The organism is Streptomyces sp. S.PNR 29 (assembly GCF_030386795.1).
In the GTDB taxonomy this organism is placed as follows: domain Bacteria; phylum Actinomycetota; class Actinomycetes; order Streptomycetales; family Streptomycetaceae; genus Streptomyces.
Genome location: NZ_JANUQM010000020.1, coordinates 1 through 55,465, shown reverse-complemented (window position 1 = coordinate 55,465; position 55,465 = coordinate 1). Strand labels below are relative to the sequence as shown.

The 55,465-nt window shown below is 71.4% G+C and carries 58 protein-coding genes and 3 pseudogenes (1 of these 61 cut by a window edge); 33 read left to right on the top strand and 28 right to left on the bottom strand.

Features of this window, described 5'->3' with window-relative positions; genetic code table 11:
- Positions 1 to 447 carry the 3' end of a Gfo/Idh/MocA family oxidoreductase gene (locus tag NW895_RS38100; protein ID WP_289941590.1) on the top strand. Its footprint begins 576 nt before the window's first position, so the window shows 447 of its 1,023 coding nt (coding positions 577–1,023); its start codon lies off the left edge, out of view; the stop codon is at positions 445 to 447.
- A gap of 13 nt (positions 448 to 460) precedes the next feature.
- On the opposite strand, the gene NW895_RS38095 is transcribed toward NW895_RS38100, so the two are convergent.
- Together NW895_RS38095 and NW895_RS38090 are read right to left on the bottom strand one after the other, a co-directional pair.
- On the bottom strand, positions 461 to 1,141 hold the full coding sequence (locus tag NW895_RS38095; protein ID WP_289941588.1) for a response regulator transcription factor: 681 nt from the start codon (positions 1,139 to 1,141) through the stop codon (positions 461 to 463).
- Between the two features lie 85 nt (positions 1,142 to 1,226).
- Positions 1,227 to 2,473: pseudogene (locus NW895_RS38090) on the bottom strand (histidine kinase).
- A 180-nt stretch (positions 2,474 to 2,653) separates the two neighbouring features.
- Between NW895_RS38090 and NW895_RS38085 the strand changes: the two are divergent.
- A complete protein-coding gene (locus NW895_RS38085) occupies positions 2,654 to 2,854 on the top strand; it encodes a hypothetical protein (protein ID WP_289941585.1) in 201 nt (66 codons plus the stop codon).
- A 39-nt stretch (positions 2,855 to 2,893) separates the two neighbouring features.
- Here the strand turns inward: NW895_RS38085 and NW895_RS38080 are convergent, their stop codons facing one another.
- The 5 genes from NW895_RS38080 to NW895_RS38060 all read right to left on the bottom strand — a co-directional run bounded on the left by NW895_RS38080 (position 2,894) and on the right by NW895_RS38060 (position 5,707).
- A complete protein-coding gene (locus NW895_RS38080; RefSeq protein ID WP_289941584.1) occupies positions 2,894 to 3,289 on the bottom strand; it encodes a ribonuclease domain-containing protein in 396 nt (131 codons plus the stop codon).
- A gap of 86 nt (positions 3,290 to 3,375) precedes the next feature.
- Positions 3,376 to 3,810, bottom strand: coding sequence for a hypothetical protein (locus NW895_RS38075; RefSeq protein WP_289941583.1), 435 nt, complete (start codon positions 3,808 to 3,810; stop codon positions 3,376 to 3,378).
- Complete coding sequence (locus NW895_RS38070) at positions 3,807 to 4,487, bottom strand: sigma-70 family RNA polymerase sigma factor (RefSeq protein ID WP_289941582.1); 681 nt, start codon at positions 4,485 to 4,487, stop codon at positions 3,807 to 3,809. Before NW895_RS38070 ends, NW895_RS38075 begins: the two co-directional genes overlap by 4 nt.
- A gap of 42 nt (positions 4,488 to 4,529) precedes the next feature.
- The gene (locus NW895_RS38065; protein ID WP_289941581.1) at positions 4,530 to 4,949 is read right to left on the bottom strand and encodes an LAETG motif-containing sortase-dependent surface protein; all 420 of its coding nucleotides are present in this window, start codon (positions 4,947 to 4,949) and stop codon (positions 4,530 to 4,532) included.
- 122 nt (positions 4,950 to 5,071) lie between these two features.
- Positions 5,072 to 5,707: a dihydrofolate reductase family protein gene (locus NW895_RS38060; RefSeq protein ID WP_289941580.1), complete on the bottom strand. Its 636-nt coding sequence runs from the start codon at positions 5,705 to 5,707 to the stop codon at positions 5,072 to 5,074.
- Between the two features lie 189 nt (positions 5,708 to 5,896).
- Here NW895_RS38060 and NW895_RS38055 point away from each other — a divergent pair, with 189 nt between their 5' ends.
- Positions 5,897 to 6,640: an SDR family oxidoreductase gene (locus NW895_RS38055; protein ID WP_289941579.1), complete on the top strand. Its 744-nt coding sequence runs from the start codon at positions 5,897 to 5,899 to the stop codon at positions 6,638 to 6,640.
- An 82-nt stretch (positions 6,641 to 6,722) separates the two neighbouring features.
- Here the strand turns inward: NW895_RS38055 and alc are convergent, their stop codons facing one another.
- Positions 6,723 to 7,838 (bottom strand): allantoicase, encoded by a 1,116-nt coding sequence (gene alc, locus NW895_RS38050; protein WP_289941578.1) that lies wholly within the window; start codon positions 7,836 to 7,838, stop codon positions 6,723 to 6,725.
- Positions 7,839 to 7,885: 47 nt separating this feature from the next.
- Complete coding sequence (allB, locus tag NW895_RS38045) at positions 7,886 to 9,226, bottom strand: allantoinase AllB (RefSeq protein ID WP_289941576.1); 1,341 nt, start codon at positions 9,224 to 9,226, stop codon at positions 7,886 to 7,888.
- 249 nt (positions 9,227 to 9,475) lie between these two features.
- On the opposite strand from allB, the gene NW895_RS38040 reads away from it, so the two are divergent.
- Entirely contained in the window at positions 9,476 to 10,276 is an 801-nt protein-coding gene (locus NW895_RS38040) for an IclR family transcriptional regulator (RefSeq protein ID WP_289941575.1), read from the top strand.
- A 26-nt stretch (positions 10,277 to 10,302) separates the two neighbouring features.
- On the opposite strand, the gene NW895_RS38035 is transcribed toward NW895_RS38040, so the two are convergent.
- The gene (locus NW895_RS38035) at positions 10,303 to 10,617 is read right to left on the bottom strand and encodes a DUF5955 family protein (RefSeq protein WP_289941573.1); all 315 of its coding nucleotides are present in this window, start codon (positions 10,615 to 10,617) and stop codon (positions 10,303 to 10,305) included.
- A 187-nt stretch (positions 10,618 to 10,804) separates the two neighbouring features.
- Between NW895_RS38035 and NW895_RS38030 the strand changes: the two genes are divergently transcribed.
- A complete protein-coding gene (locus NW895_RS38030) occupies positions 10,805 to 11,404 on the top strand; it encodes a nucleotidyltransferase family protein (RefSeq protein WP_289941572.1) in 600 nt (199 codons plus the stop codon).
- Between the two features lie 132 nt (positions 11,405 to 11,536).
- Positions 11,537 to 13,162: a malate synthase A gene (gene aceB / locus NW895_RS38025; RefSeq protein WP_289941571.1), complete on the top strand. Its 1,626-nt coding sequence runs from the start codon at positions 11,537 to 11,539 to the stop codon at positions 13,160 to 13,162.
- A 12-nt stretch (positions 13,163 to 13,174) separates the two neighbouring features.
- Here aceB and NW895_RS38020 read toward each other — a convergent pair whose 3' ends face one another.
- The 4 genes from NW895_RS38020 to NW895_RS38005 form a co-directional block, all read right to left on the bottom strand.
- Positions 13,175 to 13,444 (bottom strand): SelT/SelW/SelH family protein, encoded by a 270-nt coding sequence (locus NW895_RS38020; RefSeq protein WP_289941569.1) that lies wholly within the window; start codon positions 13,442 to 13,444, stop codon positions 13,175 to 13,177.
- Entirely contained in the window at positions 13,441 to 14,355 is a 915-nt protein-coding gene (locus tag NW895_RS38015) for a HipA family kinase (protein ID WP_289941568.1), read from the bottom strand. The genes NW895_RS38020 and NW895_RS38015 overlap by 4 nt, the downstream gene beginning before the upstream one ends.
- A gap of 146 nt (positions 14,356 to 14,501) precedes the next feature.
- Positions 14,502 to 15,044, bottom strand: a complete 543-nt coding sequence (locus NW895_RS38010; protein WP_289941706.1) for a GNAT family N-acetyltransferase — start codon at positions 15,042 to 15,044, stop codon at positions 14,502 to 14,504.
- A 285-nt stretch (positions 15,045 to 15,329) separates the two neighbouring features.
- Positions 15,330 to 16,262 carry an aminoglycoside phosphotransferase family protein gene (locus NW895_RS38005; RefSeq protein ID WP_289941566.1) on the bottom strand — a complete coding sequence of 311 codons (933 nt, stop codon included), beginning with the start codon at positions 16,260 to 16,262 and terminating at the stop codon, positions 15,330 to 15,332.
- A 45-nt stretch (positions 16,263 to 16,307) separates the two neighbouring features.
- Between NW895_RS38005 and NW895_RS38000 the strand changes: the two genes are divergently transcribed.
- Positions 16,308 to 16,964 (top strand): DinB family protein, encoded by a 657-nt coding sequence (locus tag NW895_RS38000; RefSeq protein ID WP_289941565.1) that lies wholly within the window; start codon positions 16,308 to 16,310, stop codon positions 16,962 to 16,964.
- A gap of 332 nt (positions 16,965 to 17,296) precedes the next feature.
- Here the strand turns inward: NW895_RS38000 and NW895_RS37995 are convergent, their stop codons facing one another.
- Complete coding sequence (locus NW895_RS37995; protein ID WP_289941563.1) at positions 17,297 to 18,799, bottom strand: IucA/IucC family protein; 1,503 nt, start codon at positions 18,797 to 18,799, stop codon at positions 17,297 to 17,299.
- 127 nt (positions 18,800 to 18,926) lie between these two features.
- On the opposite strand from NW895_RS37995, the gene NW895_RS37990 reads away from it, so the two are divergent.
- The 3 genes from NW895_RS37990 to NW895_RS37980 are packed head-to-tail and all read left to right on the top strand — an operon-like array spanning position 18,927 to position 22,555.
- Positions 18,927 to 20,438, top strand: coding sequence for an IucA/IucC family protein (locus tag NW895_RS37990; protein WP_289941562.1), 1,512 nt, complete (start codon positions 18,927 to 18,929; stop codon positions 20,436 to 20,438).
- A gap of 45 nt (positions 20,439 to 20,483) precedes the next feature.
- The gene (locus tag NW895_RS37985) at positions 20,484 to 21,758 is read left to right on the top strand and encodes a VWA domain-containing protein (protein ID WP_289941561.1); all 1,275 of its coding nucleotides are present in this window, start codon (positions 20,484 to 20,486) and stop codon (positions 21,756 to 21,758) included.
- A complete protein-coding gene (locus tag NW895_RS37980) occupies positions 21,758 to 22,555 on the top strand; it encodes a hypothetical protein (protein ID WP_289941560.1) in 798 nt (265 codons plus the stop codon). The genes NW895_RS37985 and NW895_RS37980 overlap by 1 nt, the downstream gene beginning before the upstream one ends.
- Before the next feature lie 41 nt (positions 22,556 to 22,596).
- Here the strand turns inward: NW895_RS37980 and NW895_RS37975 are convergent, their stop codons facing one another.
- A complete protein-coding gene (locus tag NW895_RS37975; protein ID WP_289941559.1) occupies positions 22,597 to 23,223 on the bottom strand; it encodes a winged helix-turn-helix transcriptional regulator in 627 nt (208 codons plus the stop codon).
- Positions 23,224 to 23,310: 87 nt separating this feature from the next.
- On the opposite strand from NW895_RS37975, the gene NW895_RS37970 reads away from it, so the two are divergent.
- The 5 genes from NW895_RS37970 to NW895_RS37950 all read left to right on the top strand — a co-directional run bounded on the left by NW895_RS37970 (position 23,311) and on the right by NW895_RS37950 (position 28,580).
- On the top strand, positions 23,311 to 24,519 hold the full coding sequence (locus NW895_RS37970) for a pyridoxal phosphate-dependent aminotransferase (RefSeq protein WP_289941558.1): 1,209 nt from the start codon (positions 23,311 to 23,313) through the stop codon (positions 24,517 to 24,519).
- Positions 24,520 to 24,613: 94 nt separating this feature from the next.
- Positions 24,614 to 26,935 carry a hypothetical protein gene (locus NW895_RS37965; protein WP_289941556.1) on the top strand — a complete coding sequence of 774 codons (2,322 nt, stop codon included), beginning with the start codon at positions 24,614 to 24,616 and terminating at the stop codon, positions 26,933 to 26,935.
- Positions 26,936 to 26,946: 11 nt separating this feature from the next.
- Positions 26,947 to 27,348 carry a DUF5955 family protein gene (locus NW895_RS37960; RefSeq protein ID WP_289941555.1) on the top strand — a complete coding sequence of 134 codons (402 nt, stop codon included), beginning with the start codon at positions 26,947 to 26,949 and terminating at the stop codon, positions 27,346 to 27,348.
- Positions 27,349 to 27,453: 105 nt separating this feature from the next.
- The gene (locus NW895_RS37955; protein WP_289941554.1) at positions 27,454 to 28,083 is read left to right on the top strand and encodes a hypothetical protein; all 630 of its coding nucleotides are present in this window, start codon (positions 27,454 to 27,456) and stop codon (positions 28,081 to 28,083) included.
- Positions 28,084 to 28,157: 74 nt separating this feature from the next.
- Positions 28,158 to 28,580, top strand: coding sequence for an acyl-CoA thioesterase (locus tag NW895_RS37950; protein WP_289941553.1), 423 nt, complete (start codon positions 28,158 to 28,160; stop codon positions 28,578 to 28,580).
- A gap of 65 nt (positions 28,581 to 28,645) precedes the next feature.
- On the opposite strand, the gene NW895_RS37945 is transcribed toward NW895_RS37950, so the two are convergent.
- The 10 genes from NW895_RS37945 to NW895_RS37900 form a co-directional block, all read right to left on the bottom strand.
- Entirely contained in the window at positions 28,646 to 29,014 is a 369-nt protein-coding gene (locus NW895_RS37945) for a hypothetical protein (RefSeq protein ID WP_289941552.1), read from the bottom strand.
- A gap of 230 nt (positions 29,015 to 29,244) precedes the next feature.
- Positions 29,245 to 30,621 carry an 8-oxoguanine deaminase gene (locus tag NW895_RS37940; RefSeq protein WP_289941550.1) on the bottom strand — a complete coding sequence of 459 codons (1,377 nt, stop codon included), beginning with the start codon at positions 30,619 to 30,621 and terminating at the stop codon, positions 29,245 to 29,247.
- Positions 30,622 to 30,631: 10 nt separating this feature from the next.
- Positions 30,632 to 31,534, bottom strand: a complete 903-nt coding sequence (gene pucL / locus NW895_RS37935) for a factor-independent urate hydroxylase (protein WP_289941549.1) — start codon at positions 31,532 to 31,534, stop codon at positions 30,632 to 30,634.
- Between the two features lie 6 nt (positions 31,535 to 31,540).
- A complete protein-coding gene (gene uraH, locus NW895_RS37930; RefSeq protein WP_289941548.1) occupies positions 31,541 to 31,882 on the bottom strand; it encodes a hydroxyisourate hydrolase in 342 nt (113 codons plus the stop codon).
- Positions 31,879 to 32,400: a 2-oxo-4-hydroxy-4-carboxy-5-ureidoimidazoline decarboxylase gene (uraD, locus tag NW895_RS37925; RefSeq protein ID WP_289941546.1), complete on the bottom strand. Its 522-nt coding sequence runs from the start codon at positions 32,398 to 32,400 to the stop codon at positions 31,879 to 31,881. Before uraD ends, uraH begins: the two co-directional genes overlap by 4 nt.
- A 122-nt stretch (positions 32,401 to 32,522) precedes the next feature.
- Positions 32,523 to 33,872: a cation:proton antiporter gene (locus NW895_RS37920; protein ID WP_289941545.1), complete on the bottom strand. Its 1,350-nt coding sequence runs from the start codon at positions 33,870 to 33,872 to the stop codon at positions 32,523 to 32,525.
- Positions 33,873 to 34,185: 313 nt separating this feature from the next.
- Positions 34,186 to 34,647 (bottom strand): hypothetical protein, encoded by a 462-nt coding sequence (locus NW895_RS37915; RefSeq protein WP_289941544.1) that lies wholly within the window; start codon positions 34,645 to 34,647, stop codon positions 34,186 to 34,188.
- A gap of 47 nt (positions 34,648 to 34,694) precedes the next feature.
- Entirely contained in the window at positions 34,695 to 35,324 is a 630-nt protein-coding gene (locus NW895_RS37910; RefSeq protein WP_289941542.1) for a hypothetical protein, read from the bottom strand.
- Positions 35,325 to 35,415: 91 nt separating this feature from the next.
- Entirely contained in the window at positions 35,416 to 35,775 is a 360-nt protein-coding gene (locus NW895_RS37905) for a helix-turn-helix domain-containing protein (RefSeq protein WP_289941541.1), read from the bottom strand.
- A complete protein-coding gene (locus NW895_RS37900) occupies positions 35,772 to 36,023 on the bottom strand; it encodes a hypothetical protein (protein WP_289941540.1) in 252 nt (83 codons plus the stop codon). The genes NW895_RS37905 and NW895_RS37900 overlap by 4 nt, the downstream gene beginning before the upstream one ends.
- 177 nt (positions 36,024 to 36,200) lie before the next feature.
- Here NW895_RS37900 and NW895_RS37895 point away from each other — a divergent pair, with 177 nt between their 5' ends.
- From NW895_RS37895 to NW895_RS37820, 16 genes and pseudogenes are all read left to right on the top strand, one after another.
- Positions 36,201 to 37,205, top strand: a complete 1,005-nt coding sequence (locus tag NW895_RS37895) for a lytic murein transglycosylase (RefSeq protein ID WP_289941704.1) — start codon at positions 36,201 to 36,203, stop codon at positions 37,203 to 37,205.
- A 54-nt stretch (positions 37,206 to 37,259) separates the two neighbouring features.
- Positions 37,260 to 38,330, top strand: coding sequence for a sigma-70 family RNA polymerase sigma factor (locus NW895_RS37890; protein WP_289941539.1), 1,071 nt, complete (start codon positions 37,260 to 37,262; stop codon positions 38,328 to 38,330).
- Positions 38,331 to 38,474: 144 nt separating this feature from the next.
- A complete protein-coding gene (locus NW895_RS37885; protein WP_289941538.1) occupies positions 38,475 to 39,404 on the top strand; it encodes an ABC transporter ATP-binding protein in 930 nt (309 codons plus the stop codon).
- The gene (locus NW895_RS37880; RefSeq protein ID WP_289941537.1) at positions 39,401 to 40,171 is read left to right on the top strand and encodes an ABC transporter permease; all 771 of its coding nucleotides are present in this window, start codon (positions 39,401 to 39,403) and stop codon (positions 40,169 to 40,171) included. The genes NW895_RS37885 and NW895_RS37880 overlap by 4 nt, the downstream gene beginning before the upstream one ends.
- Positions 40,172 to 40,174: 3 nt before the next feature.
- Positions 40,175 to 40,978, top strand: a complete 804-nt coding sequence (locus tag NW895_RS37875; RefSeq protein WP_289941536.1) for an ABC transporter permease — start codon at positions 40,175 to 40,177, stop codon at positions 40,976 to 40,978.
- A gap of 5 nt (positions 40,979 to 40,983) precedes the next feature.
- Entirely contained in the window at positions 40,984 to 42,219 is a 1,236-nt protein-coding gene (locus NW895_RS37870) for an MCE family protein (RefSeq protein WP_289941535.1), read from the top strand.
- Complete coding sequence (locus NW895_RS37865; protein WP_289941534.1) at positions 42,216 to 43,253, top strand: MlaD family protein; 1,038 nt, start codon at positions 42,216 to 42,218, stop codon at positions 43,251 to 43,253. The genes NW895_RS37870 and NW895_RS37865 overlap by 4 nt, the downstream gene beginning before the upstream one ends.
- A gap of 170 nt (positions 43,254 to 43,423) precedes the next feature.
- A complete protein-coding gene (locus NW895_RS37860; protein WP_289941702.1) occupies positions 43,424 to 44,404 on the top strand; it encodes an MCE family protein in 981 nt (326 codons plus the stop codon).
- Complete coding sequence (locus NW895_RS37855) at positions 44,401 to 45,528, top strand: MCE family protein (protein WP_289941533.1); 1,128 nt, start codon at positions 44,401 to 44,403, stop codon at positions 45,526 to 45,528. Before NW895_RS37860 ends, NW895_RS37855 begins: the two co-directional genes overlap by 4 nt.
- Positions 45,525 to 46,802, top strand: coding sequence for an MCE family protein (locus NW895_RS37850; protein WP_289941532.1), 1,278 nt, complete (start codon positions 45,525 to 45,527; stop codon positions 46,800 to 46,802). The genes NW895_RS37855 and NW895_RS37850 overlap by 4 nt, the downstream gene beginning before the upstream one ends.
- Positions 46,799 to 48,073, top strand: a complete 1,275-nt coding sequence (locus NW895_RS37845) for an MlaD family protein (protein WP_289941530.1) — start codon at positions 46,799 to 46,801, stop codon at positions 48,071 to 48,073. Before NW895_RS37850 ends, NW895_RS37845 begins: the two co-directional genes overlap by 4 nt.
- The gene (locus tag NW895_RS37840; protein WP_289941529.1) at positions 48,046 to 48,672 is read left to right on the top strand and encodes a hypothetical protein; all 627 of its coding nucleotides are present in this window, start codon (positions 48,046 to 48,048) and stop codon (positions 48,670 to 48,672) included. The genes NW895_RS37845 and NW895_RS37840 overlap by 28 nt, the downstream gene beginning before the upstream one ends.
- 26 nt (positions 48,673 to 48,698) lie before the next feature.
- The gene (locus tag NW895_RS37835; protein ID WP_289941528.1) at positions 48,699 to 49,406 is read left to right on the top strand and encodes a hypothetical protein; all 708 of its coding nucleotides are present in this window, start codon (positions 48,699 to 48,701) and stop codon (positions 49,404 to 49,406) included.
- A gap of 51 nt (positions 49,407 to 49,457) precedes the next feature.
- Positions 49,458 to 49,562 (top strand): annotated as a pseudogene (locus tag NW895_RS37830) (2-hydroxy-3-oxopropionate reductase); the annotation flags it as partial.
- Positions 49,563 to 49,613: 51 nt separating this feature from the next.
- Positions 49,614 to 49,859, top strand: coding sequence for a hypothetical protein (locus NW895_RS37825; protein WP_289941525.1), 246 nt, complete (start codon positions 49,614 to 49,616; stop codon positions 49,857 to 49,859).
- 157 nt (positions 49,860 to 50,016) lie between these two features.
- Complete coding sequence (locus NW895_RS37820) at positions 50,017 to 50,634, top strand: TIGR04222 domain-containing membrane protein (protein WP_289941524.1); 618 nt, start codon at positions 50,017 to 50,019, stop codon at positions 50,632 to 50,634.
- 9 nt (positions 50,635 to 50,643) lie between these two features.
- On the opposite strand, the pseudogene NW895_RS37815 reads toward NW895_RS37820, so the two are convergent.
- Positions 50,644 to 51,576 (bottom strand): annotated as a pseudogene (locus NW895_RS37815) (thiamine pyrophosphate-dependent enzyme); the annotation flags it as partial.
- Positions 51,577 to 51,679: 103 nt separating this feature from the next.
- On the opposite strand from NW895_RS37815, the gene NW895_RS37810 reads away from it, so the two are divergent.
- Positions 51,680 to 52,366 (top strand): hypothetical protein, encoded by a 687-nt coding sequence (locus NW895_RS37810; protein ID WP_289941522.1) that lies wholly within the window; start codon positions 51,680 to 51,682, stop codon positions 52,364 to 52,366.
- 62 nt (positions 52,367 to 52,428) lie between these two features.
- On the opposite strand, the gene NW895_RS37805 is transcribed toward NW895_RS37810, so the two are convergent.
- A complete protein-coding gene (locus NW895_RS37805; RefSeq protein WP_289941701.1) occupies positions 52,429 to 55,323 on the bottom strand; it encodes an Ig-like domain-containing protein in 2,895 nt (964 codons plus the stop codon).
- Here NW895_RS37805 and NW895_RS37800 point away from each other — a divergent pair.
- Positions 55,211 to 55,465, top strand: a 255-nt coding sequence (locus tag NW895_RS37800; RefSeq protein WP_289941711.1) for a hypothetical protein, incomplete at its 3' end; no start/stop codon positions are given. The genes NW895_RS37805 and NW895_RS37800 overlap by 113 nt on opposite strands.

The window sequence follows — 55,465 nt, the reverse complement described above, 5'->3', positions numbered from 1 at the left end:
TCCGACGCCGGGCCCGCGATGTTCCGCGAGGCCGGCGATGTCGACACGGCCGTGGCGGTGCTCACCCTCGACGACGGCACGCTCGCCACGATCACCGGGACCCGGCTGAACGGCGCGGGCTACGACGTCCGCATGGAGCTGGCCGGGGAGCTGGACCAGATCGTCGTCGGACTGGACGACCGGACGCCGATCGCGTCCACCGAGCCGACCGGGCCGCCGGCCGCGGACAAGCCGTGGACCGGCTTCCTGGAGCGCTTCGGGCCCGCCTACGAGGCGGAGCTCAACGCCTTCGTCGAAGTGGTGCGGGGCGAGCGGCCCAACCCGTGCGACGGGCGCGAGGCGCTGCAGGCCCTGCGCATCGCCGAGGCCTGTGAACTGTCCCGGCGCGCGCGCAGACCGGTACGCCTTGCGGAGATCCCGGGCGAGGCCGAGCGGACGTTCGGGTGACCTCCAGGGCCCGTCAGCGCCCTTCTGCCTCCCGTTCCTCCAGCAGCCCCGCGTCGTACGCCAACAGTGCGATCTGCACCCGGTTGTTGAGGTCGAGCTTGGCCAGGATGCGGGAGACGTGCGTCTTGACGGTGGCGACGCTCATGAAGAGCTCGCCGGCGATCTCGGCGTTGGCGAGGCCCCGGCCGACCGCGACGGCGACCTCGCGTTCGCGGTCGTTGAGGACGTCGATGCGGGCACGCGCGCGCGTGCGGCGTGTGTCGGCGGCGGTACCGGCCGCGTGCCGCATCAACTGGCGGGTGACGGCGGGCGACAGCACGGGATCTCCGGCCGCGACCTTGCGCACGGCGTCGAGGATCTCGGCGGGCGGGGTGTCCTTGAGGACGAATCCGGCGGCACCGGCCCGCAGGGCCCGCAGCACCTGTTCGTCGGCGTGGAAGGTGGTGAGGACCACGATCTGCGGGGCGTCCTTGCGTCCGCGCAGCCGCTCCGTGGCCGTCAGGCCGTCCACCGCCGGCATCCGGATGTCCATGAGGACGACGTCCGGACGGGTGCGGTCGACCAGCGCCTCGGCCTCGCCGCCGTCGGCGGCCTCCCCGACGATCTCGATGTCCTCCGCGCCGCCCATCATGAAGGACAGTCCGGCCCGCACCAGGGGATCGTCGTCGACGAGGAGCACTCTGATCGCAGTCATGGGGCTTACGTAATCACGTCCCGGGCCGTGCGCGGTCGGGGTTGTCAACTGCCGTGGCGGCACGGGTACATGAGGTGTCGCCCCCTCACGCCCACGGCAGCCACGCCCGCACCTCGAAGCCGCCGTCGGCCGTGGGGCCGTGCTCCAGCCTGCCGCCCGCCAGCGTGGCCCGCTCGGTCAGACCGATCAGGCCCTGCCCGGAGCCGGGGACGTGGGGCACCTCGCCCTCGGGCGGGGTGTTGTGGACGGAGACGGCGAGACCGTCGCCCGGTGCGCCGGTGACGGAGACGGTGACCTCCGTGCCGGGCGCGTGCTTGCGGGCGTTGGTCAGGCCCTCCTGGGCGATCCGGTAGGCGGTGCGGCCGACGGAGGCGGGGACGGCGGCGGGGTCGGTGACGCGGCGCGCGAGGGTGACCTTCATACCGGCCTCGCGGCACTCGGTGACGAGCGTGTCCAGGGCCGCGAGCGTCGGCTGGGGGCGCCCCGTGTCGTCGGGCTCCCCGGCCCGCAGAACGCCGATGATCTCCCGCAGGTCCTGCAGGGCCTCGTGGGCACTCTCACGGATGACGCCCGCCGTCCGCGCGACCTCCTCGCGAGAGGCGTCCGGCCGGAACTCCAGGGCACCCGCGTGCACGCTCAGCAGCGTCAGCCGGTGCGCGAGCACGTCGTGCATCTCCCGGGCGATGGCCTCGCGGGCGAGCCGCTGCGCCTGCTCCGCCCGCAATCCGGCCTCGGTCTCGGCGCGCCGGCGCGGTCGCGCAGGCTCAGCATGAGCTGCCGTTTGGCCCGCACGAACATGGCCCACCCGATGATGGCCAGGGTGAGCAGGGCACTGAGGACGACCGCCTGGGGGTAGGGCAGGTCGGGTTCCGGGCGAAGCCGGAAGAAGAGCGGGAGCAGCGCGACGCTGATCCCGCCCACCCAGGCCACGTACCGGAAGGGCCGGTGCACGGTGAGCGTGAAGAGGGCGACCAGGCAGGCCCCGCCCGCGGTGTTCGACAGGAAACCGACCGGAACCGACGCCACGGCGAGCCCGACCGGCCAGCGGCGGCGCAGCCAGACCGCGGCGCAGGCGAGCGCTCCGAGCCACTGGTCGAGGACGACGACGGCGTACGGGGTGGGGACGTCCTCCAGGGCGTCCGCGGCCAGCAGGCCGAGGACGACGGCGAACAGAAAGCAGCTGAAGTCGACGACCCAGTCGCGCGCGGTCCGCCGGGGCCGCCTTCCGGCCCTTTCCGCGCCGGGGGCGAGGTCATCGGCCACCGCCGCCGGTAAGAGCCAGCGTCGCTCGGGGAAGGCCGACGGCTCCGGCGCCGGCTGGTCACCACTCACAGTGGACGAATCTACGCAGCGCCGGCCGTCACCACCGCCACGCGCACGGGATCGCCCACCAAAGTCGTACGACCGCAGACTTTCGGCGCTGCCGGTGGGGAGTGGGCGGGAACTTCCGTCGGACATGCCTCGCCCCGCGGCCGATGTGCGTGGGGGGTCCGCGGGGCGAGGGTCTTACCCATGAAGGAGTTATTGGAGATTCTCGGATTCCTGGCCCTGGTGCAGGGCGTGGCGGGGCTGGTGCACGAGTTCACGGACTGGGACTGGGGCCTCGTGCAACGGCTCGGCTTCCTCGACGGCTACGAGATCTACGCGAGCGTCACGCTGCTCGTGCTGGGCCTCGCGCTGTTCGCCGCCGCCGAGAGCCGCAAGTCCGGCTGAACCCGTGGCACGGTGACCGTTCCAGGACCTGATGCGGCGTCAGCAGCCGTAGCCGACCAGGTCGAAGGAGGCGTAGTGGTCGGCCGTGTAGTAGTCCTCCTGGTACTCCTCGCCGGTGACGATGCGCCGTGCACCGCGCGTGGAGGAGCCAGGAGTGATGACCGTGTACTCGTGGTAGTACCCGGACGACCGGCTGGGCAGGATGCCTTCCCGGTTCTGGAAGACGCTGCCGTCCTGCGAGTACGGGTAGGGACCGCCCTGCTCGATCAGGTCGAGCGTGTCGTGGGCCTGGGAGGGCAGGTCGCCGTAGCAGATGGTGCCGACCGCGGTGGCGGCGGCGTCTGCCGTGGTCGCGGAGACGGTGCCGCCCATGAGGAGGGCGGACAGGAGAGCGGCTGCGGCGCCGATCCGAGTGGCGCGTGGGGGGAATCTCATGGCCCTCATCATGACGCGCGTAGATGATGGCATGTCAATGACAACGCCACGGATTTTTCCTTCAAGTCCGATGATGTTGCGGGGAGTTAACCTGACGTGGGCGGCGTGGTCGGCGTCGGGGCGGTGGAGGGCTCCTCGGTCGGTCTGCCGTCCGTCGAAGGCCGCGGGGACGGCGTGGGCTCCCGGGTGTCCGGGGCCGACGGGGTCGGTGACGGCGAGGCGGGGCGCGGCGAGGCCGGGCGGGGCGAAGTCGCCGGGTGGGGGCGCGGTGGGTCGGTGTCCGGGGCGAGCGTCAGGGCTCCGACCACGGTGGCCGCGGTCGCGGCGAGCGCGGCCAGCGGCAGTGCGAGACGGCGCGGGGGCAGCGTGAGGCGGGGCAGCACGAAGCGGCGCGGCGGGGGCCGGGGAGGGTCGGCCGGTCGCAGGTCGGCCGCGGTGATGGTGCGTGTACGGGCTTCCAAGGCGTGTCGTAGCCGCGTCTCGACGTGGCGCTCGGGGTCCGCGGGGACGTGGCGGTTCATGCCGGGGCCTCCAGGAGCTTCTCCAGCGCGTCGAGCGCACGGCTGGCGAGGGACTTCACCGATCCACGGCTGATGCCGAGCGTCTCGGCGATCTGCGCCTCCGACAGGTTGCTCCAGTAGCGCAGCACCAGCACCTCACGGCGACGACGGGTCAGCTTCGCCAGGGCCGCCAGCACTTCGCGATGCTCCTCGGCGAGGACGACGTGCTCCTCGGCCGAGGCCGCGTCGGCCTCGTACGGCGGTGTGTAGCCGCGCGCGGTGCGGCGGCGGCGCAGGACGGAACGGGAGCCGTTGACGACGGCGGTACGCAGATAGGCCAACGCGTTGTCGATCTCGTCGATCCGCTCCCCGTGACGCCGGTACAGCGCCGTGAACGCTTCCTGCACGACGTCCTCGGCGGTGGCCCGGTCGTCCACGAGCAGCACGGCCAGATGCACCATCCTCAGCCGGTGCGCGTGGTAGAGCTCGCTGAGGGTGGGCGCTGCCTCGCCGGTTCCCGGACGGACCGGGCCGGGGAACTCGTGGGTACCCCGTCCCGATGCGCCCCGTGCGGGAGCGTACGCCTCCACGTCCCTGGCGGACCGCGCCAGGCGTTCGCTGCGCTGCAGCAGGCGACCGCACAGGTCGCGCACGGTGAGGCGACCTGTGCTGAAGGGCCGTACGGCGGTGTGGTCCATGGGCTCCCTGACCGGTTCCTTGTGCTCGTGACCGCTCGAACCTCAGCGGGTCCGGCGGCGCCGCACGGCGTACAGGGCGCCGCCGCCCGCGGCGACGAGGACGGCGGCCCCGGCTCCCATGACGGCCGTGGTGGTGGAGGAGCCCGTGTGCGCCAGTTCGTCCTGGTCCGCGGAGCCGTCGGGGGCCGTGGTCGGAGCCTGGGAGGCAACCGGAGTGGGGGCCTGAGTGGGCCGGCCCGGGGTCGTCGGAACAGGAGTGGCCGCTTCCGCCGGCTCGGTGTCCGCTGTCGTCGGCTCGGTGTCCGCTGTCGTCGGCTCGGCCGTCGGTACCGGAGCCGGCGTGGCGTTCCGCTCGGCGGCATGGGCCGTGCCGGCCAGCGCCGGAACGGCGAGGGTCACCAGCAGTCCGCCGGCGACCAGGCCGCGCGTGAGGGGGCGGGGGCGGGGGTTCGTGGTCTTCACGTCGTACGTCTCCAGGTCGGCAACGCGGCGCCGAAGTGCGCCTTCACCCCTCACGACGCGCGACGAAGGCCCCGGTTGCCGCCCCACCCGAAGGAACAGAGGAGACCTGGGTCACACCGGACTCAGCCCTGGGCGCCGCTTTCCGGCAGCGCGTAGGAGCCGTACTCGGGCCGGCCCGCCAGGTCGTACGACTGGATGGAGACGCCGGCCGCGGTGATCCGGCCGCCGGTGTGGCGGAAGGCGGTCGGCACGGTGCCCTCGGTGAACAGGCGGCGGCCGGCGCCGAGCACGACCGGGAAGGTCAGCAGGTGGACGGTGTCGATCAGGTCGAGCGCCAGCAGGGACTGGGCGAGGGCGCCACTGCCGTGGATCTGGAGTTCGCCGGCGGTGCGCTCCTTGAGCTCGGTGACCTCCTTGGCGAGGTCGCCGCCGATCACGGTCGTGCCCTCCCACTCCGGCCGGCTGAGGGTGGTGGAGGCGACGTACTTCGGCAGGGCGTTCAGCTTCCCGGCGACGGGGTCTGCGGGATCGGTGATCTTCGGCCAGTACGAGGCGAAGATCTCGTACGTGCGGCGGCCCAGGAGGAACGCCGCCACGCGGTCGAAGACCTCGTTGACGAACCGGCCGAAGTCCTCGTCGCCGTACGGGACGCTCCAGCCACCCTGGTCGAAGCCGTCGCGGGTGTCCTCGTCGGGGCCGCCGGGTGCCTGGTAGACGCCGTCGAGGGTGACGAAGCTGGTGAGGACGAGCTTGCCCATGGCGGGTGCCTGCCTTCCTGTGCTCGGGTGGGTCCGCTGTCATGAGTTCAGACCCCACCTGCCCCCGCAACTCATCGGTCGGCCGGGTGGCCCCTCCCGGTGCATGAGTTCCGGCAGGCGCGGAGCGCGGCCCAGGTCGACGTCCGTTCGCCGCCAGCGCGTCCGGCCGGCGGCCGGTGGGATGGGCTCATGACTTCTCAAGGAACACTTCATGGCAAGGTCACCCTGGTCACCGGCGGCAGCCGCGGCATCGGCGCGGCGACGGCCCTGCGGCTGGCCCGGGAGGGAGCGGACGTGGCCGTCACCTATGTGAGCGGCAAGGAGGCGGCCGAGGACGTCGTGCGGGCCGTCGAGGCGCTGGGGCGCCGGGCGGTGGCCCTGCGCGCGGACTCGGCGGACGCGGCGGAGGCGGCCGGGGCCGTGGAGCGTACGGCCCAGGCGCTGGGCGGGCTGGACGTGCTGGTCAACAACGTGGGCGTCGGGCTGCTCGGCCCGGTGGAGAGCCTCTCCCTCACCGATGTCGACCGGGTCCTCGCCGTGAACGTGCGCGGTGTCTTCCTGGCCTCCCAGGCGGCCGCCGCGCGCATGGCCTCCGGCGGCCGGATCATCACCGTCGGCACCTGCATGTCACAGCGCGTGCCGGGTCCCGGCGGGACGCTGTACGCGATGAGCAAGTCGGCCCTGATCGGCCTGACCAAGGCGCTGGCCCGGGAGCTGGGCCCGCGTGGGATCACGGCGAACATCGTGCACCCGGGTCCCATCGACACGGACATGAACCCGGCGGACGGGCCGTACGCGGCGGGGCAGGCGGCGATGACCGCGCTGGGGCGGTTCGGGACGGCGGACGAGGTGGCGTCGACGGTCGCCCATCTGGCGGGGGCCGCCTATGTGACGGGCGCGGAGTTCGCGGTGGACGGCGGACACGCGGCGTAGGCCTTGGGCGGTCACGGCCTCGTCCTCGAACGCCGGACGGGCTGAGGCCGCCGTGACCGGCGTCGAAACCCCGGCGCCGGTCTCAGCCGCCCAGCTCCTGATGACGCGCCGCCAGCCTCGACATGCCCTCGTCCGTCAGGGAGCCGTGCAGCCGCAGGCGGGAGATGCCGCCGTCGGGGAATATGTCCACGCGCGCGTGCGTGCCGACGGCCGGGGCCGGCAGGACGAAGCGGTGGTTGGTGTCGGGCTGGAGGCGGGTGCGGGGCAGGATCTCCTGCCAGTCGCCCTCCTCACCGTCCCGTACCGACACCGACGCCCAGCCGGCGCTGTTGCCCTTCAGGTAAGCGGTGTCGATCTCGATCGCGCGGATCCGGGACCGGGCGACGAGCCGGTAGCGGATCCAGTCGTGGCCCTGGTCGCGGCGGCGCCGGGTCTCCCAGCCGTCGTCCATCTTGCGGGAGCGGCCCGGCTGGATGGTGTTCGTGGCGGGTGAGTAGAAGAGGTTCGAGGCGTCCTCGACCTGACCGCCGTTCTCCAGGGCGACGACGTCGAAGGTGCCCAGCACCGCCAGCCACGCCGGGTCCGGGACCACCTCGCCGTGCACGCGCAGGCGCGCGATGCCGCCGTCCGGGTGCTGCTTGACCCGCAGGTGCGTGAAGCGCTGCTCGACGGACACCTCGAAGCCGTTGGCCGCGTGGCCGCCCACCGGCGTGCGCGGGACCAGCGTCGTCCACTTCACGTCGTCACCGAGGAGGTCCTCGGGCGACGGGGTGCCCGGCACCGACGTGCCCTCGACCGACACCGCCTGCGGGTAGTTGCCGCGGAAGTGGGCCGTGTCGACGACGATGCCGCGGATGACTCCGGGCGCGCCGAGGCGGACCAGCGCCCAGTCGTGGTCCTCGGCCGCCGGCCACGGGTGGTCGGCCGAGGACCCCCTGCGCCGCCTCGTCTCCCAACCGTCCATGATCTTGCCCTTGTGCCCGAAGCGCTCGGGGTCGAACTCGGCCCGCTCGGGCACCAGCAGGTTCTCGCGCTGGGCGAAGAACTCGTCGTTGGCGGCGATGACACCCGCACCGAGGCGGCGGTCGGCGAGGTCGGCGTGGTGGGTGAAGGGGAAGTCGGCGGTGCGGTAGTCCGCGTACGGGTCACCGCCACCGTAGGGATGCGCGTCGCCGGTGAATCGAGGTGTCGCCGTCACAGTGATCAGGGCTTCCTTTCGGCAGTCGGCCTGCGGGGGCGGGTGAGTCAGCTGGGCCGGGTGAGCAGGCGTCCCTTCGGTTCGGTGAACTCTCCGTCCGCGACGATGCGTTCGCCGCGCAGCCAGGTGGACCTCACGACGCCGTACAGGGTCCGGCCGGCGTACGCCGTGACGGGGTTGCGGTGCTGGAGGGCCGCCGGGTCCACGGTGAAGGTCTCGTCGGGGGCGAGCACGGCGAAGTCGGCGTCGCGGCCCGGCGCGATGGCGCCCTTGCGGGCGTCGAGTCCCACCAGCTGGGCGGTGCGCGTCGACATCCAGCGGACCACGTCCTCCAGGCCGTGCCCCCGCCTGCGGGCCTCGGTCCACACCGCCGCCAGGCTGAGCTGGAGGCCCGAGATGCCGCCCCAGGCCGTCGCGAAGTCCGCCGTCTTCAGGTCGGCCGTCGACGGGGAGTGGTCGGTGACCACGCAGTCGATGGTGCCGTCGGCCAGCGCCTGCCAGAGGAGGTCCTGGTTGGCGGCCTCCCGGATGGGCGGGCAGCACTTGAACTCGCTGGCGCCGTCCGGGACCTCCTCGGCGGTGAGGGTCAGGTAGTGGGGGCAGGTCTCGACCGTGATGCGGACGCCCTCGGCCTTCGCGGCGGCGATCGACGGCAGGGCGTCGGAGGAGGACAGGTGCAGGACGTGCACGCGCGCGTGGTGCCGCTTCGCCAGCGCGATGAGGCCCGCGATGGCGGAGTCCTCGGCGTGGCGCGGGCGGCTGGCGAGGAAGTCGGCGTACTTGGGGCCGCCCTGCTGCGGGGCGGCGTCGAGGTGGAGCGGGTCCTCGGCGTGCACGATCAGCAGGCCGTCGAAGCCGGCGATCTCCGCGAGGGAGCGGGCCAGGCCGTCCTGTTCGAGGTGCGGGAACTCGTCCACGCCGGACGGTGACAGGAACGCCTTGAAGCCGAAGACGCCGGCGTCGTGCAGCGGGCGCAGGTCCTTGACGTTGCCGGGCAGCGCGCCGCCCCAGAAGCCGACGTCGATGTGCGCCTTGGCGGCGGCGACCTCCTGCTTGGTACGGAGGTGGTCGACCGTCGTCGTCGGCGGGAGGGAGTTGAGCGGCATGTCGACGAGGGTGGTGATGCCGCCTGCCGCGGCCGCGCGGGTGGCGGTCCAGAAGCCCTCCCATTCGGTGCGGCCGGGGTCGTTGACGTGCACGTGCGTGTCGACCAGGCCGGGCAGCAGGACGTCGTCGCCGAAGTCCTCCAGTCGGGCTCCGGCCGGTACGTCGGCGTCGTACGCGAGGACGGCGGTGATCCTGCCGTGCGCGACCGTGACCGTCGCGGGACGCGTCCCCTCGGGGGTGATGACGCGCGTCGAGCGCAGCACCAGTTCAGCGTCGGACACCCGAGCCCCTCTCTGCCGCCGTGCCGCCCGGGCAACGGGCTTCAACACTCTGTTGAAGGAGTCTTCACCCCTGCTCCCGGGCCAGTCAAGGGCACACTTGTCCAGGGTGCACCTGACAGCCTTACCCTGGACCTTTCCATGAAGCGGAATGGGAATTCCAGTAAGCAGAACGTATCCATGCATGGGCGAGGAGTCAACCGACCCCCGGGTAGGCTTCTGCCCTTCCGCCAGTCCCGAAAGGAACGCGCCGTGCCGACGTCCAGCGCCAGCACCACCGACTCCGCCCGGCCCGCCACCGGCGGCGTCCAGTCCCTGGAGCGCGCCTTCGACCTGCTCGAACGGATGGCGGACGCGGGCGGCGAGGTCGGCTTGAGCGAGCTGTCCGCCAGCAGCGGGCTGCCGCTGCCCACCATCCACCGGCTGATGCGCACCCTGGTGGCCTGCGGGTACGTCCGCCAGCAGGCCAACCGCCGGTATGCGCTCGGCCCGCGCCTGATCCGGCTCGGCGAGTCCGCGTCCCGGCTGCTGGGCACCTGGGCACGCCCCCATCTCGCCCGCCTGGTCGAGGAGACCGGCGAGACGGCGAACATGGCGCTGCTCGACGGGGACGAGATCGTGTACGTGGCGCAGGTGCCGTCCAAGCACTCGATGCGCATGTTCACCGAGGTCGGTCGGCGCGTCCTGCCGCACTCCACCGGCGTCGGCAAGGCCCTGCTCGCGGGCTTCCCGCCGGAGGAGGTGCGGGCCCTGCTCGCCCGGACCGGCATGCCCGCCGCGACGGAGAAGACGATCACCACGCCGGACGGCTTCCTCGCCGCGCTGGAGGAGGTGCGGCGGCAGGGGTACGCGATCGACGACAACGAGCAGGAGATGGGCGTCCGCTGCCTCGCGGTCTCCGTGCCCGACTCCCCCACCGCGGCGGCCATCTCGATCTCCGGCCCGGCGGGACGGGTCACCGAGGCGGCGACGGAGAAGATCGTGCCGGTGCTGCAGCAGGTGGCGGCGGAACTCTCGGAGACACTGACGAGCTCGGGCGGACCGGCGGCCTGAGCATCACGGGGCCCTGCCGCACATCCTCAGCGGCGCGGCGGCTCCCCGAACAGGTCCACCGCGTCGCGGACCTCCGACAGCCCCCGCGACAAGGCGCTGACGGACCCGATCGCGCCCGCGATCAGCAGCAGCGAGCGGCGCAGGCGCGGGATCTCGGGTGCGCCGTGGGTGGCCATGGCGGCGAGGGCGGCGAGTTCGTCCTCGGCGATGGCACGGTCGGGAAACTCCGCAGGATGCGCGGCGAGTTCGCGGCGCAGCCGGGACACCGCGGTCCGCAGTTCCGCCACCCTCGGATCCTCGTCGCTGCCGGTCACTGGCCTCTGCCCCAAGCTCCGCAACACAGCTCTCCCCCTCGCACGCCGTTGTGCGCCTCTACGTCGTGGTCGCGCCGAGTGCCCCGGTGGCGCGGGTCGCGCGCTCCGGGGACGCCGGTAGTAAACGCCACCCGTGCGCGACGCGCCACCACGCGGACCGAAATTCAGCCCAAGGAATCCCGGCGGACGCCGGAGCGTCAGGTATGCAGGACGCATGACGGAGTACGAAGAGCAGGTCATCGGGGTGCTCCTGGCGGCCGGGGGCGGGCGGCGGCTGGGCGGGTGTCCGAAAGCACTCCTCGAACATCGGGGACAGACGCTCGTCGAACGCGCGGTCGGGGCCCTCCGGGCGGGCGGCTGCGCGCGCGTGCACGTGGTTCTGGGGGCGCGCGCCGATGCCGTACGGGAGCGGGCGGAGCTCGGCGGGTGCGTACTGGTGGACAACCCGGAGTGGGAGCAGGGCATGGGGACGTCACTGCGGGCCGGGCTCGGCTCGCTCGCCGGGACGGGCGCGCGGGCCGCGCTGGTCTCGCTCGTGGACCAGCCCGGCATCGGCCCGGAGGCGGTGGCCCGGGTGCTCGCCGCCCACCGGGACGAGACGTCCCTCGTCTCCGCGGCGTACGAGGGCGTGCGCGGGCATCCCGTCCTCTTCGGCTCGGCCCACTGGGCGGGCATCGCGGCGACCGCGACCGGGGACCGGGGGGCACGCGCCTATCTCAAGGAGCACGCGGAGGCGATCACGCTCGTCGAGTGCGGAGATGTGGCGCGACCGTACGACATCGACACGGAGGCCGATCTGGCGTATCTGGAGTGACTCGCTCCGGAGGAGTTCGACATCAACAAATCATTGAACTTCCACAATGAGGAAAGTATTATCCATTGACATCCGGTATCACGGGACCGTCCGTACCGCGCAGCCCCAGCCCGTTGAAGGAAGTGACCGTTCATGTCCGCACCAGCGCCGTCTCCGCTGGCCATCGTCGACGCCGAGCCCCTGCCCCGGCAGGAGGAGGTCCTCACCGACGCGGCGCTCGCGTTCGTGGCCGAGCTGCACCGGCGGTTCACGCCCCGGCGTGACGAGCTCCTCGCCCGCCGCGCCGAGCGCCGCGCCGAGATCGCCCGCACCTCCACGCTCGACTTCCTCCCGGAGACCGCCGCCATCCGCGCGGACGACTCCTGGACGGTGGCCCCGGCGCCGGAGGCCCTGAACGACCGCCGGGTCGAGATCACCGGCCCCACCGACCGCAAGATGACCATCAACGCCCTCAACTCGGGCGCCAGGGTCTGGCTCGCGGACTTCGAGGACGCCTCCGCGCCGACCTGGGAGAACGTCGTCCTCGGCCAGGTGAACATGGCCGACGCGTACACCCGGAACATCGACTTCACCGACGAGCGCACCGGCAAGTCGTACGCGCTGCGGCCGAACGAGGAGCTGGCGACCGTCGTCATGCGCCCCCGGGGCTGGCACCTGAACGAACGCCACCTCGTCGACGAGCACGGCACCCCGGTGCCCGGCGCCCTGGTCGACTTCGGCCTGTACTTCTTCCACAACGCCCAGCGCCTGCTGGACCTCGGCAAGGGCCCGTACTTCTACCTCCCCAAGACGGAGTCGCACCTGGAGGCCCGCCTCTGGAACGACGTCTTCGTCTTCGCTCAGGACTACGTCGGCATCCCCCAGGGCACCATCCGCGCCACCGTGCTCATCGAGACGATCACGGCCGCCTACGAGATGGAGGAGATCCTCTACGAACTCCGCGACCACGCCTCGGGGTTGAACGCCGGCCGCTGGGACTACCTCTTCTCCATCGTCAAGAACTTCCGCGACGGCGGAGCCAAGTTCGTCCTGCCGGACCGCAACGCGGTCACGATGACCGCCCCGTTCATGCGCGCGTACACCGAACTCCTGGTCCGCACCTGCCACAAGCGCGGCGCCCACGCCATCGGCGGCATGGCGGCCTTCATCCCCTCCCGCAGGGACCCGGAGGTCAACAAGGTCGCCTTCGAGAAGGTCCGCGCCGACAAGGACCGCGAGGCGAACGACGGCTTCGACGGCTCCTGGGTCGCCCACCCCGACCTGGTGCCGATCGCCATGGAGTCCTTCGACCGGGTCCTCGGGGACCGCCCGAACCAGAAGGACCGGCTGCGCGAGGACGTCGACGTCAAGGCGGCCGACCTGATCGCCATCGACTCCCTGGACGCCAAGCCGACGTACGCGGGCCTGGTCAACGCCGTCCAGGTCGGCATCCGCTACATCGAGGCCTGGCTGCGCGGACTCGGCGCGGTCGCCATCTTCAACCTGATGGAGGACGCGGCCACCGCCGAGATCTCCCGCTCGCAGATCTGGCAGTGGATCAACGCGGGCATCGTCCTCGACAACGGCGAGAAGGTCACCGCCGACCTGGTCCGCAAGGTCGCCGCGGAGGATCTCGCGAACATCAAGGCCGAGATCGGCGAGGAGGCCTTCGCGGCCGGCAACTGGCAGCAGGCCCACGACCTGCTGCTCCAGGTCTCCCTCGACGAGAACTACGCGGACTTCCTGACCCTGCCGGCGTACGAGCAGCTCAAGGGCTGACGCCCACCCGGCTCACTTGTCCGAGTGGCCCAGGGACTTCCCCGGGGCCACTCGGTCGCGTACGGCCTGCTTGACCGCAGTGGGCTCCGGGAAGCCCTGCTCACGGCGGTCCCAGACCACCTCGTCGTTCACCCTGACGACGAAGACACCGCCCGTGCCGGGCTTCAGCGACAGTTCCGTCAGCTCGGTCTCGAACGTCGTCAGCAGCTCCTGCGCCAGCCAGGCGGCGCGCGGCAGCCATCGGCACTGGGTGCAGTACTCGATCTGCACGGTGTGGGTCATCCGAAGTGCACCGACCAATCCTGTTCCGCCGCCGGTTTGCCGTGCAGATCGGGGACCCGCTTGAGCCAGTCCGGGCGGCCCTGTTGGGTGCGTGCCGCGCGGAGGGCCTCCTCGGCGGCGAGTTGGTCCCGGCTGGGGAAGTCCGTGGGGAGCCATGCCTCGGACGCCTGCACGCGCGCGTGGAGGTAGTCCACGTAGGCGGTGCGGGCCTCCTCCGGCGTCGCGAAGCCGGGCTCGTCGGCCAGCCAGGCGTCCGGAACCTCGGCCACGATCGACCGCAGCAGCTCCCGTGTCACCTTCGGCGCCAGTTCCCCGTCCGCTGCCCGCACGTCCGGGCCGTAGTGGCCGAGGGCGTGGTGGCGGAAGTCGTACGCCTTCGCGGGGTCGGAGCCGTCCCAGCGGTGGTGGAAGACGAGGGCGGCACCGTGGTCGATCAGCCACAGGTGCGGGGGTGCGGTGCCGAACGTGGGCCAGATCATCAGGTTGGAGCTGTGGATCGTGCGGTCGACGTTCGCGGTCAGCGCGTCCAGCCAGACGATCCTGCCCGCCTCCAGCGGATCGACGGGAAAGACCTGGGCCACCTCCGGCGTGAAGTCCTTCGCGCCCGGCAGATAGTCCATGCCCAGGTTGACCCCCGCGCTGGCGCGGTGCAGCTCCCGCACCTCCTGGTGGGGTTCGTGCTCGGCGATCGCCGGGTCGAAGCGCACCAGGACCAGTTCGGGGAAGCGCAGCCCGAGGGCGTGGGCCAGTTCCCCGACGATCACCTCGGCGACGAGCGCCTTGCGCCCCTGGGCGGAGCCGGTGAACTTCACGACGTACGTGCCCAGGTCGTCGGCTTCGACGACGCCGGGGACGGAGCCGCCGGAGCGCAGAGGCTCGACGTAGCGGGTCGCGAAGACCTCTCTCAGCATGTTCCCAGGCCACCCGCCTCTTCAGCCTTGAAATCCACGCTCAGCCGGCATGCGGATCTCCCTGTCTCCCCAGCAGTCCATCGTTGGCCGTCCGCCCCTTGCTTCCGGCCTCCGGCCTCCCGAGGCTACCGTCCTCGTCGCCGCCCTCAACGAGTGGTGGCGAGGTACTGGTCCGACGACAACTCGAACACCCGTACGCGCCGGCCGCAGGTCGGATTGACGGTCTCACGGACCAGACGCATCCCCAGTTTGGTCATGATCCGTTCGGAGGCGTCGTTGCCCACTTGAGTGATGCTGACGATCCGCTCCAGCCCTCGCTCTTCGAACCCGAACCGTACAGCGGCCGCAGCGGCCTCGGTGGCCAGGCCCTGCCCCCAGTGCGAACGTCCCAGCCGCCAGCCGACCTCAACCGCCGGCAGTACCTCCGGCAAGAAGTGGGGCACCGACAGGCCGGTGAATCCGGCCAGCTCGCCAGTGGACCGGAGCTCCACGGCGAACAGGCCGAAGCCCTGTGACTCCCACTCGCTCTCCCATGCCTGGATCCCGCGGCGGGTCTGCTGTTCGTCACGGACGCTGCCGTCACGGATCCACCGCATGACCTCGGGGTCGGCATGGACGGCAGCCATGGGAGCGATGTCTTCCTCGCGCCAGCGACGCAGGATCAAACGAGGAGTCTCAAGCGTGACCATCCGATCATTCTGGATCACGGATGGGCCCTGACGGGTCAGTGTCTCGAAGCCGGCCTCGTCGCAGTACTGCACGACACACACCTCGGCCTCGGCGTCACCGTCGCTGATCGCCCCGGCCGTCTCCTCGCCCCGCAGTGTTCGCATCGCGAGGAAGGCGTCCTGAGCGGCGAGCTCTGCTTTCGCGTACGCCGGCGACTCGGGCGTGACCGTTTCCGCGGCGTTGATCACGGTGATCAACGGTGGCCGCACTCGCCCACCCACCGGGAGCCGGTCGGCGCCGTCGCACTACACGCGTTCGGTGAGCAACTCCGCCAGGCGGTCGGCGCATTCGGTGAGCCAGTCCAGCCGTGGTCCGGTGCGGGCGATACGAAAACCGTGGCGGCGGCCCCAGAACGCAGCCTGGACGGCGTGGAACTGGGCCCACCGCTGGACGCGCTCACGGTCGAGTTCCGCGGCCTCTGCGAAGACGTCCAAGACGCGGTGGACGGCCTTGCGCAGGTCGTCCGCCGCAAGGAGCGTCAGCGCGCGGGACTTCAGCAGTGTGCCGCCGTCGTAGGCGGGATCTCCGGCGTACCCCTTGGGGTCGACGGCCAGCCACGGCTCCCGGTCGGCACGCAGGATGTTCCGGGCATGGAGGTCGCCATGGATGAGGGTGTCGGGCTGGGCCCGGCCCAGCTCCCGAACGGTCGCCACGGCGGCATCCAGCACCTGACGCGGCAGTGCATGCGGCAGTTCCTCTGCATCCTTGCACAGCTGCTCCTCCCAGGCATCGGCCTGCTCACGCAGCCGGGGCAGACCGGGCGGTGCGGGGATGGCCAGGCGGCGATTGAGCCGCCCGGCGACCGTCACCACCTCGTCGCCGTCCTCGACTTCCGCCAGGGTCGATGACTGAACCCGCTCCAGCAGCATCGCGAATCGCTCGTCGTCGCGCTCATGCAGCAGGACGGCACCGCACCCGCCCCACGCGACGAACGCATCCGGCTCATGGACGTTGCCGGGGTGCGGAAACGACACCTTCAGCACGGCGCTCTCCCCATCCCGCCGCCGTACCGGAACGATGACGCCGACGCCCCCGTGCATGACCTCGCCATCCGGCACGCACCCCCAACGTCCCAGCAGCTCCTCCACTGTCCCGGGCAGCTCGGCGAGCCACGCCGCCCCGGCCTCCCCCTCGCGGTCGACCGTGCTCTGTGCGAACTCCTCCGGCATCACGATCATCCCGGCACCCTACGCGCCGGCCTGCAGTCGGGATACCGTCCTGCCATGTCCCGATCAGCCGACATCGGCCCCTCCCCGTCCTCCGTCACGGCGGATGACCTCGACCGTGCCGTGCAACTCGCGGTGGCGGTCCTTCGCGAGGCGCCCCCAGCCGCGTGGGAGAGAAAGGCGGGTCCGTTGGAGTGGGACTGCTGGGAGACCGTCGAGCACCTCAGCGACGACCTCTTCGCATACGCCGTGCAACTGGGCCCCAGAACGCCCCCCTTGGGCGGCGAGGTGCCTTTCGTGTGGGAGAGCAGGCGGCCCGGCGGCCCGGCGAACGCGGTGCACGCGGACCGCAAGGCGGGGCCGGCCGGCCTGCTGCAGGTGCTGGAGGCCAGCGGCGCGCTGCTGGTCGCCATGGTGCGCACGACGTCTCCGGAGGTTCGCGCCTACCACGTCTTCGGCGTTTCCGACGCCGAGGGCTTCGCCGCGATGGGGATCGTGGAGACCCTGGTTCACACGCACGACCTGGCCCAAGGACTCGGGCTCGCCTGGAACCCACCCGCCGATCTGTGCTCGCGGGTGCTCGCCCGGCTGTTTCCGAACGCCCCGGGGACCACGGACCCCTGGCCCACCTTGCTGTGGGCCACCGGACGCGCCGAGCTGCCCGGGCGGCCTCGTCTGAACTCGTGGCGGTGGGACGGCACGCCTCAGTACTAGGGGATCTTGCCCGCGGGTCGGCGAGGACGTAGCCGAGCCGCCGGTGCTCCAGCGCGGCACTCGACGGCGACGCCGAACGGCCGAGGTGCGGTCGGGACCTGCTGAAGCAGACGGCTCCTCGCCCACCTGCGCCCCGTGCGCAGGAACCTGACCTGACAAAACGCCCCAGTGGGCAGCGCAGCAGCGTCATCGGTACCCGTTGTGGCCGCCAGGCACTCTTTATGCTGCTCGCTCACCTGCGACGCCACGTCGGGGGCCCGCGCCGCTGGGGTGCCGCATCACCGCAGGTCCGCGCGAACAGCGTGTCCGCCGTGGGATTGCGGCCGGTCGTGTCATGCTCCGGCCAGGGGGTTCGGGAGCGGCAGGTAGCGCGCGTCGGCGCCGTCCGCGCCGGTCCAGCGCAGCAGCAGGTTGGTCTTGCCGGGAAGGGTCGGCGAGGTGAGCAGCCGGTCGATCTCGGGGAGGTCGTGGCGGGCCAGTTCACGGCGGGCGGCGGGCCAGGGGTCGAGGCCGGGGTGGCGTTCGGCCAGGGCGCCGGCGATCTCGGACAGGTGGTTGACGACCAGGCAGTACACCAGCCGCTCCCAGCCGGCCGCGCGGGAGACGTCCGGCAGCAGCTTGACGCCCTCGGCGTCCCGGAACAGCGCCTGCACGGGTGTGCCGTCGGCGTCCACGGCGACGAGGGTGTTCTGCAGGTGCGCTTCCAGGACGACTCCGTGGCCGGCGAAGGCGGCGAGCGCCGGGGGGACGACCTGGCGCAGATACGCCTCCCACCAGGCCGCCGGGTCGGCACCGCCGAGGGGGCTGCCGTCGAAGCCCTCCACCAGGCCCGCGGCGAGCAACGGGGTCGCCCCCGGCAGGACGCGGTCGCGCAGCCCGTCGCGGACCAGGACGGCGAGCTCCTCGAAGGCGAAACCGGCGGTGCGGTAGCCGCGGTCGCTCAGCCAGGCGGCCGGGCCCTCGATCGCCTGGAAGGCCCGGGTCACCGCCGCGTCGGTGCGGCGCAGTGCGAGCAGGTCGTGGCGCCACAGCCGCCGGATGTCGTTGGTGATGCGGACATCGAGGCTGAACTTCAGGGACAGGTCTCGCTCGGGCGCGTACAGGGTGCGGATCGCGGCCGTGGGCCAGGCGTCGAAGGCGGTCGTGCCCAGCCGGATCAGACGGCCGTCGGCGAAGGCCCGCGTGAGGTCCACCAGGTCGAGCTGCCAGGGGTGGGCGGGCAGCAGCCGGTAGCCGGGCGGGGCCTCGCCGAGGGTGTCGAGGGCCGAGGTGTCGCCCTCCTCGACCACCGCGTCCTCGCGCACGCCGAGCAGCACCAGCGGGAAGCGGGCGTGCGCCTCGGGCGCGTACGGCAGCCAGCCGGCGGCCGGGCCGCCGCCGCGCGCCTTGGGCGCAGGATGGTGGGTGTGGCCGGTGAGCAGGGACTGTTCGGAGACGAGGTACGGGTCGTCGGGCGGCGTGGCCCGGGCGCGTGCGGTCAGCAGCGCGGCCACCGCGTCCCGGCTGTCGATCATCTCGGTGGGCAGTTCGTGGTTGGACAGGCCGGTGTGCCGGCGCAGCTCCTCGGCGACGAGTTTCACGAGTTCGGTGTGGCCGACGCGGTGCCAGCGGCCCGCCGCGTACACCTCGGGCTCGGCGGGCCGCCGCCCCCCGCGCACGCGCAGCAGGCGGCCCCCGCCGGGCAGGCGGTACACCGGCCGCTCGCCGGGCCCCGGCACCGGTTTCGCCACCTCGCGCAGCAGGCAGTTCAGCAGCGGCGCGGCCGCGTACGCGTCGGCGCGGGCGGCGACATCGGCGCGGGCGCCGGCGTCGTCGGGCGGGGGCAGGAGATCCACGCGATCCACTCGTTCCCTACGTTCTGTCGGTGGAGACGATCATCAGTATGTCTGTCGTCGTCCCCCTGCCTGACAGTCTGTCGTCGTCCCCCGCCTGACGCCCTACTCGTACCCGAGGAGCCCGACCGTGCACCGTCCCTCCACCGCCGAGGCCGAGGTCGCCGACGAGCTGGCCGCCGTACGCCCCGCCCTCGTGCCGCGGTACACGGCCGAGGTGCCCGGGGCCCGCGCGGCCGTGCTGTCGCGTCTGTGGCGTGCGCTCTCGCACGAACCGCTGCCGTGGGTGACAGGCCGGGAGCGGGGCCGGGACGGGATGACCCTGCGTCTTGTGGACGGCCGGCGACTGCGCGGCCCGTACGCCGACCCCTACCGCACCGACGCGTACGTCACCGTCGTACGACTCGACGACGTGCCGTACGACGATCCGGCGGGGCTGATGACGGACCTCGCCGTACCCCGTTCCGCGGGCTTCGCCGCCGAGCTCGGGCACAGCGTGGCCTCGCTGGCGCTGTCCCGGGCGGGTCAGGGGCACCGCACGGACGAGTGGCCCGTGAGCGACTGGGAGTGGGAGCAGCGGGTGGTCGACGGGCATCCGTTCCATCCCAACTGCCGTTCCCGGCCGGGTTTCTCGGTGGCCGAGCAGCTGGCCTACGGGCCTGAGCACCGGCCGCTGGTGGGGCTGGGGCTGGTGCCGGTGCCGGTGCGGGAGTGCCTGGTGGCGGGGGCGTGGCCGGACGGGATGCGGGACGGGGCGCGGGTGCTGATCCCGGTGCATCCGTGGCAGGCGGCGCATGTGCTCAAGCGGGCGTGCGACGAGCGGCTCAGCGCGCATCCGCTGATGTCCCTGCGCACCCTCGCCCTGCCCGGCCAAGGGCACGTCAAGACCGCGTTGAGCGCTCGGCTCACCTCCTCGGTGCGGGACATGTCCGTCGCCTCGGTCGCCGCGTCGGCCACCCTGTCGGCGTTCGGCGAGACGCTGGCGGCCCGCATGGACGGCCTGCTGCACATCACCCGCACCCTCGGCGCGGCCACGGCCCACTCCCCCGACCTGGCGGCCCTGGTGCGGGAGTCGCCGCTGACGTATGCCGACACCGGGAGCGGGGAGCGGGTCGTGCCGGTGGCCGCGCTGGCGACGACCGGGCTGCCGGACTCCCCCGCCTGGCTGGCCGGTTTCGCGCGCCTCGCCCTGGCGGTCTGTCTGCGGCTGCTGGAGCTGGGCGCGGCCCTGGAGGCGCACGGCCAGAACCTGCTGGTGGTGCTGTCGCCGGCGAACGACCCGCTGCGCCTGGTCTACCGCGACCTGGCCGACATCCGCGTCAGCCCCGCCCGCCTGGCCCGGCACGGCATTGCCGCCCCCGACCTGCCCGCCCGTATGGTCACGGACGATGTGACGACCCTGCGCCGCAAGCTGTTCGGCTCGCTGGTGGCGGGTGCCCTGGCGGGCACGGCGGGATCGGGCGCGGCCCTGCGGGAGGCGCTGGAGACGGCCGTACGGGGCGTGCCGCGCACCCCGGACCTCGCGGCGCTGCTCGACGAGCCGCTGCCCGCGAAGGCGCTGACGCTGATGCGGCTGTCGCCGGACGGGACCGGGGACCAATGGGCCGAACTGCCCAATCCCCTGCGGTCGGCCCTTTCCTGACGGTCCGTTTTGGAGCCCGGCGCCTCCGCTCCATAAGATCCGCCGATGATCACAAGAAAGAGGCTGGCGGCGGGCGTGTGTGCCCTGCTCGCCGCGCTGACGGCCGGGCTCGCCGTCCCGGCCGGTGCGGCCGCCGGTGAACCCACGGGCGAGGACGCGCCGAAGGTCGACCTCGTGCTCGACGTCAGCGGGTCGATGCGGACGCGGGACATCGACGGCGGGACGCGGATGGCCGCGGCGAAGCAGGCCTTCAACGAGGTGCTCGACGCGACGCCCGAGGAGGTGCAGCTCGGCATCCGCACCCTCGGCGCGGACTACCCCGGCGACGACCGGAAGACGGGCTGCAAGGACACCGCGCAGCTCTACCCGGTCGGCCCGCTGAACCGTACCGAGGCCAAGACGGCGGTCGCCACGCTGGCACCCACGGGCTGGACGCCGATCGGTCCCGCCCTGCTGAAGGCGGCCGACGACCTCGACGGCGGGAACGGCTCCAAGCGCATCGTGCTGATCAGCGACGGCGAGGACACCTGCGCACCGCTCGACCCGTGCGAGGTGGCCCGTGAGATCGCCGCCAAGGGCATCGGCCTGACCATCGACACCCTCGGTCTGGTCCCCAACGCCAAGCTGCGGCAGCAGCTCAGCTGCATCGCCGAGGCGACCGGCGGGACCTACACCTCGGTCGAGCACGCGGACGAACTCACCGACCGCGTCAACCAGTTGGTGGACCGGGCGGCGGATCCGGTGGTGACGCCGGTCGCCACCGAGGGCGCCGCCCAGTGCGCGAAGGCGCCGACGCTGAAGTCCGGTCTGTACACCGACCGCGAGGAGTTCGGGCAGCAGCGCTGGTACCGGGTGGACGTCCTGCCGGGCCAGGAGCTGCGCGTCTCGGTGAGCGTGGCGGCCGACCGGGCCGTGAACCCCTCGTACGGGGTGCTGCTGAAGGCGGTCACGGTACACGGACGCGAGATCGTGCGCGGGGAGGCGGCGGGCAACGGCCGTACGGACGTGATGTCGGCGGGGCTGCGCTACCCGAAGCCCGAGCGGGACGACGTGGACGCCGACAAGCCCGCCCCCGAGACCGTGTGCCTGCAGGTCACCCACTCCTTCTCGGCGGCCTCCGGGGTGAAGACCACTCCGGGACTGCCGCTGGAGCTGACCGTCGACGTCGTGGACGGGCCGGGCAAGGCGAGCGACGTGGCCTCCTTCGGCCTCGGGCGCGGCTGGTGGCTGCTCGGCGTGCTGATCCTCACCGGCTTCCTCGCCGGTCTCGTCTGGGGCTGGCTGTCGCGCTGGCGGATCGCGGTCTGGAGGACCAACTGATGCGTATCGCACGTGTGATGGGCGCGGCGCTGCTGATGCTCGGGCTCGCCGTCTCCCCGGCGGCGGCCGACTCCTCGCCCTCGGCGAGCCCGTCGGACGACGGCGGCGCGCCGACCGAGGCGGGCACGTCGTTCCGTACGGCGACCGAGATCGCACAGGGGCAGCGGGCCACCGCGAACGGCTCCGCGGGCGACTACCTGTACTGGTCGTTCCCGGCGGACTCCGGACAGCGCCCGACCGTGAAGGCGACGGTGAAGCTGCCCGAGACGCACGCCGCTCAGACCTGGCAGATCGACGTGTACGACGGTCTGCGCCGCCGCCAGTCCTGCCAGTACGGTGCGCAGACCCGCACCGCAGCGTCCGGGGAAGCGTCCTCCGTGGAGCTGGCCTGCGTCCTGCGTACGGTGCGCGCCTGGTCGGAGCCGTGGGCGAACGACCCGCTGCCGGGCACGTACTACATCCGGCTGACGGTCGTGGATCTGCCCACGTCCGACCTGGGTCTCCCCGTCGACGCCGAGGTCCGGGTCGACTCCAAGGACGTCGGCGGGGCCGCGGCGGTGGACGGTTCGCTGGCCGAGCCGCTGGTGCCGGGGGTCGCGACGAGGTCCGAGGACTCGGACGACTCGGAGGAGGACTCCTCTGCCGTGCTGGCCGACCTGGAGCCCGAGGACGGCTGGGCGTCGGGCTGGTGGTCGGACCGCTGGGTGTGGACCGCGGTGGGCGGTGTGCTGGCCGCGCTGGCGGGTGTCGGCGGATATGCGCTGACGCGCGGGTCCGGGCGGCCGCCGACCGCCTGACGCTCCACCAGAAGGCCCGCTTCCAGCGGGCCTTCGTTCTTTCACGCCTCCCTGAGCTCCTTGGCCAGCGTGCCGTCGCCGGTCACCGCTATCCGCCCGTCCCGCACCGCCTCGGTCACGCTCACCTCCCCCCGGCTGACCGCCGCGCACGTCGCGGCGTCCAGCGCCAGCCGGGCGTCGGGCTCCACGGGGGCGGGCCCGTCGCCGTACACGGGCCCTTCGCCGGCACCGGCGTACAGGTGGAAGACCCCTTCCTCCAGCCGGACCTCGACCAGCCCCTCGCCTTCCAGGGCACGCAGCAACGGCAGCGCGAACCAGTGCGCGCGGACCGCGTCCGTGGGCCGCCGCTCCCCCAGCTCGGCCGCGCCCCACGCACCCAGCGCCCGCAGTACGGGCAGCAACTCCCGCCCTCGTTCGGTGAGTTGGTACACGTAGGCCGCGCCCGGCGGCGGCAGCCGGCGCCGCGTCGTCAGCCCGTCCCGCTCCATGTCCTTCAGCCGCGAGGCGAGTACGTCCGTGCTGACGCCCGGGAGGTCCGCGTGCAGGTCGGTGTAGCGGCGCGGACCGGCGAGGAGCTCCCGGACGATCAGCAGGGTCCAGCGGTCACCGACGACGTCGAGCGCGCGGGCGGCGGGACAGTACTGGTCGTAACTTCGGCGAGGTGACATGCGACGCAGTCTAGACATGTCGTTGGACTTACCAAGTGGGTACTTGGTAAAACCAAGCAACACAACGTACCGGAGGAGCGAGAGCGCATGGAGTTCCGGCAGTCGAACAAGCTCAGCGAGGTCTGCTACGAGATCCGCGGTCCGGTGATAGAGCACGCCGACGCGCTGGAGGCGGCGGGCCACAGCGTCCTGCGCCTGAACACCGGCAACCCCGCGCTCTTCGGCTTCGAAGCGCCGGAGGAGATCCTCCAGGACATGATCCGGATGCTTCCTCAGGCGCACGGCTACACGGACTCCCGCGGCATCCTCTCCGCCCGCCGGGCGGTCGCGGGGCGCTACCAGACGCTGGGCCTGGAGGTCGGCGTCGACGACGTCTTCCTCGGCAACGGCGTCTCCGAGCTGGTCTCGATGGCCGTACAGGCGCTGGTGGAGGACGGCGACGAGATCCTCGTACCAGCCCCGGACTACCCGCTCTGGACGGCGGTGACGACCTTCGCCGGCGGCAAGGCGGTCCACTACCACTGCGACGAGCAGGCCGACTGGTACCCGGACCTGGACGACATGGCGTCGAAGATCACGGACCGCACGAAGGCCGTGGTCATCATCAACCCGAACAACCCCACCGGTGCCGTCTACCCGAAGGAAGTGATCGAGGGCATCCTCGACCTGGCCCGCCGCCACGGCCTGATGGTCTTCTCCGACGAGGTCTACGACCAGGTCCTCTACGACGACGCCGTGCACCACGCGGCCGCCGCGCTCGCCCCTGACCTGGTCGTCCTGACCTTCTGCGGCCTGTCGAAGACCTACCGGGTGGCGGGCTTCCGCTCCGGCTGGCTGGTGGTGACGGGCCCGAAGCAGCACGCGAAGGACTACCTGGAGGGCCTGACCATGCTGGCCTCCATGCGGCTGTGCGCCAACGCGCCCGCCCAGTACGCCATCCAGGCCGCGCTCGGCGGCCGCCAGACCATCCGCGAGCTGACCGCGCCGGGCGGACGGCTGCGTGAACAGCGCGACGTGGCGTGGGAGAAACTCAACGAGATCCCGGGCGTGACGTGCGTGAAGCCGAAGGGCGCGCTGTACGCGTTCCCGCGCCTCGACCCCAAGGTGTACCCGATCCACGACGACGAGCAGTTCGTCCTGGACCTGCTGCTGAGGGAGAAGATCCAGGTGGTCCAGGGCACGGGCTTCAACTGGCCGGCCCCCGACCACTTCCGCATCCTGACCCTTCCCTACGCCGACGACTTGGAGGCGGCGATCGGGCGGATCGGGCGGTTCCTCAGCGGATACCGTCAGTAGTCCCCGATGTGCGCGGATTCGTGGCGGCGGAGAACGGGGATGCCTTAGGGTGCGGCAACGAGCCGCGGGGATCGGGGGATTGGGGGAACCCCAGGTGTTCTTGTCTCATCGGCGTGCCTCGGGCAGGCCATCGTCGTCACGCGGACGCGTCACGCTGCTGCTCCTGCTCGTTCTCCTCGCGGGCAGCCCATGGGTGCAGCGGCCGCTCTCGGACCTCTACATACGGAAGGTCTACGTAGAACGTTCCGCCTCCGAGACCATGCTCCGGCTCCTGGAGGCGACGTCCGTCCCGCGCTGGGAAGTGTCTCCCGAGCAGTACGGCGGCACGGCCCAGCTGGTCGTGAGCGATCTCGCCGCCCTGGTACTGCTCGCGGGGCTCGCCTTCTTCGCGTCGCGGCGCCCGGCCCGCAGGGGATTGGGCTGGGTGCGCTGCCTCGCCGCGGGTGTGCTGGTGTCGGCACTCGCGAACCTGTCGTGGTGGGGCCTGCACGAGGCCTTCGTCCCCGACGTGACGCTGCTGCCACCCGACCTGCTGCTGGAACACCTGCTGCGCAACGCTCTCATCTTCGGCCTGGCGGTCGGCGTCCTGCTCGCACTGCTGACCGTCGGGCTGCCGGGGACACACCGCACGAGGTCCTTCGGCGCCACGACGGCGCCGTTCCGTCGGAGGAGCCAAGGGGGGCTCGGCATGACGACTCCGCAGGTATCCATGCCGGTCGGAAGCGCACCGGGTGACGTCACACGGTATCTGTGCGCCGCGGCCTACGTGGACGAAGGGTTCGCCGACCGGGTGACGGAAGGTGTGCTGGCCGACGAGGTCAGCGCCGTGGCGCCGTCACCCGATGTCGACCTGGTGACGGTGGTACGCCATTGCCTGGCGGCACAGGAGATCCGTTACCGCCGCGATCTGCGACTGGCGGTGGCGTGCGGCCTCGTGGCTCTCATCGCGCCGCTGTGGCTGCTGTTCGTCATGGTCCTGCTGTCGACCACCCGGCACGCCGGCTCCCAGCCGACCCTGGCCACCCGCGGCCGGCCCCTGCCCGACAGGAAAGTGCTGGTGGGCACCGGGATCACGGCCGCGCTGTTGGCGCTGTTCGCCTTCTATCTCGGATTCGTCCTCTCCACACTGCCCCTGCCCGGTTTCGTCGGCTGGCTGCTCGGCGCCTATCTGGCCGGAGTACCGGCCGTTCTCACGTCCATCGGCGCGGTGGTGTTCGCGTACGCGACGGTCGTACGGCACGACCTCGACACCGACCGGCTGCTGCGCACCACCATGAGCCGTGAGACGTTCGCCCGGCAGCCCCGCTTCTCCGTGCCCCCGCGCAGATGGATGGCCGAGCGGCTCGCCGCCGTCAGGGAGGCGCAGGACGGCAACGTCACCGTGTACAGCGGATACACCCCGTTCGTCGGCTATTCGGAGACGACCTCCAACTGGTCGCTCGCCGTGCCGCTGCTGCCCGCCGACGACCCCGTCGGCATGAGTCCGCGGTCCGCCGCGCCGGATGCCTTCACCGTCTCCGAACTCGTCGATCACGTACGCGAACGGCTCCGCTCGGTCGCCGAGCACAGCGGCACCGGCGGGGCGGCACAGGTCGGCGAGGAGGCCCTCGGCTCCCTCGTCATCGAGGACCGGATCTTCGCGAGCGGCACGACCATCGGCGACGACGACCGCTTCGTCAGGGAGACGAGCCTGGCCCCGTCGGCACGACTGTCGGCCGAGGCGGTCCGGCAGGTCATGCTGCATCCGACCGGCACGGTCCGCCACTATCTGGCGATCCATGTGCCGATGTGGGGCGGAGACGTGGTGCCGAGCGTGTTCCTGCACTTCTCGACCGCGGGCAGAACGCTGCACCTGCACTGTGACAACCACGTCCTCGGCCCGGTGCACGCGGCCTACCACGTCGTGGACCGCATGGGCCGGCCACTGAGCCCGGAGGGGAAGCGGGGGCTGCTGGTGACCGCTCTCTCCCACACCGGCAGGACGTTCGCCGCCGCACCGTTCCGAGCGCTGCGCCACGCCCGCTTCGACACCCGGCACAGCAGGCGGATGGTCGATGAGCTCAAAGCCATGGAACAGGACCCGGGCTTCGACTACGGTGCCCGGCTGAGCGTCCGGGAGATGGCGCTGAGTCCCGACTACCACAACTACTTCCAGGTCGTGGACGCCGGACGGATCACGTCGTCGGTGGAACGCCACACCCTCGCCGCCATCCGCGAGTTCCTCGACACGCACGGCTACGACACCACCGACTTCCGCAGCCAGCAGCAGACCATCCTCAACCAGGGGCTCATCCAGCAGGGTGGGATGAGCATCATCGGCAACCAGGCGATCGGCGCCGGCGCGAGCGCCACGCAGAAGGTCACGCAGCACTCCGGCCCGGCCGCTCCCAGCGCCGCCGGTGGTGCCGACAAGTAGGGGGCTACCTGATGCACAGCGACGACGGGCGGCACGATCCTCCCACCAACAACGGCATCGTGATCAACGGCGGTACCCACTACGTGGGCAACCAGGCCGTCGGCCACCGCGCCCAGGCGTTCTCCGGTTCGGTCGGCTTCCAGCACCAGGACGCCGAGCAGGCCGCCCGGACGGCCGAGCTCCTCCTGCACGTCGAGCGGTTGCTTCAGGAGCACCGGTCGGCACTCGCCGACCCCGACGCCACGACCAGGGAGCTGCGACGCCTGCGGGAGGAGCTCGACGAGGAGGAGCCCCAGCCCACGGTCCTGCGGCGCGCTCTGGACCGGCTGAACGCGTTCGTCCAGCCCGTGGCCCCGCTGGTGGTCGCCGTGGGACAACTCGCTCAGTCCTTGCAGGGGCCTCTGGGGCAGTGAGGCGGCGGCCGCTGCTCGCGGGGTGAATGTCAGACCCCCGTCGTACGCTTCGAATGGGCCGTTTCCGGACGTCCCGTTCGGACCGATCGACGGGAGGAGCACGCCGTGACACGACCGCCCACTGCTGCCCAGCGGCGTGTCATCGAGGCCGCCGATCCGGTCACCGGGCGCCTGAGGGGGACGGAGGCGCAGCTCGCGGCGCTGGTGAAACGGGGCCTCGCCTTCCGGCACCCGCGGCCACCGCACGACTGCTTCCTGACGCCGGAGGGACACCGGATACGGCAGGGCGTGGAGCAGCATCCCGAGCCAGCAGGGGAGGCGCCCGCGGGCACCGGTGTGTTCGCCGCGCGGGTCGGGGGTGAGGAAGCGGCGCCGGCCATGGGGGCGGCCCGGCGGCGTGAGGTGCACAGCGCCTGGCAGGGGCTGCTGGAGCTGCGCCGGATGACCAACCCGGACGGCGCCACGGACCGGCCCTGCGGCTGGGAGCGGACGCATCTCGTACAGGCCGCCGCACTCGCCCTGGAGGCGGCCGGACACCAGCCCGCCGGGCCGGACGCCGACGGCTACCGGGTGAGGGCGACCCCGCAGCCGGAGGCCGTCGCCGTGCGCGGCCCCGACGAGGCGACGCTGCGGGCCTGCGCGGCGACCCTGGAGAAGGCGGGCTGGCAGGCCGGCGAGCACACCGATCCCCGAACCCGAGCGCGCTATCTGCTGGCTTCCCCACGCCGGGTGTGAGGAACATGCCACGATCGGTGCCCGGGGCATCGATCTCTCGTCGAGACACGACGACACGACGACAAGGGGAAGCAGTGAGCGAGCCGTTCTCCGTCCGGATCACCGTCCGCGGGTACGAGACCGACGTACAGGGCCACCTCAACCAGAGCGTGTACATCAACTACGCGGAGCACGCCCGCTGGTCTCTGCTCCAGGCGGCGGGCATCAGCCAGGCCGGGCTGATCGGCAGGGGCGTCGGCCCCGTCGCCCTGGAGACGACCATCCGCTACAAACGCGAGCTCCTCGCCGGCGACGAGGTCGATGTGACGTGCGCCTTCGAGTGGAGCGGCGGCAAGACGTTCCGCATCGAGCAGATCATCCGCAAGACGGACGGCACGGTGGCGGCCGAGCTGACCGCGGTCGGCGGGCTGCTGGACCTCAAGGAGCGGCGGATGGTGGCGCATCCGCAGGAGTACTTCAAGGAGCTGGCGACGGACCCGGGCCTGTTCGGGCTGTAGACGGGAGATCGCCCGCACCACGGTGGACGGCATGCCCGTGGCTCACCTTCGCGTCGCGCGGACGCTCATGCTGCCGCCCGCCAGACCGTCATGTCCAGCTGCAGGAAGGCGATCTCCGGCAGCGCGGTCGACTTCGTCCGGAGCACGAGCAGCGCGATGTCCCCGGAGGAGTGCTTGACGCAGATCTCGCTGCCGTTCGCGGCCGCGGCCAGCGGGAGGCGGTGGCTGTCGGCACTGGCGAGGAGAAGACGGCACTCGTCGAGGGAGGCCCCCGACGCGCCGAACAGCTGGACGAACACACTCGTGTCACTCTCCAAGGCGCAGCCGGCTTCCTCGCAGTCGAAGCGGATGTCCCCCTTGCGGTCCTCGCGCTGGACCGGCTCCTCGAAGTCGAGCGAGGTCTTCGCGTCCAGCCGCCGGAGGGGGTACGGCACGCCTTGCGGCGACTTGGGGATGGTCGGGGAGGGCCCTGACGCTTCCGGTGTCCCGCCATCGGCGCCCGCCGCCGCGGACGCCGATGGCGATGGCGACGCCGACTCCGACGACCGTCCGGACTCCTCCGGGCCCGGCGTCGACGGACGGATGCGGGAAGGACCGCCCTCCACATCTGCGTCGACATGGAGGCCGACGGCCCGATACCCGGTCCGTACGGCCGGCTGCGGGGTTACTGTGCGGCGATCCTCGCCAGCCGCTGTGCTTCCGCACGCGTCGAACGGGCGATGGCGTCCTCGTCGGCGGTGAGGAGACGGCCGTCCGCCACGATCTGCCGGCCGTTCACGAAGGAGGCCGTGACCGGGGCCGCCGCGCCGAAGACCAGCGCGGTCACCGGGTCCGCGATCGAGGCGTGGGCGAGGGTGTCGAGCCTCCACAGCACCAGGTCGGCCAGCTTGCCCGGCTCCAGCGAGCCGATCTCGGCGGCCCGGCCCAGGACCTGGGCGCCGCCGTACGTCCCGAGCCGCAGCGCCTGACGGGCGCCCAGGGCGGCCTCGCGGTGGGCGCCGAGGCGGTTGATGAGGAGGGCGTTGCGCAGTTCGGTGTGCAGTTCGCCGGACTCGTTGGACGCGGTGCCGTCGACGCCGAGGCCGACCGGGACGCCGGCCGCCAGCATGTCGGGGACGCGGGCGATGCCGGCCGCGAGGCGGGCGTTGGACGAGGGGCAGTGGGCGACCCCCGTCCTGGTCCGGGCGAAGGCGGCGATGTCGGAGTCGTTCATGTGGACGCAGTGCGCCATCCACACGTCGTCGCCGAGCCAGCCGGTGGACTCGAAGTAGTCGGTCGGACCCATGCCGAACAGCTCGTGGCAGAACTTCTCCTCCTCCACGGTCTCCGAGCCGTGGGTGTGCAGGCGCACGCCGAGGCGGCGGGCCAACTCTGCGCCCTGCCTCATGAGTTCGGTGGAGACGGAGAACGGCGAGCAGGGGGCGACGGCCACCTGGGTCATCGCGTCGAAGGAGGTGTCGTGATACTCCTTGACGGTCTGCTCGGTCGCGGCGAGCGCCCCTTCGAGGCTCTCGACGGCGAAGTCCGGCGGCAGGCCGCCGTCCGACTCGCCGCGGTCCATCGAGCCGCGGGCGAGGGTGAAGCGGACGCCCGTCTCGCGGGCGGCGCGGATGATGGCGCCGGACAGGTCGCCCGAGTCGCGCGGGAAGACGTAGTGGTGGTCCATGGCGGTGGTGACTCCGCCGCGGGCCATCATCGCCAGCGACCCCTGGGCCGCCGCGTACACCATCGGCTCGTCGATGCGCGCCCAGGTCGGGTACAGCGCGACGAGCCAGTTGAAGAGGTTGTGGTCGGTGGCCAGGCCCCGGGTGATCCACTGGTAGAAGTGGTGGTGGGTGTTGACCAGGCCGGGGGTCACGAGGTGGCCGGTGGCGTCGATGCGGCGTACGACGTCCTCCAGGCCTTCGGGGGCCTTGCCCGCGCCGAGCGACTCGATGCGGTTGCCCGCGAGGACGACGTACCCGGAGGCGTGCTCGGTGTCGTTCGCGTCGACGGTCGCGATCGCCGCGTTCTCGATGACGATGCGCTGGGCTGCTGCCATGGTGCGTCCTTCAGAGGTTGGTGAGGTCCGCCGGGATCTTCGCCTCGCACCCGTCCCGCAGGACGGTGGCCTCGATCAGGCCGTACGGGCGGTCGGCAGCGAAGTACACGGCTCCGTCGGCGGTGTCGTTCTTCAGCCCGAACGGCTCCAGGTCCACCAGGAAGTGGTGCTTGTTCGGGAGGGAGAAGCGGACCTCGTCGATCTCGCCGCGGTGGTCGATGATCCGCGCGCCCATCTGGTACAGCGTCTGCTGGAGCGACAGGGAGTACGTCTCGGCGAAGGCCCGGAGCAGATGCCCTTTGACCTGTGCGTACGACTCGTCCCAGTCGGGCGTCTGCTGCTCGTCGCCGGTCCAGTTGAAGCGCCAGCGGCCGGAGACCTCGGTGGCGAGGATACGGTCGTACGCCTCAGGGAGCGTCGTGTACTTGTCCTTGACGTAGCCCCAGAACTCGGAGTCGGTCGAGTTCATGACCGTCAGGTCCTTGAGGCCGGAGACGACTTCCCACGCCTCACCGTCGTAGGTGATCTGCGCCAGCCGCGTCTCCTGGCCCCTCCTGACGAAGGAGTGCGCGCCCTTCCCGGAGTGCTCGATGCGCTCCCAGGCGTACTCCTCGATACGGATGCGGGCGCGGTGGATCGGCTGCTGGGAGGTGACGAAGTGGCGGGCGAGGTGGATGCCGAACTGCTCGGCGGACTCGATGCCGTACTCCTTGGCGAAGGCGTACACCGTGTTCTTGGTGGTGTCGGTCGGCAGCACGTTGGCGTTCGAACCGGAGTAGTGGACCTCGTCCATGTCGCCGCTCAGGGAGACCGAGACGTTCAGGTCCTTGATGTGGTGGGTGGCGCCGTCCCGCGTGATGCGCACGACCCGGTTCTCGGCCTTGCCGTACTGGTTCTGTCCAAGGATGGGCATGGTGCGCTAGCTCCCTCGGTATACGGAGTAGCCGAACGGGTTGAGCAGCAGCGGTACGTGGTAGTGCTCGCCCGGTACGACGGCGAAGGTGACCGTCACCTCCGGAAAGAACGCTCCGCTGTCCCGGTGCGCGGAGAGGTACGCCTCGGTGTCGAAGGTGAGCCGTACGTGGGTGGTGCCCGCCGGCGGTGCCGGAAGGTCCTTGCAGCGTCCGTCGGCATCCGTGGCGGAGGCGCCGAGCATCGTCCACTCGGCACCCGAGCGTGCTGACAGTGAGACGGGCACGCCCTGGGCGGGGTGGCCGATGCTGGTGTCCAGGATGTGCGTGGACACCGATGCGGTACTCATCGGTCGTCGTCCTCTTGTTCCACGAGTCGGGTGAGCCGGATGCGGTTGATGTTCCCCAGTTCGCTGCGGACGATCTCGCGCTCCTGCTCGGGCGCGTTGCCGATCCGTTCCTTGACCGCGTCGCGCATCTGCTCGCCGGTCTTCCCGGTGGCGCAGATGAGGAAGACATGGCCGAACTTCTCCTGGTAGGCCAGGTTCAGCTCCAGCATCTCCGCCTTGAGCCGCTCGGAGGCGCCCGCCATGCCGCGCTGTTCCCGGGCCGACGTCGGGTCGCCCGGCTGGGGACGGCCGATGGGCGGGTGCCCGGCCATGGCCTCCGCCAGGTCCTGCTCGGACAGTTCGGCCATGGCCGCGTCGCTCGCGGCGAGGAGGTCGTCGACCGTGGCGTACGGGCGGCCCGCGAGCAGTCTGCGCCCCCACTCCGCCGAGGTACACGCCTCGCGGAGCAGCGCGGTCGCCGCCTGCTCCCGCAGGGCGTTGAACCGGGCGAGGCCCGGCGTCGAAGAACTCGAAGTCACGGGAGCCTCCGTGGCCGTGTTGCTGGACGGGCTGGGACCAGCTAACGCCCTCCGGACCATGAACGTCAACAGATTGTTGAAAAATAGGCGGTGCCGGAAGTGCGGGTCCCTGGGCCCGCCTCTCAGCCGCTCTCGCTCGGCGCCGCGGGCGTGGTGGCCGCCTCGGCGTCCGCCTCCTCGAACCCGGGGTGCTTCGTCATCGCCCGGATCAGCCAGGCGCCGGCCAGCTGCGAAGTCACGATGGACAGCAGCACCAGCGCCACGAAGAACCGCTCGTTGATCACACCGGCCCCGAAGGTCACCGTCGCCAGGACGATGCCGGGGCCGCCGCGGGCGTTCATCGCCACGGCGAAATGGGTGGACCACGCCGCACTCCGGCCGGCCAGGCGCGCCCCCAGCCACACGCTGCCGAACTTGATCGCACAGGCCAGCACGAACAGCCAGCCGAAGAAGAGCAGGTCCAGATCGCGGACGAGGTTCAGACGGAAGCCGACGAGTGCGAAGTAGATCGGCACGAAGAAGGCCAGCGCGAACCCTCGCACCGCGCGCAGCTCCGGCGCCTCCGTTCCCGCCCGCCGCTCCCCTTGCCGGTCGGCCATGGCGATGCCCGCCATGAGTGCGCCGAAGATCGGATCGATCCCCAGCCCCAGGCAGCACAGGCACAGCGCGAACAGGAACATCAGGCGGAACGCCGCAGGACTGCGCCGCTCCAGCACGCCCACGGGGCTGGAGGTGAGAAGGCGGAACGCCGGCCGGCCCCAGGGAAGGAGGATCGCGAAGAACAGGAGTGACGCGGTCGCGAAGTACGCCACCTCCCAGCCGACCGAGCCGGCGGGGAGCAGCGTGGGCAAGCCGTATGCGGCCCCTGCCTGGACATGGGCGATACCGAGGATCACAGCCAGGACGACATACAGCAGGACGTCTTCGACGACGGCTACGGCCAGCACCGTCCGGGCGAAGACGCTGCCCAGGATGCCCAGGTCGAGCATGATGCGGGAGATGACCGGGATGCTGGTCACCGCGATGGCCAGTCCCAGGACCAGCGAGATGCTCGTCGCGGATCCGTGGCGTCCGGCCAGGTCACCGGTGTCGACCAGCTGGGCGACGGCCAGCCCTCCCGCGAAGGGAATCACCAGGCCGCTGACGGTGGTGAAGACAATGGTCCTGCGTTCCCCGCCCTGGCCGCTCCCGGGCATCTCCAGACCGGCCAGGAACACCATGAGGAGCATGCCGAGCTGGTAGACCGCACCGAGGACATGGGCGGTGGGACCGGCCGGGGGCCCCAGCCAGCCGGGGGCCGCGGGGACGAACAGGCCGAGGACACTGCCGCCGAGCAGCAGCCCTCCGACGACCTCCCCGATGACCGGGGGCTGACGCAGCAGCGCGAAGACGTAGCCGCCGAGGTGCGCCGCTATCAGGAAGACGGTCAGGACGATGAGTATCTGGGCCACTTCGGCCGCTGCCAGGGACATGAGCCCGCCTCCGACTCTGCGACTCGTGCCGACCCGGCATCGAGGGAAGTGGCCGGAAACCACTAGGGGAGTCATGACAGATAGTCATATGAGCGACAAGACAGCGGTCTTCAAACCCCCCGAAGGGGCGAACGCGCTGGTCATACGCGTGACGGCCGATGCGTGGCGGGTCGGACGGTACTGGTCGCCCTGGGGTACCGCTCTGCCGCCGAGGGGACCTGCGAAGAAGGTCGACCGCAGGCGGCCTGCACAGCGGCCGTTTTGGGTTCGATCAGGCGTTCGCTCGCCCTGGCTGCCACTCGTTGAATGATCGTTATCGGCAGGCGGCCTGCACAGCAGCCGGCATCTTTCCAGAAGAACAGCCATACCAGGTCTGGATGTGACCGTTCCAATCGACCTCTAGAGCATCACTTGGCTTGTCGTACTCACGCAAGGTCAGGGTTTGCCGCGTTCCGGTTGGGTAGGTCAACAGCAGTTGATTCGGCCACTGGTAGGTATATGTGAAGCTGAATTGCTTCTCAAATGGGACGACCGACCCTGTGGGTTGGTAATCCTTCCGCCAACCATAAGGTATCTTCTCGCGAATTGGATCAAAGAACCATACCGACGAGGCACTGAATTCATCTTCTGACGGCTTCCACCATGTCCCGGTCGCTGTTGTCCCCATGGGGGCGGGATCGGTGCCTGTTGATAGCGCACCGGTGGGGACGACAGGGGCACCGATCAGGGCCGTAACGAGGGTGGCGAGAAAAAGATGACGCTTCCATCCAGACACGGGGAGACACCCCACAACCTTCTTTTCCGCGAGGTGGTTCTATACCTCTACGGCACGATCACCACATTGAATTCCTCAGTCACCAGAGAGCCCAGCGGGCTGCTCAGCTTCTCAGCGCCCAGACGCCACGTCCCCTCAGCCGGTAGGCCGGCCGTCGCGTGGGCGAAGCCTTCCAGATCACCGAGCCGCGTGAACTTCGCGTCGAGCGAATGCCTCATGGTGACCCCATTCAAGGACATTCGCGGATGAACACCGCTCGCGCCCGTCCCGCTCACCATGTAGAAAGTGCCGGCGAAGGAATCCTGAGAAGGGTTCTGCTCGTACTCGAAGCTGAAATATCTGACGTTGTACCCAACACCCGAGCGCAGGGGCGGACACTCCGAGAGGAAGATGGGACGGCCGACTGATCCGAGCCTCAGAGGGTCTGAATAGGTTCCTGACCCCTGCAGCGAGTTGCACGGGATGTCTTGGAACTCCAAGCCCTTGGTTGAGCCCGCACTGGCCGGAGACGCCACAAGCCCACCAACCAGGGTTACTGCTGTTGTTGTGACCGTCGCGATACGCGAGATTCTTTTCCGTATGCGCATGACGGTTACTCCCACGGAGACCAGTCCGGCGATTTCATAGCAGCAAAGAGACCCTTTCAGCGCAGCACGATCCCGCAGTGATCGCAACATGGGGACACCTTGCTCCGTAGGCCCCAATAATCAACTCGTCAACGATCCAAAGGAAACGAGGGAGCGAAGAGACCGGAGAACAGAGGAGGCTCTACGACCGGTTCAGGTAGTTGTAGACGGTGAACCGGCTCACCCCGAGCGCGCTCGCCACGGTTTCCACGCCGTGCCGTACGGAGAAGGCGCCGCGTGCCTCCAGTGTCCGTACGACCTCCTGCTTGGCCTTGCGGTCCAGTTCGGCCAGCGGTTTGCCCGTCTTGCGCTCCATGGCGGCCAGGATGTGGTCCAGGGAGTCGGCCAGCTGCGGCAGGCGTACGGCGACGACGTCGGCGCCCTCCCAGGAGAGCACGACGTCGTCGGGGCCGGCCTCGTCCGGTGGGAGCATCTCGCCGCCCATGGCGTCGACCAGCGGTTTCACGGCCGCGATGAACGGCTCGTCCCCGGTGCGGGTCACCGGCTGTCCTCCCCGACCACGTTGACCTGCAGCGAGATCCGGGTGGCACCGGCCTCCAGGGTCTTGCGCAGCACTGCGTCCACGGCGCCGAGCACCGCGTCGGCGCGCCCCTCGGCGGTGTTGCCGAACGGGCCGACGTCCACCGCGTCCAGGTCAGCCGCCTCGATGACCTCACGGGCCACCAGCGCGTGCGCGGGCGCCTCGTCGAGGTCGAAGGGCTCGGTCGTGAACTCCACTTTCAGTCGCACGCGCTCAACCTAACGCGCGGCGCCGAGGCTGGGCAGTCCCCTCGGCCACGGGATCCCCGCGACGGACCCGCCGCCCTGGCCCGTAGAGCAGACGACGGCAGCTCACAGGGAGGGGACCTGAACGTGGCAGGGCAGCGAGTCAGACGGACCAGGGGTACGGCGGTGGCGCTGGCGGCCATGGCGGCGCTCACCGCGTCGCAGGCGCCGGGGGCGGTACCGGCGCGGGCTTCGGCGCCCGTACGGCCGGCACCCGCGGACCACGGGCCGAGCGTGTCCGGTGACACCCCGTACCGCACCGATCTCCCGCCGCTGCGGGCAGAGAGGCGCAGAGGCGGAACGCCGACGTCCGGCGCCGCGCTGCCGGCGAGCGTGTTCGCCGCCTACCGGCACGCCGAGGCGGAGCTCGCCCGCACCGCTCCCGGATGCCACCTGCGGTGGCAGCTGCTGGCCGCGATCGGACAGGTGGAGTCGGGACAGGCCGGGGGCGGCCGGGTGACCGCGGACGGGACGACGCGCACGCCGATCCTCGGACCGCGGCTGGACGGCGGAGCCTTCGCCCTCATCCGGGACACCGACGGCGGCGCCTACGACGGGGACGCCGTCTACGACCGTGCGGTCGGCCCCATGCAGTTCATCCCGTCGACCTGGGCCCGCTGGGGTGCGGACGGCAACGGCGACGGCCGTCTGGACCCGGGCAACGTCTTCGACGCCGCGCTCGCCGCCGGGCGGTATCTGTGCGCGGGCGGACGGGACCTGTCCGACTCCGCCGAGCTGGACCGGGCGATCCTCGGCTACAACCAGTCGTCGGCATATCTGCGCACGGTCCGGGCCTGGTACAGCTACTTCCTGTCCGGGCATCGAGTGGTGCCGGACCGTTCCGGCCCCGGCCCCGGCTCCGTCTCCGATTCCGGTTCCGGGGAGCCCTCGGCACGTCATGAGCCGTCGCGGCCGAAACCCACGCCGAAGCCGAGTCCGTCCCCCCGTCCGAGAGCCACCCCACCCCCGCCCACCCCCACCCCGTCCCGGCCGTCCACCAGGACACCCGAGCCCGAACTCCCCGCGCCCGCCCCGAGCCTCGGCCTGCCCGGCGGCGACCTCCTCCCCAGCGGGGAACCGCTGACCAGCAACGGTGTGGCATCAATGGCCGCCACCCCCTCCACAACCGCGGCTACCGGGCGGTAATGTCGCCACCCGCCGGACGGCACGCAACCGGTGGGTGAGCGCGAAGGGGCCCTCATGGCGACGAACATGCCTGCGGAGACATCAGCGGCCGACGACCGCTGGGAGCGCATGTGGAGCCACCGGGAGCAGCTGCTCAAGGTGGCCCGGCGCCGGTCGATGAGCCTGGAGGACGCCGAGGACGCGGTGCACGAGGCGATGCTGCGCGCCGCGGAACGCCCCGACCTGGACGACGAGCGCCTCGGTGCCTGGCTGACGACCGTGACCATGCGGCTGTGCGTGGACCGGTACCGCCAGGTCAACCGTGAGGCCGAGGTGCGCACCAGCCCCACGCTCGTCGCGCCGGGCCCGGTGCCCGTCGAGGAGGCGGTGTGCGACCGGGCCGAGGCCCGGTGGCTGGCGGTGCGCAGCGGTGAGCTGCCCGCGCGGCAGGCGGAGGCGCTGCGGCTGAAGTCGCAGGACCTGGACGTCGGCCAGGTCGCCGTACGGATGGGGCTGAGCTACCGGACGGTCGAGTCGCTGCTGGCCCGGGCCCGGCGGACGCTGCGCAACTCCCTCGCGGGCACGCTCGGCTTCGCACTGTTCCTGTTCGGGCGGGGGCGTACGCGGGCCGGCGGCAAGGTGCAGGCGGCGGCGGTCGCCTCGACCGCGGCCACGCTGGCGGTGGCGGGATTCGTGCTGCCGTACGCGCTCGACGGGGGCGGAAACGATCCGGCACCGCGGCCCCCCGCCTCCCGGAGCGCGGAGGCGCTCCGCACCGACGGCACCGGTCAGGCGCGCGTTCCGGGGTCGCGCGGATCCGCGCCCGGATCGGCCGGCTCCGGGCGTGACGCGACGGCGTCCCCCACCTCCGGGCCGCTGCTGCCGCTGTCCGTGCCGTCGCTGCCCGAGGTGTCCCCGCTTCCCTCGCTGCCGGAGGCGGAGGTCCCGCAGGTGCCGAGCCTGCCGGACGTGCCGGACATACCGGTCACGTCTGCCGTTCCGTCGGTTCCGGATGTCCCGGAGGTTCCGGATGTCCCGGAGGCTCCGGCGGTTCCCTCGGCTCCGGACACGTCCGCCCTGCCGTCCGCCCCGCTCTCCGTACCCACCGAGAGCACCGCAGGCACGCCCGCGGCGCAGCTGCCGTAACCCCGCCCGCACACCCACCCGCGACCCCGTCCGCAAACCCGTCCGAAAAAAATCGGCCGTCTCCGCGACGGACGCCCCGCCCCTCCCCGTAGAGCAGATGTCGAAGCCGCTCACGGGCGAGGGCACAGGCGAAGGGTGGACCGGATGGGTGTCGAGATCTGTGTGGAAGGGCTGACCAAGTCCTTCGGTCACCAGGTCATCTGGCAGGACGTCTCACTGACGCTGCCCGCCGGGGAGGTCTCCGTCATGCTCGGCCCCTCGGGGACGGGCAAGTCGGTGTTCCTCAAGACACTCGTCGGACTGCTGAAGCCGGACCGCGGCTCGGTCACGGTCGCGGGCCGGGACATCACCAGGCTGCGTGAGCACGAGCTGTACGAGGTGCGCAAGCTGTTCGGCGTGCTGTTCCAGGACGGCGCGCTGTTCGGCTCGATGACGCTGTACGACAACATCGCCTTCCCGCTGCGCGAGCACACCCGGAAGTCCGAGAGCGAGATCCGGCGGATCGTGCTGGAGAAGATGGACATGGTCGGACTGATCGGTGCGGAGGAGAAGCTGCCCGGCGAGATCTCCGGCGGGATGCGCAAGCGGGCCGGGCTGGCACGGGCGCTGGTACTGGATCCCGAGATCATCCTCTTCGACGAGCCCGACTCGGGCCTGGACCCCGTCCGTGTGGCCTACCTCAACCAGCTCATCGTCGACCTCAACGCCCAGATCGACGCGACCTTCCTGATCGTCACGCACGACATCGCCTCGGCCCGCCAGGTACCGGACAACATCGGGTTGCTGTTCCGGCGCGAACTGGTGATGTTCGGGCCCCGGGAGCAGCTGCTGACCAGCGACGAGCCGGTCGTACGGCAGTTTCTGAACGGCCGGATGCAGGGGCCGATCGGCATGGCGGAGGAGAAGGACGCCGCTCAGGTCGAACAGGAACTCGCCCAGCTCGTCGACGGGGCGCCCGTCCAGCACCTGACCCCCCGCCTGCTGCCGAGCCCCGGCATCACCCGCCCGCCCCGCTGGGAGGAGATCGCGAGACGGGAGGCCGCGCTGCACCGCAAGGAGGTGGCCGGCGCATGAGCCTGTCCCCCACCGGGGCGCTGCGGCACTCGGGCAACCTGTTCGCGCTGGCGCTGGACGTGCTGCGGACGATGCCCCGGCGGCCGTTCCAGGCGCGGGAGTTCATCCAGCAGGCGTGGTTCGTCGCGAGCGTCACGATCCTGCCGACGGCCCTTGTCTCGATCCCCTTCGGGGCGGTCATCGCGCTGCAGATCGGCAGCCTGACGCGGCAGCTGGGCGCCCAGTCCTTCTCCGGTGCCGCCTCGGTGCTGGCGGTGCTGCGGGAGGCCTCGCCGATCGTCACCGCCCTGCTGATCGCGGGGGCGGGCGGCACGGCGATCTGTGCGGATCTGGGGGCGCGGAAAATCCGGGAGGAGATCGACGCGATGCAGGTGCTCGGCATCGATCCCGTGCACCGGCTCGTCGTACCGCGGGTCCTGGCGTCGATGGTGGTGGCGGTCCTGCTCAACGGGCTGGTGTCGGTGGTCGGTGTCGCGGGCGGCTACTTCTTCAACGTCGTCCTGCAGAACGGCACTCCGGGCGCCTATCTCGCCTCCTTCACCACCCTCGCCCAGCTCTCCGACCTGTGGGCGGCCGAGATCAAGGCACTGGTGTTCGGGGCGATCGCCGCGATCGTCGCCTCGTACAAGGGGCTCAACGCCAAGGGCGGCCCCAAGGGCGTGGGGGACGCGGTGAACCAGTCGGTGGTGATCACCTTCATGTTGCTCTTCGTGACGAACTTCGTGATGACCGCCGTGTACTTCCAAGTCGTTCCGCAGAGGGGCTGAGGCATGGCGCTGCTCAATCGTCTGGAGGAGCTGGGCACCCAACTCTCCTTCTACGGCCGCTCGGTGGCGTGGACGGGCCGTACGGTGCGCCGCTACAAGAAGGAGATCCTGCGGCTGCTGGCCGAGGTGAGCTTCGGCCGGGGCGCGCTGGCCGTGGTGGGCGGCACGGTCGGGGTGATCGCCTTCCTGTCGTTCTTCACCGGCACGGAGGTGGGCCTGCAGGGCTACGCGGCCCTCAACCAGCTCGGCACCTCCAACTTCGTGGCGTTCCTGTCGGCGTACTTCAACACCCGGGAGATCGCACCGCTGGTGGCCGGGCTCGCGCTGTCCGCGACCGTCGGCGCCGGGTTCACCGCGCAGCTCGGCGCGATGCGGATCAGCGAGGAGACCGACGCCCTGGAGGTCATGGGCGTGCCGTCGCTGCCGTTCCTGGTGACGACCCGGATGATCGCCGGGTTCGTCGCCGTCATCCCGCTGTACGTGATCGGGCTGCTGTCCTCGTACCTGGCCGCCCGGACCATCACGACCGGCTACTACGGGCAGTCGACGGGCACGTACGACCACTACTTCCACCAGTATCTGCCGCCGGTCGACGTGTTCTGGTCGTTCGGCAAGGTGATCGTCTTCGCGGTGCTGATCATCCTGGTGCACTGCTACTACGGCTACCACGCGAGCGGCGGTCCGGCCGGGGTCGGCGTCGCGGTGGGCCGTGCGGTGCGGACCTCGATCGTGGCGATCAACGTCCTCGACTTCTTCCTGTCGCTGGCGATCTGGGGCGCCAACACAACCGTGCGGATCGCGGGGTGAGACCGGTGAGAGTGCTGAGACTGAGGCTGTACGGCATCGCCTTCCTCGCCGTGCTGGCGCTGTTGCTGTCGCTCGCGGTGGCCGTCTACCGGCAGGCGTTCACGCCCGTCGTGCGGGTCACGCTCCAGGCCGACCGGCTCGGCAACCAGCTCGATCCGGGGGCCGACGTCAAGCTGCGCGGGCTGCTGGTCGGCGAGGTGCGCACGGTGCACGCGGACGGGGTGAAGGCGACGCTCGGCCTGGCGCTCAAGCCGCAGTACGTCGCGTTCATCCCGGTGGACGTGCGGGCGCGGCTGCTGCCCAAGACGCTGTTCGGCGAGAAGTACGTCGACCTGGTGGCGCCCGCCCGCTCCTCGACCCGGCCGATCCGCGCCGGGGACGTCATCCCGCAGGACCGGACCAGGGTCGGCATCGAGGTGCAGGAGCTGATGAACGACCTGCTGCCGCTGCTGCGGACCGTCCAGCCGGGCGAACTGAACGCCACGCTCTCGGCGTTCGCCTCCGCCCTGGAGGGCCGCGGCGACCGGATCGGCGACAACCTCGTCCGGGTCGAGGGCTATCTGCGCCGTCTCAACCCGCATCTGCCGTCCCTGAAGGAGGACATCGCGCGGTTCGCCGACGTCGCCGAGGTGTACGGCGACGCGGCGCCCGACCTGATGCGGATCCTGCGCAACACCGTCACCACCAGCCGCACCCTCGTCGAGCGGCAGGACCGCCTGGCCGCGGCCCTGCGCAGCACCGCCACGGTCGCGGACACCGCGCGGGGCTTCCTCGACGACAACGGCGACCGGCTGATCACCCTGGGCCGGGTCTCCCGTCCCACGCTGGAGCTGTTCGCGCGCTACTCCCCCGAGTACCCGTGCCTGCTGGCCGGCCTGGTCCACCAGGAGGCGGCGGCGGAGCAGACGTTCCGGGGCGGCGAGATGCGGATCACCCTGGAGGTGGTCCGGCAGCGGCCCGGGTACGCGCCCGGCGAGGAGCCGCGCTACGGCGAGCGGTCCGGGCCGAACTGCCGGGGACTGCCGCATCCGCAGGTGCCCGCACCGCACACGAAACTCGACGACGGTACGTCCGCGGGCAGTGCGGGCGGCTCACCGCCGATGTCCGCCACATCCGCCGAACAGCGGGCGGTCGGCTCGCTCGTGGCGCCCGTGCTGGGCGTGCCCGCGGACGAGGTGCCGCCGGTCACGACCCTGCTGTTCGGTCCGCTGGCCCGGGGAACGGCGGTGAGCGTCGCATGAAGTCGTCAGGAGCCCGGCAGACTGCCGCACCCCTGGTCAGGTTCAGCCTGTTCGCGCTGGTGACGATCCTGGCGACGGCCCTGCTCGCCGCGACCATCGTCAATGTCTCCTTCACCCCGAAGGACACCTACCGGGCGGTGTTCACCGACGTCACCGGCCTGGAGGAGGGCGACGACATCCGGATCGCCGGCGTGCGGGTCGGGCAGGTCGAGGGCATCCGGATCAAGGACCGGACGCTGGCCGAGGTCACCTTCACGGTCGGCGCCGACCGGCCGCTGCTGGCCAGCACCGGCGCGGTCGTGCGGTACCGGAACCTGGTCGGGCAGCGCTACATCGCGCTCACCGAGGGCGCGGGCGACGGCACCCGGCTGCGGCCGGGCGGCACCATCCCGCTGTCCCGGACCCAGCCCGCGCTGGACCTCAACACGCTGCTGAACGGCTTCAAGCCGCTGTTCGCCGCGCTCAGCCCGAACGACGTCAACCAGCTCGCCACCGAGATCATCAGGACGCTGCAGGGCGAGGGCGGCACGGTGAACAGCCTGCTCGCGCACACCGCGTCGCTCACCTCGACGCTCGCCGACCGAGACGAGCTGATCGGCTCCGTGATCAGCAACCTCAACACCGTGCTGGAGACGCTCGACCGGCGCAGCGGCCGCTTCTCCGGGCTGCTGAAGGAGTTGCGGCGGGTGGTCTCCGGGCTGTCCGCCGACCGCAAGCCCCTCGGGGAGTCCCTGGTGAGCATCGGCGACCTGACGGAGGCCACGTCGGGGCTGCTGAAGGACGCCCGTCCGCCGCTCAAGGACGACATCGCCGAGCTGTCCCGGCTCACCGGAACGCTGAACAGGAACGACAAGACAGTGGAGGGTGTGCTGAAGCGGCTGCCGAACAAGCTGAACGAGCTGACCGGGACGGCGTCCTACGGCTCGTGGTTCAACTTCTACCTGTGCGACTTCGACGGCCGGATCGTGCTGCCGAAGACGAAGCAGGTGCTCACCCCGGAGATGCACGTGGCGCGGGCGAGGTGCGGCGCATGACCCGCAGGAACCGCCCGGAACCGCTGATGAAGGTCCGCATCGATCCGCCGAAGCTGCCGGGGACATGGCGGCTCCCGCGCCGGGCACCGCGCCCGCGCCGCCCGGAACCGCTGATGAAGGTCCGTATCGAGCCGCCCCGCCTACGGCTTCCGCGGATGCGCCGCCCACGTTTGCTCCCGTTCCGCGAGCGCAACCCCGTCGTGATCGGCGCCGTCGGCCTCACCACCCTCGCCCTGCTGACGGTCGCCGCGTTCAACGCCGACAGCCTGCCGGTGATCGGCGACGGCGAGACGTACAGCGCGGCCTTCTCGGAGGCGGGCGGCCTCAAGCCGGGTGACGAGGTGCGGATCGCCGGGGTCAAGGTCGGCAAGGTCGAGGACGTCGATCTCGACGGCGACCACGTCAAGGTGACCTTCAAGCTCAAGGGCGAGCCGCGGTTCGGCACGGCGACCGGCGCGTCGATCCGGGTCAAGACGATCCTCGGCGCCAAGTACCTGGCCCTGCACCCGAAGGGGCCGGGGCAGCTGAAACCGGGCAGTGAGATACCGCTCGCACGCACGGTCCCGGCGTACGACATCGTGCAGGCGTTCAGCGACCTGACGACCACGACGGAGGAGGTCGACACGGAGCGGCTCGCGAAGGCGCTGGACACCATCTCCACCACCTTCCAGGACTCGCCCGCCGAGGTACGCGCCTCCCTCAAGGGCCTGTCGAGGATCTCCCGGACGATCGCCTCCCGCGACAAGGCGCTGAGTGAACTCCTCGACCACGCCAACGGGGTCACCGGGGTGCTGGCGGAGCGCTCCAAGGACTTCACGGCTCTGGTCGATGACGGCAACAAGCTGCTGCGGGAGATCAGCAAGCGCCGCCAGGCGATCCACAAGCTGCTGCAGTCCTCCGCCGCGCTCGGCATCGAGCTGTCCGGGCTGGTGGAGGACAACCGCGCGGAGATCGGTCCCGCGCTGAAGAACCTCAACACCTTCGTGACGATGCTCGAACGCAACCAGGCGAGCCTCGACCGCAGCGTCAGGCTGCTCGCGCCGTACGTCCGGGTCTTCAGCAACACCCTCGGCAACGGCCGCTGGTTCGACGGCTACATCCAGAACCTGGTCGCCGCCCCGGTGGTGCCGCGGACGGGAGGCTCCCGGTGAACGCTCCGTTGAAGAAGCGCGTGGCCCTGGTCGCCGCCCTCGCCCTGGTCGCCGCGCTCGTGTACGCGCTGTGGCCGCATCCGGAGAAGGTGCGCGTCACGGCGTACTTCCCGCGCACGGTCGGCATCTACCCCGGCTCGGACGTACGGGTCCTCGGCGTCCGGATCGGCGAGGTCAGGAAGATCACGCCGGAGGGCGACCGGGTGCGGGTGGAGCTGGAGTACGACGAGGGCCGCAAGGTCCCGGCGGACGCGCAGGCCGCGATCGTCAACTCCTCGGTGGTGAGCGACCGTTACCTGCAGCTGCTGCCGGTGTACCGGAAGGGCCCGGTGCTGCGCAGCGGCGACGTCATCCCCGAGTCGCGCACGGCCGTCCCCGTCGAGCTGGACCGGATCTTCGACAGCCTGCACACCACGGCCGATGCGCTCGGCCCGAAGGGCGCCAACAAGGACGGTGCCCTGTCACGGCTGCTCGGGGTGAGCGCGGACAACCTCGACGGCCAGGGGAAGAACCTCCACCGGACGGTCGAGGACCTCTCGCAGGCGGTCACCACCCTGTCCGACGGGCGGGGCGACCTGTTCGGCACCGTGCGGAACCTCCAGGTGTTCACCGCCGCGCTGGCGGCCGACGACAAGGACGTGCGGTCCTTCAACACCAGTCTCGCCAAGGTCGCCGAACAGCTCGCCGGGGAGCGCGAGGACCTCGCGGCGGCGCTGAAGAACCTCGGCGCCGCCCTCGGGGACGTGGCCGACTTCGTGAAGAAGAACAAGAAGTCGCTGTCCTCGAACGTGCGGGGCCTCAGCAAGGTCACCAAGGTGCTCGTCACCCAACGGGCCGCGCTGGAGGAGCTGTTGGAGGTCGCGCCGACGGGCCTGTCGAACCTCCAGAACGCCTACAACGCCGCCGCCGGCACCCTCGACACCCGCAACAACATGAACGGCGGGCAGGATCCGGCCTCCGTGCTGTGCTCCTTGCTGAAGACGACGGGGGACGAGGGCGGGAAGAACCGCGACTGCCGGGAGTTGCGGGGGCTCTTCGACTCCCTGCCCGAGGTGCCGACGGCGCCGTCGGCGTCCGGGACGGTCGACCGGACGCTGGGCGGAATCCTGGGGGCGAAAGCATGAGCGTGCCGCGCAAGGGTCAGGTGGCCGCGTGGACGGCGGTGGGCGCGCTGCTGCTGTCCGGCTGCGACTTCAACGGCTGGTACGACGTCCCGCTGCCCGGCGGTGCCGCCTCGGACGGCCACGCCTACCACGTCACCGTCGAGTTCCGGGACGTGCTGGACCTGGTGCCGCAGTCGGCCGTGAAGGTCGACGACGTCACCGTGGGTGCCGTCGAGAAGGTGGAACTGGACGGCTGGCACGCCCGGGTGCGGCTGCGGATCGCCGACTCGGTGAAGCTGCCCGCCAACGCGGTCGCCGAGCTGCGGCAGACCAGCATGCTCGGCGAGAAGTACGTGGCCCTGTCCCCGCCGCCGGGTGTCGCACCCGTCGGACGGCTCGGCGACGGCGACCGCGTACCGCTGTCCCGCAGTGGCCGCAACCCCGAGATCGAGGAGGTGCTCTCCGCGCTGTCCGCGCTGCTCAACGGCGGCGGGGTGGCCCAGCTCAAGACGATCACCGTCGAGCTGAACAAGGCCCTCGAAGGCCGTGAGGACCGGGTCGGCTCGCTGCTGAAGGAGCTCGACACGTTCGTCGGCGGCCTGGACGACCAGCGCGCGGAGATCGTCCGCGCGATCGACGGCATCGACCGGCTCGCCAAGCGGCTCGGCAAGGAGAAGCGGACCATCGCCACGGCCGTCGACACCATGCCGCCCGCGCTGAAGGTCCTCGCCGACCAGCGACGCGACCTGACGAAGATGCTCACGGCCCTGTCGAAGCTCGGTAGGACCGGCACCCGGGTCGTGAACGCCTCCCGGGACGACACGGTCGCGAACCTCAAGCGGCTCCGGCCGATCCTGGAGCAGCTCAACAAGGCGGGCGACGACCTGCCCGACTCCCTGGAGCTGCTGACCACCTATCCGTTCCCGCGCAACGCGACGGACGCCGTCAAGGGCGACTACGTCAACCTCAAGGTCACCGCCGACCTCGACCTGGCGGGCATCTACGGCAACCTCACCGGCAAACCCGGCCAGGACAAGGGCGACGACGGCTCGGACACCCCCGGCACCCCCGACCTGCCGAAGCTGCCGGACGTCCCGCTGCCCACGGCCACGCCGAGCGTGCCGGGCCTCCCCGAGGCGCCCGAGGCACCCGAGGCGCCCTCGGCGCCGTCCTCGGACGGCGGCGTGCTGTGCCCACCGGTGTGCACCGCCGGCTACGGCACCCCCGCGGACGGTCTGCCGCCGGGGATCGACCTCGCGCTCGCCGAGCTGATGCTGAAGGGGATACAGCCGTGATCACACGTACGGTCAAGGCCCAGCTGCTCGCCTTCACCGCCATCACCGCGGTCGGGGTGTCCTACGTGGGAGCCCGGTACACGGGTCTCACGGACGCCCTCCTCGACCGCGGGTACACCGTGCGGGCCGACTTCGCCGACTCCGGGGGGATCTTCTCCGGTGCCGAGGTCACCTACCGCGGGGTGCCGGTGGGGCGGGTGGGCCCGCTGCGGCTGACCGCCTCCGGTGTGTCGGTGGCCCTGAAGATCGACGACGGGGCACCGCGCATCCCTCAGGACACGCTGGCCGTGGTGGCCAACCGCTCGGCGGTCGGCGAGCAGTACGTCGACCTCCAGCCGCGCCGGAACGGCGGCCCGTACCTGCTCGACGGCAGCGCGATCCCCCGCGAGCACACCCGGGTGCCGCTGGCCACCACGGACCTCGTGCTCAGCCTCGACCGGCTGGTGAACTCGGTCGGCAAGGACGATCTGCGCACCACCGTCGACGAACTGGGCAAGGCCTTCGCCGGCACGGGACCGCACCTCGGCCGCCTGGTGGACTCCGGCAACGCGCTCGTCGAGTCGGCGTCCGACGCGCTCCCGGAGACCGTCTCGCTCATCGAGGACTCGCGGACGGTGCTCAGGACGCAGGCCGACCAGGGCTCGGCGATCAGATCGTTCTCCCGTGACCTGGCGGCGCTCACCGCGCAGTTGAAGTCGAGCGACGGGGACCTGCGGCGGCTGATCGACACCGCGACTCCCGCCGCCGTGGAGGTGAACTCGCTGCTGAAGTCCACCCGGCCGACCCTGCCGGTGCTGCTCGCCAACCTCATCAGCGGCGGCCAGGTGACGCTGGCGCGGCTGCCCGGCGTGGAGCAGGCCCTGGTGACCTTCCCCGTGGTGGTCGCCGGCAGCTACACCGTCATCCCCGGCGACGGCACCACCCACTTCGGGCTGGTCCTGAACGCCGACGACCCGCCGCCCTGCACGCAGGGCTACGACACCCGGCGGCGCGACCCCGCCGACACCAGCACGCGCCCGGCGAACACCGACGCCCGCTGCACGGCACCGCGCGGCGGCGACATCTCGGTGCGCGGCGCGCAGAACGCCCCCGGCGCCGCGCCCCGCACGGGCAGGGGAAGCCAGGCGGCGTACGTCACCCCGTACGACCCGGAGACCGGCGGCGCCACCGGCCCGGAGGGAAGGCCCGTCGAGATCGGCTCGACCGGCGGCGAACGGAACACGTTCGGAAAGGAGTCGTGGCAATGGCTGCTCGTCGGACCGATGGCATGAGCGGAGGGCTCCGCGCACCCCGCGGCGCCCTTCTCGCACGGGCACTCAGACCGCTGCTGCGGCTGCGGAGGCTGGTCACCGGACGCGCGGACGGCGGGCGGAGCACACCACAGTCCGGACGGCGGCGCCGGGTGCTGTCGGCGGTTCTCGTGGCCGCGACGGCACTGACGAGCGCGCTGGCGGTGTGGCTGAGCCTCCAGTTGCACGACCAGCGTCAGGCGGACCAGCGGCGCCAGGACATCCTGGCCGCGGCCCGCCAGTCGGCGCTGAACTTCACCTCGCTCGACTACCGGCACTACGGCCGGGACAGCGCGAACGTGCTCCGGGGCGCCACCGGCGACTTCAGGAAGGAGTTCGCCGCGCAGACCGAGCAGCTGACCAAGCTGGTCGCCGAGAACAAATCCGTTTCCGAGGGACAAGTCCTCGAAGCGGGCATCGTCCGGTCCGACGCGCGCTCGGCCCGCGTCCTGGTGGTCGCCGACAGCAAGGTGACCAACACCGCCGCACCCGACGGGGAGGCGCGCACCTATCGGCTGCAGCTCGACCTGGTGCACCGGGACGGCCGCTGGCTGACCTCCGACGTCGAGTTCGTCGGCTGACCGGCACACGAGTGAGGAGCAGGACCATGGCGAACCGCACCATGACGGCGGCCAAGCGCGCGGCGGCCAAGCGCGCCCAGCGGGCGGAACACCCCCGGCAGACCGGCGACGACCGGCCGGAGGAGCAGCGGTCCGGGCCGGCCGCGGTGATCGAGGCCAGGAACGGCTGGGACGACCCGCCCGAGCCGTCACCGAAGTCCCCGGAGCCGGCCGAAACTCCGCTGGAGCGGCCCCGGCGAAGGCTGTACACCCTGGTACTGGCGCTCGTCCTCGTGGCCGGTCTGGTCGCGGTCGCCGTGCTCGGGTGGCAGTACCGGGAGGGGCGGCGGGCCCAGGACGCCCGGGACCAGGCACTGACGGCCGCGCGGCAGGCGGCGCCGGTGGTGCTGTCGTACGACTACCGCCATCTGGACCGGGACTTCGCACGCGCCCGCACGCATCTGACCGGGAAGTTCCGCGACGAGTACGCGAAGACCACCAGGACCGTGGTCGCGCCGACGGCGAAGAAGTACCACGGGGTGGTGAAGGCGACGGTCGTGGAGCCGCCGGGCGGCGGCGCCCCCGCGGCCTCCGTCGTGTCGGCCTCGCCGGACCGGGTCGTGGTGCTGCTCTTCGTCAACCAGGTGACCCGGAGCACCCAGGTCTCCGGGCCGCGTCTGGATCTGAACCGCGTCCGGATGACACTCACGCGCACCGCGGAGAGCTGGAAGGTGAGCGCCGTCGACGCCCTCTGACCGCGCGCGTTGCTTGCGGGCCCCTTGACAGGTCTTTCACGGAACTCCCGCGTCGTCGCCCAGTTGGTCGCGTCCCTGCGCGCGCAGGGCGACGTCGGCCTGGACCACTCGGCGCTGCTGCGGGGCGTGGAGCGTCTCTCGGGCGCCCAGGTCTGACGTCCTCCCTCTGGGGGTGCGGATCCGGTCGGCGCGCAGCAGCCTGAAGGCATGGCACATCCGACGGAGCATCCGCACATCGTGGTGCACGCCCCGGCCCTGGACGGTTCCCGGCGGGTCACCGAGGGCGACGAGACACTCGGCGTCGCCTCGCACGTCGACGATGTCGGCGAGATCCTGCGGCTGGCCGACCTGTACGTCACGGACGTCGCGGAGAGCGACCTCATCGAGTGGCAGGGCGGCGGGCCGGACGACTGGCCGGGGCTGTCCGAGCACCACGAACACCGCGAACACTAGGCGCGTACGTCACGGGACGTAGGCCGGCTACGACATGCTCAAATCAACCTCTGAAACCGGCACGGCGAGGCTTCGACGGCCCCCTGCCTGGGGCACAGTCTCCTCACACGGGGCCCGCCGGCACGGGGGCGGCGGGCCCCGGCACGGGGGTGATGTGATGGGCGGCGCGGAGCCGGTCCGGCTGGAACCGCACGAGATGGCGCTCCTGCGGGGCGGGCCCCGCGCCGCCGTCACGGTCGCCGTGGTGGGCCTGTACCTGCGGGGCGCTGCTCAGGCCGGCCGGACGGGGACGATACGGGCGCTGGAGGCGGTCACCGACTCGGAGGAGTCGCCGCCGGCCCTGCCACCGCTGGAGGGCGCGGTGTACGCGTCCCTCCAGAAGCCCTGCGGGCTGCGGGAGTTGGTGAGGCGGTCGGAGATCCGGCTGGCGGTGGCCCTGATGCGCATCCCCCTCGCGAAGGCCGGGTTGCTGCGCTACCCGCTGCTCGGCCCGACACGCGGCGCCCGCCGCCATGTGCGGGATCTGCAGGAGCAACACCCCCTGCCCAGGAGCCGACGCGGACTGACGGACCACGACAAGCTGGTCGCCGTCGCGCTGCACGGTGAGGCGGCCCTGCCGGTGCTCGTCCCGCGCTTCGCCCTGCGGGCGGGGCTGATCCCACGGGCCGACGTGGCGGACAAGGGGATGCTGCGGCACTCCTCGCGCGGCGGAGGGGGCGGCTCGTCAGGCCGCGGCTACTCCTGCGGAGCCTCCTGCGGCAGCGGCTCGTACTGAGCAGAGGGTGCTGATGTCGTTGGTGGCCGACATGGCGATGTCGGTGACGCGCTCCAGGATGGCCTCGACGACGACCGGCACCCGGTACTCGGCCGCGAGCTTCCCGGCCTGCTCGAAGGCGGCACCCAGCTCCTCCGGGTCGGTCACCCGGATCGCCTTGCAGCCGAGGCCCTCGGCGACCCTGACGTGATCGACGCCGTAGACGCCCAGCTCGGGCGCGTTGATGTTCTCGAACTCCAGCCTGACCTGGAAGTCCATGTCGAACGCACGCTGCGCCTGCCGGATCAGGCCCAGGTAGGAGTTGTTCACCAGCACATGCACGTACGGGATCCTGTGCTGGGCGCCGGCGATCTGTGAGAGACCGATCGCCGAGACGTACCGGGTCTCGGGGCCGAAGGCCTTGTTCATCTCCTCGTAGACGCGTTGCGGCTTGATGGGGATGTCGTCGAAGTGCGTACGGCGCTGGAGGCGTGCCTTCCGCTCCTGCGCCGCGGCGGCCCAGCCGGAACGGTCGGGCAGTTCGCCCTTCGCCCTCAACTCGGCGAACTCCACGAGGAGTTCGGCCGCGTCGGCATTGATGACGCCGCCTCCTGCGACGATCAGGGGCCGCTCGGCGGCGTTGAGCATGCCGAACGCCTTCTCGATCTGGGGGCGGCTCGCGGCCGGCTTGCAGACCGGGAGCGGTTGGTAGGTCTCCGGGTCGAACTCGATCTCCGTCAGCTGGACGTCGACCGGCAGGTCGATCAGGACCGGGCCGGGACGGCCGGAGCGCATGAGGTGGAAGGCCTGCTGGAAGACGCCGGGGACCTGCCCGGCCTCCAGGACGGTGACCGCCATCTTCGTGACCGGCCCCGCGATGGAGGCGATGTCGACGGCCTGGAAGTCCTCCTTGTGGAACACGGCGGTCGGGGCCTGGCCCGTGACGCACAGGTTCGGGAGCGTATAGCGGAATTATTCTTCTGCTATGTGGAAGTAAGGTAAAGGGGGCGTGCAGGGCCGTCAAGAGCCCCAAAGCGACGGACAACCGGGGGCTTCCTGGAGGACGATGAGGGCCATGTCCGAGAGCATCTCGGTGCCCTGTCCGGCCTGCGGGCGGGAGCACCGCTACGCCCCGCCGTCGTATCCGTGCGCCTGTGGCACGCCCGTCACCCCGCCCCTCGACCGGCATGGGGTCACGACGGCCGTCACCCACCGGGCGTGGGACGAGGAGTGGGTGACCGTGCGCTGCCCCGCCTGCGGGCGCAAGGACGAGTGGCCGCGTCCGGAACTGGGCTGCCCCTGCGGGACGGTGCTGCGCGTGCCGGTCGCGCGCGCGGCCGTCGGCAGGACGCGGCGTGCCCCCACGCCCCGGCGCCCCGCCTACCGGCCCGTCCCGGTGCGTACCGCTCGCGACGCCGTCACGGCCGTGGCCCTGTATCTGCGGTGGCTCGGCTACCTGGACGTCCGTCGTGCGGATCAGCGGCCCACGGCCGGCATCGGGCTCGCCGCCTCCGGGATCCTGGCCCAGGTCGACCCGTCGGTGCGCCCGGCCTCGGTGCGTGACGTGGAATGCCTGTGGCTGACGGCCATGACGGAGTCCGCCGCGTGCGTCTACTTCTCCCTCGCCGGGTACGCCGACGACGCCCGCGCCCGCGCCGACGCCCTGGGGGTCCCCCTGTTCCTCCTCGAACTCTCCGGCGTGCTGCGGCCGGTCAACGGCTTCGCCGACGAACTGCACGCCACAGTGGCCTGAGCGCCGAACGGCGCTGTGCGCTCCCACGGATCGTGGGAGCGCACAGCGCACTTGTCCGGCTGCTAGGCGGCCGGCTCGACCTGGTGACCGTCCGTCGCGGTGTCCCCGGCGAAGTTCGCGTCTCCACCGTAGGTCGCGGTGATGGTGTACGGGCTCCCCGCATCGTCCGTGTACGTGTGGGTGGTCGTCGCGGTTCCCCCGACCAGGGTTTCGGTGACGGCCGGCGACCCGTCACCGAAGTCGAAGGTCACCGTCCCCGTCGGCGTACCCGCACCCGGAGCGTCCGCGGTCACCGTCGCCGTCACCGACACCGGCTCGCCCTCGACCGACGGATCGGGAGCGGACGTCACCGTGGCCGTGGTCGCCGCCTGGTTCACCGTCTGGGTGTCCGTAGCGGTGTCCCCGGCGAAGTTCGCGTCTCCACCGTAGGTCGCGGTGATGGTGTACGGGCTCCCGGTCACGTCCGCGTAGACGTGGGTGACCGTGGCCACCCCGCCTGCCACCGTCGCGGGAACCGTCCCCGACCCGTCACCGAAGTCGAAGGTGACGGTCCCCGTGGGCGTCCCGGCCCCCGGAGCGTCCGGGGTGACGGTCGCCGTCACCGTCACCGGCTCGCCCACCACCGACGGATCGGGAGCGGACGTCACCGTGGCCGTGGTCGCCGCCTGGTTCACCGTCTGGGTGTCCGTGCCCGAGGCACCGGCGAAGTCGCCGTCCCCGCCGTACGCGACGCTGATGGTGTAGGGGCTCCCTGACGCGTCCGTGTAGGTGTGGGTGGTCGTCGCGGTTCCCCCGACGAGGGTTTCGGTGACGGCCGGCGACCCGTCACCGAAGTCGAAGGTCACGGTCCCCGACGGTGTCCCCGCGCCCGGAGCGTCCGGGGTGACGGTCGCCGTCACCGTCACCGGCTCGCCCACCACCGACGGATCGGGAGCGGACGTCACCGTGGCCGTGGTCGTGGCCTGGTTCACCGTCTGGGTGTCCGTGCCCGAGGCACCGGCGAAGTCGCCGTCCCCGCCGTAGGTCGCGGTGATGGTGTACGGGCTGCCCGCCGTGGCGGCGTACGCGTGCGTGACCGTGGCCACGCCGCCCACCAGGGTCCCCGTCGCGACCGGGCTGCCGTCACCGAAGTCGAAGGTGACCGTCCCCGTCGGCGTCCCCGAACCCGGGGCGTCCGCGGTCACCGTCGCCGTCACCGTCACCGGCTCGCCCACCACCGACGGGTCGGGCGTGGAGGTCACCGTGGCGGTCGTCGCGGCCTGGCCCACGGTCTGGGTGTCGGTACCGGTGGAGGCGTTGAAGTCGCCGTTCCCGGCGTAACCGGCGGTGATGGTGTACGGGCTGCCCGCCGTGGTGGCGTACGCGTGCGTCACCGTGGCCACGCCGCCCACCAGGGTCCCCGTCGCGACCGGGCTGCCGTCACCGAAGTCGAAGGTGACCGTCCCCGTCGGCGTCCCCGCACCCGGGGCGTCCGCGGTCACCGCCGCCGTCACCGTCACCTGCTCACCCACCACCGACGGATCGGGCGTGGAGGTCACCGTGGTCGTGGTGTCCGCCGCGCCGACCGTGTGGGGGTCGGTGTCCGAGGAGCCGGCGAAGCTGGTGTCCCCGCCGTAGGTGGCGATGATGGTGAACGGGCTGCCGGTCGCCGTCGTGTAGGTGTGGGTGGCCGTGGCCACGCCGCCCACGACGACTCCGGGGACCGGCGTGGAGCCGTCGCCGAAGTCGAAGGTGACCGTTCCCGTCGGCGTCCCCGCACCCGGCGCGTCCACGGTCACCGTCGCCGTGGCCGTCACCTGCTCACCGACCAGCGACGGATCGGGTGCCGACGTCACCACGGTCGTCGTGGCCGACTGGTTCACCGTGTGGGTGTCGGTGCCGACGGACGGGCCGAAGTTGCTGTTGCCGGTGTAGATGGCGGTGATGGTGTGGGGACCGACGGTCAGGGCACTGGTGGTGACGGTGGCGGTGCCCGCGGTGACGGGAGCGCTGAGGACCGGTCCGCCGCTGATGACGAAGAACACCGTCCCGCCGGGCGTACCGGCTCCGGGCGCGTTGGGCGTCACCGTGGCGGTGATCGTCACCTGCTCGCCGACGACCGACGGATCGGGGGTCGACGTGACCGTGGTGGTCGTCGCGGCCTGGTTGACCGTCTGCGTGTCGGTGCCGGTGGAGGCGCTGAAGTCGCCGTTCCCGGCATAGGTGGCGGTGACGGTGTAGGGGCTGCCCACAGTGCTGGTGTAGGTGTGGGTGACCGTCGCCTCGCCGCCCACCAGCGTCACGGTCTCGGCCGGTGTCCCGTCCCCGAAGGTGACGAGCACGTTTCCGGTCGGTGTTCCGGCGCCGGGTACATCGCTGGCCACCGCCACGGAGATGTCGACCGGCTGGCCGACCACCGAGGGATCGGGGCTGGTGGTGACCGTTGTGGTGGTTCCCGCCGCTTCCACAGTGTGTGTGTCGGTGCCGGTGGAGGAGTTGAAGTCGGCGTCACCGTTGTAGGTGGCGGTGACGGTGTAGGGGCTGCCGGAGGTACTGGTGTAGGTGTGGGTGATCGTCGCCGTTCCCCCGGAGACCGGCACGGTCTGGGTGGGGCTGCCGTCCCCGACGTCGAAGGTGACCGTCCCCGTCGGCGACCCGGCTCCCGGGGCGGTGGGAGCGACGGTCGCGGTGAACGTCACCTGCTCCCCCACCTCCGACGGGTCCGGACTGGACGTCACCGTCGTCGTCGTCCCCGCCGCGGTCACCGTCTGGGTGTCGGTACCGGTCGAACCGGTGAAGTCGCCGTCACCCCCATACGTCGCGGTGACAGTGAACGGACTGCCCGTCGTCGAGGTGTAGGTGTGCGTGGCCGTCGCCACACCGCCCACCACCGGAACCGCCACCGTCGCGCTGCCGTCACCGAAGTCGAACGTCACCGTCCCCGTCGGCGACCCACCACCCGGGGCGACGGGAGCCACCGTCGCGGTGAACGTCACCTGCTCCCCCACCACCGACGGATCCGGACTCGACGTCACCGTCGTCGTCGTCCCCGCCGCGGTCACCGTCTGGGTGTCGGTACCGGTCGAACCGGTGAAGTCGCCGTCACCCCCATACGTCGCG

Excerpts from the sequence above, each read along its gene's own strand:
- NW895_RS37810 (WP_289941522.1), top strand. The coding sequence starts at position 51,680 with ATGAGGGCCATGTCCGAGAGCATCTCGGTGCCCTGTCCGGCCTGCGGG.
- NW895_RS37820 (WP_289941524.1), top strand. The coding sequence starts at position 50,017 with ATGGGCGGCGCGGAGCCGGTCCGGCTGGAACCGCACGAGATGGCGCTC.
- NW895_RS38085 (WP_289941585.1), top strand. The coding sequence starts at position 2,654 with ATGAAGGAGTTATTGGAGATTCTCGGATTCCTGGCCCTGGTGCAGGGC.
- NW895_RS38080 (WP_289941584.1), bottom strand. The coding sequence starts at position 3,289 with ATGAGATTCCCCCCACGCGCCACTCGGATCGGCGCCGCAGCCGCTCTC.
- NW895_RS38030 (WP_289941572.1), top strand. The coding sequence starts at position 10,805 with ATGACGGAGTACGAAGAGCAGGTCATCGGGGTGCTCCTGGCGGCCGGG.
- NW895_RS37865 (WP_289941534.1), top strand. The coding sequence starts at position 42,216 with ATGAAGTCGTCAGGAGCCCGGCAGACTGCCGCACCCCTGGTCAGGTTC.
- NW895_RS37885 (WP_289941538.1), top strand. The coding sequence starts at position 38,475 with ATGGGTGTCGAGATCTGTGTGGAAGGGCTGACCAAGTCCTTCGGTCAC.
- NW895_RS38020 (WP_289941569.1), bottom strand. The coding sequence starts at position 13,444 with ATGACCCACACCGTGCAGATCGAGTACTGCACCCAGTGCCGATGGCTG.
- NW895_RS37890 (WP_289941539.1), top strand. The coding sequence starts at position 37,260 with ATGGCGACGAACATGCCTGCGGAGACATCAGCGGCCGACGACCGCTGG.
- NW895_RS37985 (WP_289941561.1), top strand. The coding sequence starts at position 20,484 with ATGATCACAAGAAAGAGGCTGGCGGCGGGCGTGTGTGCCCTGCTCGCC.
- NW895_RS37840 (WP_289941529.1), top strand. The coding sequence starts at position 48,046 with ATGGCTGCTCGTCGGACCGATGGCATGAGCGGAGGGCTCCGCGCACCC.
- NW895_RS37850 (WP_289941532.1), top strand. The coding sequence starts at position 45,525 with ATGAGCGTGCCGCGCAAGGGTCAGGTGGCCGCGTGGACGGCGGTGGGC.
- aceB (WP_289941571.1), top strand. The coding sequence starts at position 11,537 with ATGTCCGCACCAGCGCCGTCTCCGCTGGCCATCGTCGACGCCGAGCCC.
- NW895_RS38010 (WP_289941706.1), bottom strand. The coding sequence starts at position 15,044 with ATGGTCACGCTTGAGACTCCTCGTTTGATCCTGCGTCGCTGGCGCGAG.
- NW895_RS38075 (WP_289941583.1), bottom strand. The coding sequence starts at position 3,810 with ATGAACCGCCACGTCCCCGCGGACCCCGAGCGCCACGTCGAGACGCGG.
- NW895_RS37825 (WP_289941525.1), top strand. The coding sequence starts at position 49,614 with ATGGCACATCCGACGGAGCATCCGCACATCGTGGTGCACGCCCCGGCC.
- NW895_RS37880 (WP_289941537.1), top strand. The coding sequence starts at position 39,401 with ATGAGCCTGTCCCCCACCGGGGCGCTGCGGCACTCGGGCAACCTGTTC.
- NW895_RS38060 (WP_289941580.1), bottom strand. The coding sequence starts at position 5,707 with ATGGGCAAGCTCGTCCTCACCAGCTTCGTCACCCTCGACGGCGTCTAC.
- NW895_RS38055 (WP_289941579.1), top strand. The coding sequence starts at position 5,897 with ATGACTTCTCAAGGAACACTTCATGGCAAGGTCACCCTGGTCACCGGC.
- NW895_RS38070 (WP_289941582.1), bottom strand. The coding sequence starts at position 4,487 with ATGGACCACACCGCCGTACGGCCCTTCAGCACAGGTCGCCTCACCGTG.
- NW895_RS37975 (WP_289941559.1), bottom strand. The coding sequence starts at position 23,223 with ATGTCACCTCGCCGAAGTTACGACCAGTACTGTCCCGCCGCCCGCGCG.
- pucL (WP_289941549.1), bottom strand. The coding sequence starts at position 31,534 with ATGCCCATCCTTGGACAGAACCAGTACGGCAAGGCCGAGAACCGGGTC.
- NW895_RS37835 (WP_289941528.1), top strand. The coding sequence starts at position 48,699 with ATGGCGAACCGCACCATGACGGCGGCCAAGCGCGCGGCGGCCAAGCGC.
- NW895_RS37960 (WP_289941555.1), top strand. The coding sequence starts at position 26,947 with ATGCACAGCGACGACGGGCGGCACGATCCTCCCACCAACAACGGCATC.
- NW895_RS38005 (WP_289941566.1), bottom strand. The coding sequence starts at position 16,262 with ATGATCGTGATGCCGGAGGAGTTCGCACAGAGCACGGTCGACCGCGAG.
- NW895_RS37980 (WP_289941560.1), top strand. The coding sequence starts at position 21,758 with ATGCGTATCGCACGTGTGATGGGCGCGGCGCTGCTGATGCTCGGGCTC.
- NW895_RS37895 (WP_289941704.1), top strand. The coding sequence starts at position 36,201 with ATGGCGGCGCTCACCGCGTCGCAGGCGCCGGGGGCGGTACCGGCGCGG.
- NW895_RS37875 (WP_289941536.1), top strand. The coding sequence starts at position 40,175 with ATGGCGCTGCTCAATCGTCTGGAGGAGCTGGGCACCCAACTCTCCTTC.
- NW895_RS38015 (WP_289941568.1), bottom strand. The coding sequence starts at position 14,355 with ATGCTGAGAGAGGTCTTCGCGACCCGCTACGTCGAGCCTCTGCGCTCC.
- NW895_RS38000 (WP_289941565.1), top strand. The coding sequence starts at position 16,308 with ATGTCCCGATCAGCCGACATCGGCCCCTCCCCGTCCTCCGTCACGGCG.
- NW895_RS37920 (WP_289941545.1), bottom strand. The coding sequence starts at position 33,872 with ATGTCCCTGGCAGCGGCCGAAGTGGCCCAGATACTCATCGTCCTGACC.
- uraH (WP_289941548.1), bottom strand. The coding sequence starts at position 31,882 with ATGAGTACCGCATCGGTGTCCACGCACATCCTGGACACCAGCATCGGC.
- NW895_RS37970 (WP_289941558.1), top strand. The coding sequence starts at position 23,311 with ATGGAGTTCCGGCAGTCGAACAAGCTCAGCGAGGTCTGCTACGAGATC.
- NW895_RS37910 (WP_289941542.1), bottom strand. The coding sequence starts at position 35,324 with ATGTTGCGATCACTGCGGGATCGTGCTGCGCTGAAAGGGTCTCTTTGC.
- NW895_RS38095 (WP_289941588.1), bottom strand. The coding sequence starts at position 1,141 with ATGACTGCGATCAGAGTGCTCCTCGTCGACGACGATCCCCTGGTGCGG.
- NW895_RS37940 (WP_289941550.1), bottom strand. The coding sequence starts at position 30,621 with ATGGCAGCAGCCCAGCGCATCGTCATCGAGAACGCGGCGATCGCGACC.